The sequence below is a fragment of the Halomonas sp. LBP4 genome (genome assembly GCF_003202205.1).
Classification (GTDB): Bacteria; Pseudomonadota; Gammaproteobacteria; order Pseudomonadales; family Halomonadaceae; genus Halomonas; species Halomonas flagellata.
On record NZ_PDOG01000005.1, the window covers coordinates 150178 to 207848 of the forward strand.

Genomic DNA, 57671 nt, shown 5'->3' on the forward strand with positions numbered 1-57671 from the left:
ATTGATAGTATCCTGATGTATTAACGTCCGGCTTTGCGGCGTGCTAAAGCGAAGTGTAGGCACGTCGGTCTCGAAGCGATTGTTAGGCATTGCTAGACAATTCATTTGCTACCTTATCAAGAAAAATCCGAGCAGCCCTGAAACACTCGTGGAGTGCGACTGAGTCCACTGCCTCGTACAAACCTCGATGCATTATGCCATTTCGAGTGTCTACGATATATTTGATCCACTTCTTGTCAAAGCTCTTAACCCAAGAAGCGGAGTTGAATCCCAGCTGTTTCCATCGGTCCAAGATCTGAGAAAGGTTAATGCGGTTAACCATCTTTTCAAATTCATCATTCGGCGGCTCGCGAACATGCCTTTCCATAAGGCATCTAACGGAGGATTCTATCGCCACCGCCAAACTAATGACTGCTCCGTGATAGTCGTGCACTCCGCGGCGGTGGTGTGCCTCAATGTAGAATTTCTCCCATATTGGAGGAAGAGCTTGGCTGGTCAAAGCGGCTCCAACAGCGTTCCATTGGCGTTTAGTAATTGGGGTCTCGCTCAAGACAACCATGACATGGGGGGCCGCATAGAACCTTTGTTCAGTTTTCAAGTCGATCAGATAGGAGGACCAACCATGATGCAGGTTGGATTCGAAAGGTGGAGAAATTCCGCTGTTTCCTGTTTTCCAACGGACTATTTGTTTCCAATACTCAAATGCCTCTAAAATTGACTCCTCACTCTTGGTGACTAATCTCTCCAACTGTTTTTGCTTTCGTTTTGGGAAGGTGCATGGATCAACCTTTCCAAGGCTCTTTCCTGGAACCGCTAACTCTTTTTCATGATCGAGGATTATATCTATCCGATGCACGGTGTATTTGAGCGGAACTGTTCTGCCTTGTTTCTTTCGCCAAGATGTCAGCTTTATGTCTTGCGAGGTGGACTTCCCGTTCTTAAGCTTTGGCTTTCGTGGAAGGCGAAGAACATACCTATGGTCCCGGAAATAGAAATCGTGACTTTCGCCGCACAGGCTAGGTACGATACTCAAGCCCTCGATATTGCACCGCTTCCAGGTGGCTAGTTGGATACGCGTCATACGTTCGACTGCCTAACAGTTATTAGATGTTGGGGCCCGGGTGATTAATTACGCGCCTGCCTGGGAATCGTTAACGTATTGCTTTTTATATGAGATAATTATACTTAGGCAGCATTTCCCGGAACGTCAGCTTTGGGTCGTCAGCTTCTGTAGCCACCCCATCAGCATAGGTTAACACTCCCCATTCGGCCAATAACAGACTTTGCTGATGCTTCTGAGTTATCGCTCCAAGCCAATCACGAAACGTCCCGACAGCGTTCGCTCTATGATTTACTCTGCTTCATTCATATGGGGGTCAGGGATCATGATCGGCCACGACTTTCCAGATACAAGATCGGGATGACGAGGCTCGGCTTCGGGCAATCCGTATTCATCCCTGATCAAGTCAATTTGATTCAGACAGCGAGCAGCGACTTCCGACCCGCTTCCATCTGTGGCAATCGCGAGTAGCTTCCGGCGAAGTTCGGCAACAGGGACCGGCACGACGTTGTACGCGCCTTCCCAACTTTCGGACGGTACGTGTTCGGTGATGACTCTTTCCATGGTTCGCCAGCCGATAAAGGAACGCTTGTGATCGTTCTCAAATCTGACCAGCAAGAGCAGTCCCTCTTCGTCGGGGGTTTCAGCGACGACGCGGGCAAGCGTCGCAATTCCGGGCGAGGTCGGCCCGTCCTTCAACAGGCCGTACACATGAGCCCGCAAATCGGGGTGAGCATCAAGCAGGCTCCCGAGCTCCCTTGCCAGGTGCCAATTATCCAATGACTTGTCTTCAAAGGCGCCCTGGGCGGTCAGATCGAGGATACGACGCGCTGAAGACCTTGTCCCAAGCCGGAAGGCGGTCGCTCGCCAGCGATGGCTCGCATAGAAGCGCGCATCTTCTTCGGCCAGCTTGAACAAGACATCTTCAGCTTGTTCCAAAGGTGAATCGGCGAAGGCCCCTACCATTTCCTCCAAGAAGCGAGGTTCACGTTGCGCAGGGGGCATGCCGTGAACGACGGCCAAAGCCTCTGCGGGGCGGTTCACGAACGGCAAGAGGCGCAACCACGCTTTGAGCTCATAGCCCTCACTTTGCGTCATTATCCAAGTCTCAGTCTTGGCCGCCTCGAAGGTCTCGGCAATGCCATCGGTCACAGCCTTCGTGTCGATTTCCTCGCCAGAAAGTACAAGGCTGAGGAGTAGATCGGCGCGTGCTCGCCTCGACGCGATGGTGATGAGCTTACGGATGGTGCTATCGCGCCTTCCGTGCGGCAGCTGCGAGGCGACGATGCCAAGTTCGACGGCGAGTTTCTTCTGCTCGTCCGTGACGCCTTCCACGATCAGCGGCTCGATCGCGGAGAATATCACTTCCGCTTCCGCCGAAGTCTCGTCAGGATTGATAGCGCGAGCCGTGCGTTTCTCCTTCACACCCGAGAAGTCAATGCCACCGAGAATGTGCTTTTCTGTCGGTGGTTCGTTCACGGTTCTCCATTGATCGGTAAGCACCCGCGCGGCGAGCGCACCAAAATGCTCGTCCGTTAGATACTCTTGCATTATTGCGGCTGTTTCCGACGTTTTGATCGCCAGGAAGGCGCGCTGATATTCATGAGTCAATGGCCAACGAGCCTCGTTCACGGCCTCGCACGGCCGCCATCTGGCGGCCTCGGCCTCTTTCCGGAAAGCTCTGTAGCGCTCAAGATTGTCGTCAAGCAGCCGCTTCAAAAGGGGTAACAGCTTCACCGACGGGACGCGGCTCGCAAGCGTCGCGATATGGGCCTTCTGCCAGCGCTTCGCGTCGCCCGAAGCGAGCAGGCGGTTGCCCCAGTCTTCGACTAGGCTCTGAATAGCCCGAACCGAATCCGCGTCGAAGGACCTGCCGCGATCGGTCTCGCCGTCGGGATGGCGTGAGAGCAGATCCGCCAAGCGCACTATCCCTCCGTTGTCCGCCTGCGTCGAGCGCGCAAGGACCGCGGCAACGAGGCTTGGACCCGGCACATGTGCGATGCGGGTTTCCATCCCTCTGTAAGTTTCACCTGCTGCGCGGTCGTATTTGTCGCCTACTCGCAGACGCGATCCAACGTCGAGCAACGCGTCAACCAAGCGGCCGACGGCCTCCGGCCCAAGCACTGAGGCGGCAGCTTCCGCGCGATCGTCATGGCAGGTGGGATTAGCCAGCGCCAGTTGAAGCAGCGCTTCATCTTCCAGAGTGAACCCGGCGGACGCCAGAATATCGTCCGCGCCATAGAACAGTGAGCGGCCCGCGCGTACGCGCGCCAGGAGGCCGTCCACGACCGCACACGGATAACGGCTGCGCGCTTCATAGATGAGTTGTACCCTGGCGTCTTGCCTCTGTTCGATTTCCATCGTGCTGATGATGTTGGACAGCTCGGCGCTGTGGTCCTCAGTGCTCCGCGAGTACACAATCACACGCAACCGATCAGCGGCCGACGTTTTTTCCACCTCCTGCCGCTCTTGCGCCGCCACGAGTCCTTTTCTGACCAATTCGTCCGTCACCTCATCGACGAGGCCCTTGCTCGCGATCAGGTCGAAAGTTTTGTCGCCCGCCTCTCGCAACACATCGGCAACATGGCGGTCCGCGCGCCGGAATGCTAGCGCATCGACAACTGAGGCCTGCACCTCAGGGTCAGGGTCGTTCATAGCAATCGCAGTCGCAAGATCGAGGCCATCCATGCCGCTGTGCGAGGCTATCTCGCTCAGTACGATAATTCGCGCCTTCGGAGACAAGGACCTGATCTTCTTCTTGGCGTCTTTTCCAAGGATCGACGGTCTGAACCGTCGGCAATTGCGCAGTGCGTTGAGGCTGATCTGCTTGTTTTCGTCGGTAATGAGCGGCCAGACCGCATCGAGGAATTCGGGTCGGCCCGACGTCAGCATGAAGCGGAAAGCGCGATCCACTTTTCCGGGCGCGTGCCAGCGCGCCACGAGTCCTTGAATGGTCGCAGCAATCTGCGTCCACACTTCTTCAGTGGAACGGAAGATCATCTCGGCGGCGAGGATGGGATCCACCTCGAACGCGGCGATGATCGCCTTGCCACACGCGGTACGCTGGTGCATGTCGCCGCGTGTCAGACGCTCGACAGCAAAGAGGATGGCTTCCTCCCATGCGGGGAGGTTGAACACCTCCGCCTTCAGTGTCTCACGCGCTTTAGGATCGTCGATCTCGGTGATGATCCGGCGCTCGGCCGAATGAGAGGAGTACCATTCCTGAAACTGCTGGTGCTGGAACGAGTAGCCGGGCGTGTCGCCCATACGCGTCAGCACGTGGTTGCTGACGAGCACATCGAGCACCGCGTCGGGCTGTGGCTTGATCGTGATCTGCCCGTTATCGGCCAGAAGGGTTTCCGTCATGAAGATCGATCGCCGCGCATTACTCTCGGCGATGGCCGTGTTTGCCGTCTGCGTGGCGAAGACGGCGAGACCGTCGAGATAGTCCTGCTGTAAGCCTTGCACAGTGGCGCACAGCGCTTCCGCGCGGCTCGCGTCCTTCTCGTGCGCAGACACGAAGTGCCCCAACACCTCCTCCTTGGTCGTCGGGAACGGGGCGTTTTCAGGGAGCAATAGTAGCGATGTCAGATAGAGGGGAGTCGTCACAAGCTCGCGCACGCCCGCCGTGCGCCAAGCCTGATCCAAAACCTTCGCACCTGCGTCGCTGCGCATCGCGACAGCGATCTGCATTTGCTGCTCTTCGTTGAGCGGCAGGAGATCGACGCGTGTTCCTCCGAAAGGAATGTCGAGGACTTGCCTGCGCGTCGACACGACGAGGCCGAGTTCCGGTAACTCCGCCTTGAGCCTGGAGACCTGCACGCGCGCACGGGCCCGCGATTGCGTGTCCAGCTCGTTCCAGCCGTCGAGTAGCAGCACGATTCCGTGCTGGACGGCAGTCTTGCGAAAGTCATCTTCCGAGATTCCACGGAACGCCTGACGCTTGAGGACCGACTCCAGAACCGTCGCACCTTCCGTCGCCCAATCGCCGAGTGGCACGACGATGGGCATGTCCTTGCTGCTGGCCAGCATGCCTTCGGCGATCTGGAAGAGTGTCGTGGTCTTGCCCATGCCGGGCCCGGCAACGAGGATCAGATCATCCAGCGACGTGACCGCCCTCGCGAGCGCGCTTGTCGTCACTGGGTCATCAAACCCATCTACTTCCAACGTGAGAGCAACTGACGTGGATGGCCATTTCACGGTCTGTTGGAAGACCTTGAGATCTGCTTCTGCGGCGGTCCGAATACGTGCCGCCAACTGGGTGTCTCCGGCAACCGCAGGCCCACGCGGCACTTCGTTACGCAGCACGCGGCGCCATGACTCGATTTCCGCCTGTCTCTTCCATTCGCGGAGCCGCCCGATAGTGAATTCCGGATCGGTGGAGTCGATCGCCTTGCCGTGATCGCGGCACATCCAGATGCCGTTCCTCGCGGAAGAGCGCTCCTCTGGTGACATAGTCTCATCGTAGCGTGGGCCGCCGGGCGCAGCCGCACAGATGTGGGCCGCCGTGCCGATGTTGATTTCGCCTTCGCCGTCCGACGTTGCACCGACCGTCGGCGTGCGACACGTTGGAAACGAGCACAGCCAGCCAGCCCGCTTCGCGATCTGTAGCCTGGTCCTCTCAGTGAAATCGTCTCTATTCCTGCGTTTCGCCATTATGTATGTACGGTTACACGGATTCGCTGTAACTAACCGGAATTTAACAAGCTAACGGATCGTGCTGTATAGGATCAAGTTGCCGGTGCGGACTCAATATCGAAACCTAACTTTTCAACAAGTCGAGTGCCCAGTTTGGGTCATCAACTGCCCCAGCACCCCCATCAGCATAGACTAAAGTTCCTCACTCGGCCATAAGCGGACATATGGAACAGCCACACACCATAAAATTTATATACATCCTATTTAGCAGATGCGTTATTCAGTGTTTCCATCAGAACATTTGAAATAAAGCTACAAGCTTCTGTTAGACTCATTGGGTCATTGGGCGAATTGAACTTACCTGCAGCATGTCGCGCATCTTTCCCAGCCATCTCTGCACAATTTGCAGAACGGGTAAAACGTTCGCGCTGTTTGGCAGAGCATAGTCCGCTTTTATTAACATGCTGTCCAAGATGTCTCTCAATATCCTCAAGTATCCGATACAGACGAGGCCATGTTTTAAGAGGGTCACCCCATAAAGCCAGCGCTGTCCGCAAATGATAGTTATTAATAGCGCCAGAAAGTAGCTCTTGCCCCTGTATTATAGCAAGCTCCTCTAAACTCTGGCCGCCGACAACAGGGACAGCCTTTACTTTCGAGCGAATCGTAATAACAGTGGATGCAGGATTATACCTTGCACGCTTACCATCATCTGTCTCTTTAATCACTTCTAAATCAGTTGGCCTACGATGGCCCGGGCATAAAAGTGATATTACAGCCGAGAACTCATCGATGACTTGAAGCGCCATATCTTGGATTTTTGAAAACTCTTCATGCGATTTGAATGCAGGCCCAGTAAGATATACGGACCCATCCTCTTCAAACGAGAAAACATCACCATCAGGAAACCAACGAGGGAACTCTTCAAGATCAAAATGATCCCCACACAACCTAATCAACCATCGAGCCATTTCCCCCTCCCTCAGAGGCTGAAAAACTATATTCTACATAAAACGTCAGATTGAATTATCGCTTCCGGCCAGGAGCTGACCTTCAGAAAATGCTAAAGCATTCCTAAGAAAGAAAAGTGATTGCCCTCTCTCTGCCCTGAATGGAGTGTTGCTTTACTCGGTTGCGAAACAGTGATAAGAGCGGGATAGCGTTCCGCGCGGTATGTAGGCATAGAGATCCATCTCGCCGTATTCAGCCAGTTTGGCATAAGCCGAGGTTTCGTTCGATTCCATTATTTCTTGCTCTTCTTTTTGCTTATTTTTGATGCTGGATATCTCTTCTTCTAGCTTGGCTATATTACTCATCAAATTTTCACGACTTTGTAAAACAAAGTTATTGCGTGACAAGTCATCCTGCAGAGTAGCAAGCTCTGTTTCTTTGCTAATTAGTTCGAAGGAATATCTGAAATCATTACCCATGGTGTGAGTACCAACAGCAAGCTGCCAAGTGTTAAGTTCCAGTCCAGACATTCTTTGGCTGCGTACGTAATAGTCTTCATTCATATGGATGGGGACTTGGAGCTCGTCAGTATTTGTGTAACGATATCTTTCCTCAAGAAAGTCAATTTCTATTCGCATGTTTCCTGTGACATAACTGTATTGGGGATGAAATAGGGATGGCGTGTTGCTGATATCTTGTCCACCTATTCCTTGAATCTCATGAGACTTTCTGAGACGTGATATATCAGGTGGAGCAATTCTCATCAGCTCTTCAAAGGAAATTCCGCCATCGCGAATCTCAATATCGTTAATCCTAACCCAGTCAAGGCCTTCTTTCACATAAAGCTCTCCGGGGGTCAGTATATTGCTTCGAAACTTGTAGTCTTCACTTTGGCACCGAAAGGTTATCTCAGATGTAAAGAATGAGCTCTTCACATCTTGGTATTGGCTGTAAAGCGACTCGCCTTGCTGTCCATAAACATCAATGGAGAGCATCAGCAGTATGTAGGGTAGAAATTTTATCATTATGGCGACCTATTTATGAGCGAGGACTAAAGTTCACTATCGGCCAATAGCGGACTATCAGCGACACCTGATATAACGCTGCCGTTCAGGTACGGTGCGCCGCAGGCGCAGCGTCGCCTGCAACGGTTGGTTATATCTTGGTTAGGTCGAAAGGTAGATCAAACTTTGCGTACTCTGCGATGTCCGCTACAAAGGATTCCCAGTCATGCCTCACGACTCGCTTCGCGACATAGTGGGCGGCCATTAGCGAGAACGTACCACTTACCGCACCGAGATCGGTAACGAGTTGAGTCAATCGGCCTGTGTTATCACCACCGTAAGATAGATAGATTGCGTCTCGATAGTTGGCCTTTCCTCGGTACCGAAAAGCCTGAACCAGGAAGTTCAGATACGCCGGTCCGAGCTTAGCGTCTCTCAACGCCTTCGCAGCGTTCGACCGAAAGCTGTTGAATCCACCCTGCTTGTAGGCAGAACTATCCTTGACTTGCTCCTCGAGGCGCCATTGTTCGTATTCCGCTGTACCCTTCAGGTAAGAATAAGCCGCACCAAAGGCCATTTTACGATTTTTTGGTTCCAAGTTCAGATCATGTGTATTGTCGCACCGGAGATCGCGCATCACTTCCTGCACATTCTTAGGGGTTATGTCAGAAATGTTCAGGTCGAACGGGGACTTTACCAAACGAGCAGTTACCAGTTCGGATTGCCAAACTTTTCCCGCTGCAGCGTGTGATTGCGGGTCTGCACCGGACGACGCAGCAAGCATTGCCTTGGCGGCATAATAGATTGCGTAGTACCAGGCGATGATAGCAGAACGCACAACTGGATACGGATTTTGAATCACTTTCATGCTGTCGAGTGCGCTTACGTTGTGCATAGACATCGTGAGGCATTCGTAGGCAAGCGAGTCAGCTTCCTCGTTTACACGCCTTCTCTTCACGTCTCGGTAGAATTGCCTGAGATCCTCATGGAAAAAACCACTCTCAGTGAGAATCGCCAAGCCACGCATCCAATTCACAGTTCCCTGGAATGCGAAACGAGGCTTTGGCTGGTCCCCGTGGTTAAATAGCTTGTTCAGTAGCCACATAGACTGCACCAAGAAATATCGTCCACGTTCAGGTGCGTTTGACCCGATGTGTGCCCAGCGGCAGCAAGGGCACGCATCGGGTCAAACGTCACTTGCAACGGTTTGATAGAACTCACCTTCGAGCACCGATGGGTATACGTTCTTGACCTGAGAATCAACTTGCTCAACGAATTTTGTGGCGGTTGCCAAAAGGTGTTCAACTAAACTAAGGTCCAGTTTGATCGCCTCGCCACATCGACGCCGGCCATTTCTGTGAACTATGTCGTGCCGGACGTCGATTGCCCGAAAGATTTCCGACATTTCTTTCGGGAATTCCACGCACAAGGTTCCGCGATATAGCTCCCGAACCTTTGCAAGGTTGTGGTACATCAATCCCTCAAGGTACTCGGTCACTTCACCCTTAATCCCATCGTGCCGGCGAAAGATGTCTTTCAATTCTAACTTTCGCTTCTGCAGTTCTGGGTCAGACTCAACAAGACGACGAATTAGCGGCGGAAAGCTCACTACCGTATACACAAATGTGTCTGATAGGTATGTCTCCAAGGCGGCTATTACATTTGCGAATAGGACTTTTGCCAGCAAGTCTGTGTTGCCCAAGGCCCGACCCTGACTGGAAAGCTCAGAAACTTCTGCTGCACTTTTCTGAAATACCTCGAAGAACCTAGTGTGCGGTTTGACGACGTCCTCTAAGTGCTCAAACCCTTCATACCATCCGCCATTCACTATATCCGTTGCGTCCAACTGAACCGGAGCCTGTTTGTCGCAGGATTCGAGAAAGGCACGCGCAAACAAATTGAAATTCTGAGATGGGTATTGGAACCCGCATGGATGCCAGTCTTCGCTCCACACAGGAGAGGGATTGAGCATATAGTTGACCAGGTCGTTCGCATGAACCCGCTCCGGTTCAGACATATAGAAGACGGCTTCTGGCCTATCCCGAACGATCACCGAAAACGCTTCTAGCCACTGCTCGAATTTTCCGTATTTCGCACATATGGCTCGGTGTGATCTGACAAAATCCGCATCATATTCTTCTAACTCCGGTAGCTTTTTTAGCTCTTCTTTGATGGACTCGATGAAATCGCGTTTACATGCCTCAAGCGTGTAGCCGAGAACCTCAAGTCGATTAATTATCGTCTCGACGGAGGCTTCAAAGACGTACGCTGTCTCGGTCTCCCCTTCGTCAGCTATTTCACCCCAAGTGAGGTCGTTTCTATCGGAAACCTTGCGTGTGAAGACAAGCTTATCGCTCTCTTTGAAGATCCATTGATCCAAGCGATTTTTCGTATCTTCGACAGGGTACCTTTGGAAGTAGAGCGTCGCGATGCTACCCATAGTTTCAACCGAGTTCTATCAGTGACTAGACTGCTCATCCCATGATTAGATGAACCCGCCGGAACGTTCATACGTGTTATACCGCACGTCATTCACAGCCCAACCTACTGAAATCACGAGAAATTAAGTATAGATCGGCAGTATAACACCGATAATTTTTCAAGCTGCATAACACGGATAAACATGCCGACTGCATTTCCCGAAATGTCTGCTTTGGTTCGTCAACTGCCTTGGACACCCCATCAGCCTAGTCTAAAGTTCCACATCCGGCCAGAAGCGGATGTTCAGTGATGTCTGATGTAACGCTAAGCATCAGCGGCGGCGCACAGTGCCGTCCGCTGCATGCTGTTGTTGGGCAACAGCTACCACATCCGCTCCTCAAACAGCGCAAAGTGGCGCTCCAACTCTCCCATGAAGTGTGGCCGGTTCGCCATCAGCCAAGCCCTTCCGTCTTCCGTCAAATCCCACTTACCATCATCGGTATGTACGACGAAAGGGCCAAGATCTACGAGCGTAGGGCTTAGCAACTCTTGAGTTGGATTAGACAAAGAAACGGAGAACACAGACCCAACGGTGGTGCGAATTCCGGAAGACGCCGCCCGAACGAGAACGCCAGCGTTCAACAAAGACGCGACTGCCGGCTGCTCAAGCGGAAGCCGCAGGCTCTTCGCCCCCGCGATGAAGAATTCACGTAGAACCGCCTTTTCGGCACCATCTAGCTGCAGCATGAAGTCCTGCACAGCCGTTTCAGCAGCTTTCCTTCGGTGGTGGCTCCGGGCTTTTCCATAGGACCAAATCCCAACCTCAACCGCCAGCAGAGAAATGGATACAACGAAGATAATGCCCGCATAAGGAGCAAAATCTTCCCGGAGCTGAGCCAGAGCAAGCCTCTCCAACCAAGGCAACGGCAGGAAAAGCAGCAGCCCGGACGCAAAGACCAACACGGCCACAAGCCGCGTCGGCACCTTGGCCAAATCTGCTATCCGGGAAATCCACTCCATTCGTTCTCCTATCGCACCCAAAGCTCAGCATCAGCGGCGGCGCCCAGCGCCGTCCGCTGCATGCTGTTGTTGGGAGTGCGGCCCCAGGCTGGATCACACTCCATCATCGGGATCACTGCTTTCTAGCAAGTCCTCACGGGCATTCTCCAACACTAGGCGCCCCATCACTGGCAACCATCGCTCCTGATCATTGAGGAGGCGTCGTGCCGTGGGAAACACGGAAGCTCGACCGTCCTCGCCAATCGCAGCAAGTTCGGGGCTCCGACCAAGGGCGACAGCAGCTCGCCGGTGCCGGACACCGCCGGCCGCAAGAACCCTAGCTGCTGGCGTGGGGACACCGAAACGCAGATGCTCAGGAAAATCGACCACGGCCTGCGATAGCTCACGCTCGTTCTCCTCGAGTAGCTTCTTGAGCAAGCCAACAGCCTGTTCGACCACTACCTGAAGGACGTGGCTGATCACCCTAGCGTGAACACCCAGCATCGTGTCGATATCGATCCCCGCCCTTCGAGCTAGCTCGACCAGGGGCTGACCGTCGATCCATGCATCGAGGATCCGAGCAAAATCCGAACGTGACGGGGATGCATCCCGGTACGCCTCCTTGACTGCCTCAGCCACTTCGGGGAGGTCCCATGCCCACGTTAGCAGCGTCTCTGTCAGCTCCGGGTCGGTTGCAGCTGCGATGTCATCCCAACTCTCCCGCATGGGCAGCAGCTTCACTTCCACCGACTCCAGCATCCGGGCGCGCGTACCCGTTTCTCGAATCCAGCTGAGTCGTCCAGCCCCCTTGATTGCTGACACCCGTCGAGCACGCAGCTCGAATACATGCTTCATGAGAGCCGTTGTCGCGGGCTGAGCCTGGCTGGCCGCAAAGGTCTGACTCGACAGTTCACCGGCGATCCATATCAGCTCGTCCTCCCCCAGCTCTTCTGCCGCAAGGTCGATGAGTGTTGCATCGATGCCGTCGATCAGGGTGTGGAGCGCGGTCGCGCCTTCAAGGATGTCATTCGTAAGCGTGATGCTCCGCTGGCTGAGTGCAGCCTGAAGGCGTCCCATCAGCTCGATCAGTGCACCAGAAACGCGCTCACCCGGCTGCTGCTGAGCCACGGGGGCCACCAACGGCCATTGCGCAGGGTTGGCGCAGATGACAAGGCCCTTGGTTGTTGCCCCAGCTCGCCCCGCACGTCCGACCAGATTCTTGATGTCGCGTGCGAGCAGGTTCTCTGCGGCCCCGTCTGGACCGCGGCGTTGTACCGAATACAAGACCAGCGTTCTGATTGGCAGATTGACCCCCTCCGCCAACGTGTTCGTGCAGATCGCCAGTCGAACATCCTCCTTACGAACCAGAGCTTCCAAGATTTCTCGGCTTTCCTGCGGAATGTCCCCGTGATGCAGAACGGCTCCCGCCGCGAGTGTTCGTGTCCCGACCCATGACGCGCCGTACTCAAGGGTGAAATACTCGACGGCGGTCTGAAGCTTTGCGGCGTCATCGACAAACTGAATAGGAGCGGGCATGGGCAGTGGGTTCGCCAGTTGCGACAGCAACTCATTGGCGAGACCTACAGCACCTTGGTTTCCCCGCTTGTTGGCAGCGAACACAGCAACCGCTCCCATCGATAGTGCCTTCCTTGCTGTGGCGACGGCCTGAGCCTTCACGGACTTAAAGGAGTATGTATTCAGCCGACCTGTTGAGGCATTGCGATAGCGAAAGTCATCACGGCTTAGAAAACGCTCGATCAAGAATGTAGATTCATGATGGTGCGGGTGTAGCTGTAGCGCGACAGTCGCATCGGTGTTCTTGCCGGCAACACGAAGCGCTGCGAACTCAGCGTGAGCTGGGCGGTAGTCGCTGCGGACGACCGTTGCATCCGTGCCGCCCAGCCACGCATTGATCTCTTCGATATTCGGTACGATAGCGGACACGAAGACGAACTTTGGCGGGCCGCTCTCGCGGGCTCTCATTCGAGCGAGCAGCAATTCCAGCCCTACCCCACGGGCCTTACCATCGAGGAGGTGCCCCTCATCGCATATCACGAGGGAGATTCGGGAGAAAAAGCCCGGTTCTGCGCTAAGCAGACCCGAAAGCGCTTCCGGTGTCGCAACGAGCGCCCGCGTATCATCTAGGTCTCTTACTTCATCGCCTGTGGGCACAGTCCCCCCATATGCGCATCGAGCAGGGAGACCCATGCGGCCAAGGCGCTTGACGAGACTGCCGCGCAGTTCCGCTGCGAGTGAGCGAAAGGGAACGAGTAGGATTGCCACATCCTGCGGATGCCGGTTCAGATGATAGAAGAGCAGCGTCTCCGAGAGTGCTGTCTTACCAGCGCCCGTCGGCATCTGGATGGAGAAGGAGGCCACTCCTCCCAGTAGCCCGCTCCTAATGGCATCTATCTGGGAAGGGAAGAAGTCCCATGTCGGTGGGTCCCGGTTGAGGAGCGACCGAACGAGGGGGTCCCAGAATTCCGCCTCGCCATCTGGGAGGACAGCACGGATGTTGGTTTGCACGAACCTAGAGAGCATCCGTTGGAACAGGCGCCATCCGACCCATTCATCGGGATGGGTTTGCAGCGCCGATACCTCCATCTCAGCAGCATGCTCAATCTGCGAACGGATTGCCTCTAGGTCACCGCCGCGCAAGGCGCCGACAAGAGCACGTACGCGTGCCGACTGGATCGTCGATGGCCTCGAAAGTAGCTCATAGCACGCTCGCTGGACCTCTCCGAGGGCATTCGGATCCGTGGCCTTGAGCGTCAGGTATGCCGACGCCGAATAGCCCCCGAAGTAGAACGCCGCCGCCGCGAAGACAGCGGCTTCTGGTGACAAGATCCCGCGATAGGCCGGTGCCTGATCGACTCCGACGCCGCCTGCCTGAGTGATCGCGTTGCCCAAGCGCGACCAGTCGACAGAATCCCTGTACGGCTCATGAAGCCGGTCAAAGAGCTCGCCGACGAGCGAAATGTAGTAGTCGTCGCCCCGCGAACGCAGATAGTCCAACTGGAGCGGTAGCTGCGAGAATCCGAATCGCTCCACATGGTGGAGGGCGTCCGCGTCACTAACCCACTTGGCAAGAGTCTCCCTCATGTCCCTTCCCCAGGCTCTAGGACGGTCGTATGTACAGCATCAAAGACCTCTTCGTAGCGCTGCTTCAAACTTGGAACGGCGATCACGACCACCGTGTGGTCTGCCGGTTGTTCATCAGGGGTGTCCTCGAGTTCCTCGTCTACCAGGCTTGCGCATACAACGGCCACCGCCCGAAACTGCTTCAGGGCAGGCGGATGGTCGGTAGCCTTGATGAAACGCTCCAATTGATCGACGGTGGTGGTGTCGAAGGCGTCGATGAGTGCGCGCTCCTTCAGCCAGACGAGGGTCTTCGCCAATCGACTCGTCCGGTCTTTCTCGCAGTCCGTTATCGCCGCCTTGACCGGTGAGGAGTCGCCGGCCGTTGACTTCGTTTTAACCTCAGAGCACAGGACCCGGTCTTGCTCGGAGGGTTGGGGCCAGTTCGGAAGTACGAAGTGAACAACATCAGAGTATGGCGCCGGCTTCGTCCGGTCCTGCTTCAAGCGCCACTTCTTCGGGCCAATTAGTTCTGTTCCTGGCTCGACGGCTGCATGGTATAGAAAGACCAGGATTTCCCCGAAGTCGCCTGCCATGGTAGAGCCGCGATCCGGCAGCTTGGCGGCGACGATCTCTGATTTCGGGCGCCCCGTCGCCTGCGCCCGCGCCTCGAGTAGAGCATCGTCGATGTAGCACCGACGAACTGGCACACCGAGTACATCCGCCCAGGCAGCCGCGTGCTCGTCGGACACGCAGACCAGCACGTAGGGAGACTGATGCTCGTCAGCAAACCATGGTGCGATGGCGCTGATATCGACGCCCAAGTCTCTCATCGTGAGCCCATTCCTCTTCCCCTAACAGTGATTAAACAGCCCATCCTATGATTGGATGAAAGTGCTTGCGCGTTCATTCGTGTTATACCGCACGTCATCCACAACCCAACCGCCTGAAATCTATAGGAATTAAGTATAGATCGGCAGTATAACCCCGATCATCGTGCCAGCTGCATAACACGGATCAGCATGCCGTCTGCATTTGCCGGACTGTCCGCTTGGGGTCGAAAGCCGCCTGTCGCGATATACAGCTCTTTCCTACAACTCGATACAATCAATGGTGGCAGCTATGGATCAAATGCTGCCCTTTAAACGCGCAGTTAATCTGCGCTCCTACGAAAACCGTTACCCTGGCAAGCGCGGGTCGAGATTTTCGATCTGGCACGCTACCGCCGAGAGTGACCGATCACCGGCCCTCCTTCCTGGCGGTCGCAGGCCGCCAGCGTGACTCCATCGGGATATCATTAGAATCCGATCTGACACATTCATTTACATTCAGCTTACTAAATGATGCGTAGGCTTGCGTAGTCAAACCTGAGAAAAAAGTCGTAGGGGGCTGGCACCATTGGCTAACCTCGTCACTCAGGGCTGGAAGTGCTGCTCGTCGTTGATGCACTGCCGTACCATCAAGGTCTCGTGGTTGATCTGCTTGCGGGCGCGGTACTGGTCGCCGAGGGAGCGGTGTTGAGGTAGGACATGCCAGGGGTTGCTGGTGCGTTCCCGAGCCAGGCGGTCGCGGGCATCGGTGCCGATGTCGACATCGATGCCTGGTGCCGGCCGACGCGAAGGGTGGTCGATTTCCTACAGAGGGGCTCCGAGATGTCGCATATCAGGTGGGGAGAGCAGCAGTTAGGGTATTGGTGTGACGTGCTGCATGACCCAACCCCTTCGGGTGTGTAATCAGCGTCCAGGGCAGGGAGAGCGCCTGCGGCTATGGACAGCCAACAGTTCTCATCGGGTCTGTAGATAAAGTAGTACCTTGCGTTTCCCCGGCTACGAGCCGGGGCTTTCCGTGTTCGTCACACGTCGACGTGAGCACCTGTGATGGGCAACCAAGCGTCGTCGATCTTCTGGCTCGCCCAGTCCAGGGCGCAGCCCCAAGCCACGTGCTCGTCGAGCGTGGTGGCATCGGGTGAGTCTTCGGATCTGGCGACTCGTCCAGATGCCAATTCAGGATTGCGAGCCACTCCCTCGTGACTGGGTCTTGCGTGAGTAACAGCTCAACCTCAGTTGAGCGAAATGAAAACACGCAGCGCTTCTCGCTCATGGCACACCCTCCAAGGTTGACCTCAGCAGAGTAGCGGCATCGGTGGGAGGCTGGGGATGCGCCATCACGTCGTTCAGTGTCAGCCATTGCCGACAACATCCCGTCGTCATAATCTGACGACGGGCATCGAGACCGCGAACCGCGGCGCGGGTGATGTCGCGGGTGTCGGCGGTGGGGCGCTCCAGGGGAACCACGGCACTGTTGTGGCACTGGCCAGGAAAGGCTGATTCGTACGAACACCAGCACCGCACGAGATACACTGCCTGGCGGCGCAGCTTCTCCACTGCCTCCGCACAGCTGGGCTTACCCTCCACCTGCAATGCTTCACTGCTTATCTGCACTACTTCCCGTGGCTGCCTTTTCTCGCTTCGACTTCTCTCGCGCACGTTCTGTCAGCTCGTTGTCGACGGCCATCTTCCGAAGAGCTATCCCCTCCGGAAGCCCGCGGCACATCCAGCGGAGGACCTTGCGGACGTCGCCATCCTCGAAGCCTTCCACTGTGCCAGGCACCGACCGCATCCCTAGGCTTTGTCCGAAAACTCGAATTTGCTAATGTCACCTATGCCTCAGCAGCATAGGTGACCCATGGCAGGACGCTACGAGATCTCTGACAAGGGCTGGGCCCTCATTGAAGATATCGTGTCACCGCCGCAGACCACGGGGCGGCCGCGCCGCGATGACCGTCAGGTGTTGAACGGCATCTTCTGGATCCTTTGCTCAGGCGCCAAATGGCGCGATCTGCCGGAGCGCTACGGCCCCTGGAAGACGGTCTATGACCGCTTCCGCCAGTGGCGCGATGATGGCACCTTCGAGGCTATCCTGGCTCGCCTCCAGCTGCGGCTGCGTGAAGATGGATTAATGGATCTGGACACATGGATGATTGATTCGACGTCGATCCGTGCCACCCGAGCCGCCTCTGGAGGCGGCAAAAAGGGGGGCAGCAAGAACCCGTAGACCATGCCCTGGGGCGGAGTCGAGGCGGGCTGACGACCAAGATACACATGGTGTCTGATCGAAATGGGTGGCCGCTGACCTTCACCTTGTCGCCGGGACAGGACTCGGATACCCGGCTCTTCATCCCGACCATGGAGCACGTCCACTTACCTGGTCCCGTAGGCAGACCGCTCAAGCGGTGCCGTTTCATCGTCGCGGATAAGGGCTATGACAGCGATCCGCTTCGCCGCTACTGCGACCGACACCGGATGAAGCCCATCATTGCCAGGCGCAAAATGAAGCGCAAGGCACGCCCTGGTGCACCGAGGGGCTTTGACAAACCCCGGTATCGCGACAGGAATATCATCGAGCGCTGTTTCGGGTGGGTCAAAGAGCTACGCCGGGTCTGCACGCGGTACGACAAGTTGGCCAGCAGCTTCAGAGCCATGGTATGCCTGGCGTGCATAGACCGCTGCTTGCGAGCAGACTTTTCGGACAAAGCCTAGCTCCTCGATGAGCGCGTCCGTGGTAGCCCGAGAGAACCCGTCACGCCCAGACCTCAACTTGGCATAATCCTGGAAGGACGCCTGGCCCTTGAGGCTCTTCTTGATCAGTTGGGTGACAGCCTCTGATCGCTCCCGATGCTGGGGTACCTGGGGCAACGGGATCAGATTGCAGACACGGATCGCCTGCTGCCACCCGGCATACTCCCTGCCGGCTGCGAGGTTGCCGGCTGCCCAGTCATTCAGCATCCGACAGAACGCATCCGCTCCCGCTTCGGCAGCGACCGGCTGGGACATGGGCACCACCACACGGATCACGCCATTCGCCACGCGGAAGCCAGCGGCCTCTGCCACCTGTTCCAGTTCAGGCGGAAGATGTTCCGACGAAACATAGGCACGTGACAAGGCACCCCCGGCAGAGGCACCTAGCGTGTGAAACCCCTGGGCATTCAGCGCCCAGACGGCCTCTGCAATAGCAGCGTCGACACTGGTTTCCTCACCCGCACCCGGTAGCGGGATTCGCACACGCTTCTGGTGTCGCTGGTAGTTACCGATCCGGTAGAAGGAAATGGCCCCCTCCCGAAACTCTCTGTTCCGCTGATACAGAGACCAGAAGCGAGCCAACCAGCTCGAGTCGAAGTCACGAAGGGGAATCACGAAGGTGCCGATCGGGTCCGTCGGCGCCCCCTCACTGTCGCAGTAGTACAGATGGATATCGACGTCGCCAGTATCCTCGTGGAGCGTCTCGAAGTAAGCCGCGTACTCAAGGCACGCTGCCCGCCCCTCGATATCACCTTGAAATAACTTGGTGGCCAAGAGCTCCATGACAGCTCTCCTCTGAATACATTACCCTCGCGTCATGCAACTTAATAGGCAGCGTTGAATGGTAACGGTATAAGATGGATGCAAGTCGGCCAAGCGTCGGGGCTCCCAGCGGTCTGGCCCCGCGACAGGAGGAATTGGGCGTAGCCGCGGTTGTTCCGCATGCGGAACACCTCAGCGGGCGGCGATTGCGGGCACCATCAACCATTGAAGGCGAGGACCTTGGTACTGCTGATGGCGAAGCCATTGACCTTCGCCAGCTTGCGAATGGCGGCCGTGACTGTTTTGCCAGGCGTCACCACTTCCTCCAGGGCGCGGTGAAAATTATCGGACAGCCTGCACGGATGGGCCTCGATAACCCTTCGCAGACGCGTGCCCTTCACGGGATAGGTGAGACCCTGTTCTCGAATAAAGCGGTCGAGCTCGTGGCCAAGGGCGGTCGGTGCGTATCCCGACCGGGACCTGTGCTCCGTTCTGAGAAGCTCAGTTTCCGATGAAGGACCAGTATCGCTGGAATCACCCGTTCGATAGGCAGTAACGCCCTCAGGCGCCCCTTCATACAACGGGAGAAATCCCAAGCTCCTGACACGGCGGTGCTGAAGGCAAGCAAGCAAGGACTGCAGGGTCTCGTCCTGTGTGACGATCAACCAGGGGACATGTCTCAGGCGCGGGTTCTGAGCCAGCAAAGCGCCAGCATGGAAGACCAGCGCGGTGTCGGTTGTGGACTCCCCTTCAGGCGCTACCAGGCACTGGAATGATGCTTCCGGGTGCTGAAAGTGGCCCCAGCGATGCATGGAGCCAAGCTGGCCGCACACGATCACGTGGTCATCGCGCAGCCCCAGCAGGTTGAGAACTCTCGGGTTTCGGTAGCAATCGGCATTCACGATCAGCACGCGGGCGGGAAGCCCTTCCGTGGTGCGTTGCTGTGCCATCCCGCGGGCTACGTGCGCATTGCCGGGGGAGCTGATGGAACGGGATTGAAGTTCGGTCATGGTGACTCCTCCTGAGATGGAGCCAGATTAAGGCTACTGCTCTCCTCTTCCCCAGTCCCCAAGTGCCCTTGGAGGCCTGATTGGGACGGATCAGCGAAGCGCCCTCCAAGGCCACCTGCCAGGGCTTCGCAATTTGACGGATTGTCACAACGACGCCTATTCTTGGTCGTAGTGACTGCCAACCAGGGTGATGGCCCCGAAACGGCAACTGCTGCACGTCGACATACCTCCTTTCCTGCTGCCGGCAATGCTCCGGGCACTGCTAACCATCCATGCGCCATGGAGCGAAAATGCCGCTCGCAGAGGAGGAAAACTCATGTCAATAGACTTCAGGAAGTCCGCCGCTAAGGCGCTCCGCAAGCAACTGGGCGCCAGAAGGCCCTTGCCACTCCCACTGTCGTGAGCTGATTGCGGCCGCTTGGGGCCGCATGTCAGATGGGGCCTCATACCCAACCCGCACCCCCCTTCGGCCTTTCCAAAGTTCCGACTGGCGCGATGACGACAACTCGATGCTTCATGCCGAGGCCATCATCCTGGACCGGGAGAGGCTGTTCGATCGCTGCATCCACCTTGGGTACCCGAACTTGCTGGGCGTGATCCTCCAGCATGTTGGGAAGGCCGTGAGTCTGGCGGCCCAAGAGCTGAACCCCACCTCCCCACCCCGGGTGTTCTTCCGGCTTCAGGATTACCTCGCGGCCCGGACACAAGGCGAACACTGGCATGTGCCCGCATCCATGCTGGTCGGCACGCACCATGTCGCGGGGTTCTTCCAGCACTACCCTCACGCCAACCTGGTGGCCGAATCCGCTCCAGATATGCCGACCGGATACGCCCCTGGGAATGATGATGCGTTCCATGACTGGCACTTCCCCGCCCTGCTCCGGATCGGTGATCAGTATTGGCCACATCTGCCCCCTGAAGCCCAGCTACGCTTCCCCGATTAGCGTTACCCCACTGAGGTGGTCGTCAGCGTGGTGGGGGCTCGGGGCGTGAGCTTCGGTGACTGTATCGACCCCCAGACGTTTCCCTCCCCCTGGGCACGGGGAGAAGACGAAGACGAGATGGATGATGAGGAAGGGCCGGATGACATGACGCCGGCGCCAGGGGCAACCTGCGAGAATCATCCTGACCAGCCCGCGGTGATCGACGTCGAGTATGGACCCCTCTGTGAGGACTGTGCCGAACACTACCTCTCAGGGTTTATTCGCGAGTGACCTACCGGACCTGATTGCCGGGGTCATGGTGACCCCGGCCTTGAGAGCCTATCAGTGATGCTCAAGGGGAAGCTCGCACTGAGCCTGCCCCCGCCAAAGCCCCTCCACCTGAACGGCGCGGGACAATCCACTGCGGTATGCCTGTGGCGTCCCAGTCACCTCGGCGCAGGCATCCGCTCGCCACTCGAAGTCGAGTTCCGTTGGACACACTTGCATCGTCACGCCGTCGAAACCGGCGTAGGCGAGCTGAGTAAGCCGGCCATCCCTTGATGTCATGGCCACCTCCTCTGGCCATCCCACCACCACGTCCATCCATACAGGGCTGGCCTGGCGCCATTGCCCCCCTGCCCTCACCTCGCCGGTCAGCAAACACTGGATGCGACTACCTGGCACCGCCTGAGCCTGGGCTAACACCCTGGATGCTGCCTGCCGTCGCTTTTCATCGGCTCGAGTTCGTGCTTCTTCAGTTCGCTGCAGAGCCCGTGCCTGATCTAAGGCTGCCTGCTGCTTACGAGCCTCTAGCTGCTCTTCAGCCGGCAGCGCCAGCCACTCGGCTTCATCCATACCGAGTGGGTACTTCCCTGCACATCCTGCCATCGCTAGGGCTAGGGTGGTTGTGGCCACCATCTTGGCGATTCGCATTACCCCTCCCGTCCGTCGGCCCCGAGGCTGCCGATCATCTTGATAGCCTGAATATACTGTACTACGATATACCTAACTACGGTACACCGAGGATACTCACAGCATGGCCCGCAAACTGGTCAACCGCGAGGACGTCCACGCGATCGCAGATGCTCTTCTGGCTGAAGGGGTAACACCCAGCTCGACGCGCATCTATCAGCGCCTTGGGCATGGCTCCCTTTCCACCATCACTCGGTACCTCCGCACCTGGGAGTTCCAGCGGTCGTCAGATGAGCGACTAGACGCCGCATCCAATAGCGTGCCCTCGAGCATCTACAGCGCCTCATCTCGCCTTGCGACCAAGCTCTGGGAGACCGCAAAGGAGGAAGCCGATAACGCTCTAGCCGAGCAGCGACGCGTACTCGACGAACGGGAGGCGAGCTGGCGCCAGGAAGTAGAGTCGGCACAAGCTATCGCTGACCAGGCCAATGAAGCTCGGGCCACGGCAGAGCAAGAGGCTCTGGAAGCCCGGCGGGAGCTGGAGAAGATTCGGCAGGATTTCGGAGAGCTCATGGAAGGCTACGATAGCCTTGCCGCGGAGAGAGGCCGGTTGAGGGACAAGACTGAAGCTCAGGGTGAGAAGATCGCCAAGCTTCGGAACACCCTCACCGAAAGCGAAAAACAGAGCCAGGAACGCCTTTGGCAGAATAATCAGCAGGCCAAAGAGCTCAAAGCATTGACCGCCCGATCAGAGCAGCTCGATCGCCAGCTGCGTGACGCCCTGAGTAATCTGGCGAAAGTGAGCCAGCACCGCGATGATCTGCAACAACATGCGGACGATCTCAGTCATCGTCTGATGGTGAGCCAGGACCGCTGCGACCAACTGGAGAAAGATGTCCGGGAGACCAAACTGAGCCTTGCGGAAGCCCGGCAATCCGCTCGTACCGCGGAAGAGTCCGCATCGTCAAACGCAGTGGCCCTTCAGGACGCTCAGCGGGCCGTGTCTCGCTTGGAAGCCACACTTGCGCTCCGTGACGAAGCTTTGCAGGAGTGTAGAGCAGAGAAGGAAGAACAGGCTGTTCGTCTCCGGGACACTGAACATTCCGCGTCGGAGCTCAACGGCCGCTTGCTGGCGCAACAGGACCAGGTGCGTCAGCTCTATCGCGAACTCGGCAATTGCCAGCGCCAGCTGGGCCTTCAGGATGGGGGCGAGGGAATCGACTAACTCCTCGCTTCCCTCCGGGTCTCCCATGGAAGGCGTCGTCCTGCTCCCTTCAGGTGGAAGGATGGCTGCAAACGAAAACGCACTGCCCAGGGAGCCCCGCATGGATGCCATTGCCACGCCCATTGCCGATTCCGCTGCTGTCACTGACTTCATTGCCAGGTGGAAGGGCGTCCCGGCTTCTGGCGTGCCTGGGCCGCGACGACAACATCGATATCCTGCATGAGGGCCTGCTCCGACTGGCGATTTGGCGACTGACCTCGCTGAATGGCGGCGAACGTCCCAAGCACCTGACCCTGGATATCGACGGCCTGCCGATCCAGGTACACGGCCACCAGGGCGGCTCGGCCTACCTCGGCCATGTCGGCGCGCGGAGCTACTCGCCGCTGATCGCGTCGCTGGCTGAGACCGGCGATATGCTGGGCGGCCTGCTGCGCGAGGGTAACGCCGGTCCGGCCGAGAACGCCAATACCTGGATTCCGCACCTGGTGCGGCGGGTCAACGAGGCCCTTGGGGCCAAGGTTCGGGTCCGTATCGATGCCGGTTAGTACGTCAGCCAGCAGCAGTCGATCCTCGTCGCTCGCTTCGTCGCAGAGCACCTGGGCGCGCTGTACCAGCAGCGCCAATCGGTCTCCCTGAATGAACTCTTGCACCTGGCGCGCCGCCCTCACGCTGGTCAACTTGTCATCAAGTTCACGCAGGCTAGCGGCTTCCTCCAGAACCCTCTGGTGAATACTTGCCGTCTGATTCAAGAATCACCCTCGCTCTCAGGTTGCTCTTTGGCAGGCCGGTTGATGACCAGAAGCTGCTGCCTGGCACGAGTTGCTGCCACATAGTTTTCAAGGCGGTCCAAAAGGCTATCGCGACTGCCGGCATCGAGAATCGCCACGGCCTTGAACTCCAGGCCCTTGATGCGCTTCTTGGTTCCGAAGCGAACCCCACTCTCCTCCTGGCCAGGGTCGGCCTGGCGCGCCTTCAGCTCCACCGTAGCAAAGCCGTTCGACTGAAGGGCACTGATCACACGAGAGTTGATCGGGGTCAGGCAGATCTCGTGGGTCTTGAGCTGACCACTTTCGGTAAGCCCCATCACCCACGACACCACGGCGCTAGCCACCTCATCGTCATCGCTGCAGGTCACAAGCTGCGGCTCGGGGCCATGGAAGATGGAGCGATCCCCCTGGGTGATGGCCTGTTCGCCGTCCAGGTCGTCGACCTCCACACCCTCCAGGGCAGCGTGGGCCCAGTCACGGATCTCCTCGCTGGTGCGATAGTTGATCTTCAGACGACGCGAGCGACCACGCACCTCGATGCCGGCACGGCCAAGCGGCACGGCCACCGGGTTGTAGATGCGCTGGTGGCCATCGCCCACCACGCAAAGCGGGTTATCCAACTCCTGAGCGATGGGGCTGATGCTGGCGACCAGGCGAAGGGCCTCCAGGCTGAAGTCCTGGATCTCGTCGACTAGCACGTGGCGGTAGCTTGGAAATTCACCGCACTCCACCACCTCTCGGGCCTTGTGAATCAGGCCGTCGAAGGTCAGCAGATTGCGGCCGGAGAACTGACGGCGCACCTCGATGAAAACCTTCCAGAGCGCCTTGCGCTGCTTGCGCCGAAGCGGCTTGCGGCCAGAGCGCACCACGGTGAGGTACTCCTCCTCGGTGGTAATGCCCATGGGGTCGATGATCTGCTCGAACTCGTCGCGGACAAACTCTGGCGTGAATTCCAGCTCGGACGCGGCCGGCATTGCCATGACCTTCTGCCAGACGGCTTGCAGGTCTTCCTTTTCGGCGATCTTCCCCTGCCACTGGGCGCGCGCACAGATCGTCCTGGCAAGCTGATGCAGGTTGGTCACCTCGATGCGATCGATGACGCTCGGCGCCAGCTTCTCCATCAACCCCTTGATGGTGACCGAGAGGTTGGTGGTGAAGGTGGTGAGCAGCACCTTCTCGTCACCGCTGCAACGTTGCGCCAGCCAGGCTGCGCGATGCATCAGGGCCACGGTCTTGCCGGTACCGGCTGCCCCGAAGACCTTCATTGGCCCGCGGGTGTGCCACTCCACCAGCTTGCGCTGGTAGGGGTGCAGAAATACCCGCCACTCCTCGATATCCTCGCTGAGAATCTCGCGCAGGTGCTCTTCGCCCTGTACCAGCACCAGATCCATGTTGGTGATCTCGGCCAGGTGGCTGAAGTCACCGGGTCCAGTCGGCTTCTCTATCTCGTCGAGCGCTCCCAGCATCTCGTTGATGGCCTCATCCAGGGGCATGCCCGAGGCCACCCCGAAAAGTACCTGGGCCGCCTCAGGGGGCAGGTAGTCGGCCAGGCGCTCGAAATCATCGTCACTGCGCACTGCCCGAACCGCCGGGATCAGCGCCTCAGGCACACCGGCCTGGAAAAGCTCGTCGTCGGTCAGCTCCTGCAGGACATAATCCGGAAGTGCCGTAGAGGGTTCGGCAGTGGCGGCCTCAGCCCCTTCCGGCTCCGCCGCCTGGAGGGAGCGCTGAGCCTCCTCCACATCGAACACCTGCAAGGTGCCCAGCGCCAGGTGGGCCTCGAAGCGCTTGTTCAAGCACCACTGGTAGGCCTCGTCATGGTGATCGATATGCATCAGCAGGAAGGTATCGCCCTTCTCGGGGGCAATCACGATGGCGCGATACTCCAGACCCACACGGGCGCTGCGCACCTTGCTGTCCTTGGCCGCATTGATCGGCTCCAGGTGGATGCTGGCCTGGGTGCTGTCCTCCTCGAATTTCTGGGTCAGCTCCACCACTTTCTTCTGTACCTTGGCCGGCAACTTGCCGAAGTTCTTCAGCACGTCCCGGTGCAGCATCATCTTCGCCATGGTCACTCTCCTGAATTGCGTTTCGGCAGCTGCTCGATGCACCACTCCTCACCGCGAGCCTGCATATCGCCATCGGTGATCACTCGCCAGCCGGCCTGCCGCCACTTGGCGGCGAAGCTGGCCTGGTCACCCACCAGCAGGGCCACGGGAGGCGTCGCCTCCGGCCAGGCAAGCTCGGCAAAGGGCTCATCTCCCAGGTCATCGCTGTAGTGCTCCACCTCGGGGAATTCACAGCCTCGGGCCGCCATCTGTCTCACCAGCTTCTCGAGGGAAGAGAGCGTCTCCTCGACGACCTCCTGCCACTGGTCGTCCAGGCTCACCTCCGGCATCAGCGTAGGCTCGGCGATCACACCGCTCTCGACCTCGGAGGTGGTGAAGACGAGCATCCGCTCCAGGAACTGGAAGAAGTTGGCCAGGGCGTGGAAACGGCGCCAGCGCAGGCGATAGGTCTCCTCCGCGCTGCGCTCCTGCTCGCTGTCGCCCAGGCGCAGCTCGACCGTCAGGTTGGTGTAATCGTTGAGCAGCAGCTCCTGGCCGAGGCCATACACCATCAGGTCGTCGCTCAAGGCCAGCCTCTGGGCGATCCAGGCCCAGTCACCGCGATCCTCTCTGCCCAGAGGCGGTGCCGAATAGCCCGCGCGCCACATCCCGAGGGCGGAGTTGAACAGGCTGGCGTCCTGCCCGATGCCGCTGCTGGCCAGGCGCATCAACGCGAAGCCTCCTACCACCTGGCCGAAGCGCTGCCACCCGTCAGCCCTGGGCGACATCAGGAACCCCTTGAGCTGGGTGAAGGCATCACCGGTAGCAGCGCTCACCTGAGGCAAGGACGATTCCATCTTGCTGCGCCACTTGAGCAGCACATCGTCGGTCATCCAGGCGGACAGGAACCGGAAGCGATCACCCTCCGGCTGATCAAGATCGTCCCAGCTCAGCGACCAGACCCAGTACCGCTGGCTCTCCAGGATGGCTCGGCGCTTGAGGAAGTCGTCGGCCAGGCGTGACTCGGCTTCATGGGGCTTCACATGGAACTCGAAGCCATCCAGGAAGAGGGCGATCGGCCGGCAGATATCATCGTCAGGACGCAGCAGGAAGTCGGGCTGGCAGCCCACCGACACCCCCTGGGCACTGCCCAGCAGGGGCTGAAGCTGCAGCGACCAGACGCGGCCGTCACCCAGGGTGAACTCGAACCCGCGGGTGCCGCCGATCAAGACCTCGCGCCAGTCATCCTCCCTGCCACGCTCCACTACCCAGTCGCGCAGACGATTGACGAAGCGCTTCTCCAGCACGCTGCCGAACATGGCCCGGGGCTTGATCTCGTCCAACTCCCGCTTGGACTCGCGACTCTCGCCAGCCGCGATCAGCCGACGCAATAGCCGGATGCCCTGCTCGCGGCTGATCTGGTCGGCGCGGTACTGCAGGTGGTAGGTGCGCAGGCAGCGATAGCAGCCATCGGTGTCGTCTTCCGTCTGGTGCAGCTCACGGCAGGGGCAGTGCTCCAGCGCGGCAAGAGAACGCCGAAGCACATCCATCACGCCCTCGCCCGCACGGCCCTGGTCGTCCACCTCCTGGAACAGCGCCTTGAGGAAGCCTGTGCCCCCCGGTACTGCATCCATCAGCACCAGGTAATGCTGGGTCACTCCCAGCTGCAGGTTGGGGATGACCTGCTGCTGGACCAGCAGGTGGCCGGGATCGCCCTGGAAGCGCAGCCGCATGCCCAGATAGATGGCGGCCTCCAGCGTGGCCACGTCTTCCGGCTCCACGTCGGGCAGCAGCAGGCGAACCGCCTCGGAGCGCAGTTCACGATAGAGAAAGACATGCTTCCAATCGTAGGCATCATCCCTGCGCCCCTCGCGGTGGCGACGCTGGCTCTCGCGATGCCCGGAACAGCTGCGACGATGGCGTACCTGCGCGGGGCCCTGCCCGGGCTCGGCGGCCATGCCGCAATCCCCACAGATAAGAAATCCTTCGGAGGAGACCTTCTCCTGGCCAAAGGCGAGGTCACGGTGCTGATCCTGATAGCCGGCGTTGACCTGCCTGAGCACCATGGCCGAGCGGTATTCGATGCCGAACGGCTCAGCATCGTTGCCCACCGCTCCACTGGCCTGCTCCACCGTCTGGTCGAAGGAGGTCACCAGCTGATAGCGCTCGTTCTCGCGTTCCTCACCCTTGTCGGCGGAGAGGCTGTCGTAGTACTCCATGTAGGAGACGGCCTGGGAGCGGGCGAACTGCAGGAAGTTACGCTTCTGACCGAGGTCAGTCTGGCTCTCCGGCCCATCGTGGCCACACTGCGGGCAGGCCGGCACCGCCTCGGGACGCTGGACCTCGGCGGCGTGGCGCATATGGCCACAGCGGCCACAGATGGCCCACTCGCCCATCAGCGGCTGGTTGCGCGAACCCAGCTCGATCTGCTGGACGGCGAAGCGGTGGCTGTGGGTGTAGAAGTGGTTACCGGGCGCCAACTCCCGGATGGCTTGTGATCCCGAACGCACCAGTTCGATAGGTGGTCGGGTCTCGATCACTTCGCCATCTTCGCCCTTGGGGCGGCGACGGTAGATGGAACCGGAGAAGCGCACCCCACGCTCCGGAAAGGCGTAGTTGGGCAGCAGGCCATGCTCGGTCAGCACCTCCAGCGCACCGATCTCGTTCAGCTTGCGCTGGCGGGCGCGCAGGATGCGCTCTTCGTGCTCGATCTCGGCCCTGTCGATCTCTTCCGTCGCAGGCTCCAGCTTGTTCTTCTGGTCACGCAGGCGCTTGCGGGCGTTATCCAGCAGCTGACGTTGCAGCTGGAACTCGCTGGCGGCTCGCTCGATGGCCTCTCGCAGCCGCTCTGTGCGCGACTCCCCCAGGAAACGCTCGCGGGTGTCGTCCCTGGCATCCTGGGCGAAACGTGCCATGAAGCGCTGCTGAAGTGCCGCCTCATGCTCCAGCATCCACGCCAGTAGCCGCGGGATATGCCCGGCGCGATTCTGGATGACTTCATCGACCAGCTGCTTGCCGGTGCCGGGCAGGTCAGTCAGCACGCCTTCGCGCACCGCCTGATCGAAGCAGAACGCCAGATACTGACGTACCAGCACCGCACTGGCATCCAGCCAGCAGCCCGGCGGCTCGATCTCACCCGCCAGCAGCGCTTCCGGTCGGGCGTAGAAGAACAGGTCGTGGGGACGCTGATTGATCACGCTGAGGATCAGGGCCGTGCCCGTCTTGCGCCCTGCCCGCCCGATACGCTGCAGGTAGCTCGCGGCGCTGGGCGGAATGGAACAGAGCATGGTGGTCGAGAGATCCCCGATGTCGATGCCCATCTCCAGGGTGGAGGTGGCGGTCAGCACGTTGGGGTCATCGGCATGACTGCCATCGTTGAAGCTGGACTCCAGCCCCTCCCGCTCCGGCGTATCCAGCAGCCCTGTGTGCTCATGGGCAAACACACGGCGCAGGGCGCCCTTGCGATAACGCGTCCGGTAGTAGTTCTCGCGCTCACTCAGTTCCGCGGGGCGGTATCTTCCAGTGGCATCCTGGTAGGAGAGGCTCGGGGCCTCTCGCCACAGCGAAGCCTCTTCAGGGGGACGATAGAGGTAGTAACCGCTGCTGTCGCAGCGCAGCTTCTCTCCGCTCGGCAGCAGCCGGGCTGCCGCATCGCTGATTGCATACCACGCCTTGTCGCCGTCCTGATGCAGCCTACGCAGCAGGCCGGCGCTCTCTCCGGCCTCCAGGAAGGCGGCCAGCAGGTCGACCAGGGTGGCGTCGTCCACCCCTGGCAGTTGCAGCACACGCCTCGCCCATACCAGCTGCCAGGGCTGCATCTGGCCATCGCGCGGCGGCACCAGCATATGGTCGTGGTGCTTGTCGGGGTGGGTCGTCCATAGCCGGGGTTGATAGCGCCCATGCGGCGGGTAGGTCTCACGCCCCTTGACCACCTTGCCGAAGGGGTACTTGCTCCAGTAGTTCTGGCGGGCATAGCTGCTCAGGTAGGGGTGATGCAGACCACCCCGTTCGCGCTGCCGGTGCAGCATGCCCAGCACCCAGAGCCGCAGCGCCTCGTCGCTCAGCTCTTCAAGGCGTGGGCTGATGCGGGGGAAACGCTGCCGCAGCGCCACCAGGGTGTCATCGATGCGGCCCGGCTCCCAGCCGAGGGTCGCACTGGCATGGCTCTCCATGGTGCGGCCATGGGTCAGCATCAGGCTGAACTCGCTGGTCGCTTCCCAGGTGAGGCGCTGGGCCACCTCATCGAACAGCTCCCTCGGCGGCAAGGCATCTGGATCGAGCGCGTCCCGATAGTTCAGATAGGGCTCGTACTCCCGCAGATCCGGCGGGATCAGCGTCGCCATCGACTCCTTCATCTTGCCAGGCCGCCCGGGCTCCGGCTCGGCCCAGTACGCCAGCAGCCGCTCCCCCACCTCCTGCAGGGGCACACCCGTCTCTCCGGCGTCATCGATCAGGTGCTGCAGGGCCGTGCGCAGAGTGAAGTGATAGGTACGCGCCGAGAAGAAGCCCGCCCGGTGGCTGGCATCCTGCACGCTGTCGGTGAAGGCCAGCAGCTTGGGATCGCTGTTGAGTACCGAGCCGAACACCTCGTCGATGGCCACGCTGGCGATGGTGGCCGCCCGGCTACCGATGAACATCAGGCTATCCAGGGTGCGGCAGTGCGGGCAGCGGCGCACCCCGATCCGCTGGCCGTTGTTGCGGTGGTCGTGCTCGTGGACGACCTTCACCGGGAAGGTACGCTCCTCGGTCAGCGGACAAGGCCCCGGCCCCTCGCGCAGCACCAGCGAGCCGGGTGCGAGGTGCCAACGCAGCCCCTCCAGCTCCTGTTGCCCACTGGCGCTGACCGGATCATCGCCCTCGCGCCAGGGGCTCAGCATCACCAGCGTCGGCTTGGGCTGCCCCTCGAAGCCCCAGGCCTCGTAGATGGGCGGCACCTCATCGGCCAGCTGCATGCCGCGCACGCCGTGCTGCTCGATGGCGGCATCGGCATCCAGGTCACGCAGTCCGACCCAGGCCAGATCGCCGCACTCGGTGCAGTGCACCACCGGCAGCTGGTGGCGCCCCTCGGGGGGCGGGTTATCCAGCCAGGCAAAGGCCGGATCCTCGTGGACCAGGGCACCGATACGCCGCAGCTCGCGCAGCCACAGCTGCACCTGGGTGGGTACCAGCGGGAAGGCCTTGCCGCTGCGCAGCTCGCGCGCCTGGGCCACCAGCGCCAGGAACGCCATCAGCACCTCGCCCCGCTGGGTCAGGTCGCCAACCGAACGGAAGGAGAAGTCCTCTCGCGCCAGCTCGCGCAGCAGTTCCAGCCAGTGGGCCGGCGCCTCCTGGGTGGCCACCAGCAGCTTCTGGAACAGCGGGTGCCGACGGATCCACTCGCCCAGCGCCACGCCCCAGCGGGTAGGGTCATCCAGCTGGGCGAGAGAGGCCTTCAGCTTGGAATAGTGCGGTGTCCACTCTGCCCAGCGCGGATCATCGGCTTCGACCGGGTGAGTCGGCCCGCCGAACAGCGAGGCCATGCGATAGGCGTAGTGAACGGCATCTTCCCGATGCTGCGGCTCGCACTCCTCCGCCGGTGGCAGCGCCTCGACCTCCAACTCCGGTACGCGCACCACCTCGTCGACTCGGTAGCGGTCCTCCTGGATCACCGCATCGTCGCTGATGGTCTCCTCGAACAGGGTGCTGGCGAAGTGACACAGCTTGTGCAGCGGCCCCAGCGTGCTCTCGTCATCGCCCCCGGCCACGGTGGCGCTGGTCCCCACCATGCAGAGCTGGCCACGCCGAATCGAGAAGCGCTCCTTCAGGCGCCGAATCAGGCAGGCCACGTCGGCCCCCTGGGCACCGTCGTAGGTGTGCAGCTCGTCGAGCACCAGATAGCGCAGCAGGCTCGGGTCGGCCTGGTTGTGCCGCCAGATGCTGACGTCCTTGGGCCGCAGCAGCAGGTAGTCGAGCATCTTGTAGTTGGTGAGCAGGATATCTGGCGGATCCTTCTGCATCGCCTCGCGGTTGGTGATCGCCTTGTAGGTCCACTCACCGCTGCCATCCTGGGCGGGCTCTCTTATCAGCTCGGCATAGGTGCCCGGCTCGGCGCCCTCCTCCTTGCTGGATGATGACGCCATGCGCCCGGTATAGAGCCCCACACGCAGCCGTGCCCTGGGCTCACCGCCCACCATGTCGCTGAGCAGCGGTGACTTAAGGATCTCCTCGGCGAAGCGACCCGCCTGGTCCGCGGCCAGGGCATTCATCGGATAGAGAATGATCGCCTTGATGCCATCGCGCTTGCCCGCCTCGTGCATCCGCAGGCAGTGATCCAGCACCGGGTAGAGGAAACATTCCGTCTTGCCCGAGCCGGTGCCGGTGGTGACCAGCGTATGCAGCGGCTGGTTGCCTCCACGGGTGGTCAGGCGGCGCCAGCTGGTCGCCTGATGGCGGAACGGCACATAGGGAATCTCGATATCGAACAGGCCGGAGATATCCCCCGAATCCAGCCGGAATGGCCGGCGTACCTGCACCCAGGGGCCCTTGAAGAGGCCGTTTTCCGGGTCGTTGAAGAAGGCCTCCAGGGCCTTCTCGGTGGCATTGTTGCGCAGGCGGAAGGTGGCCTGCAGGTAGTGCAGCACCTGCTTGCGGACTTCCTGGGCCAATGTAGCGGGCAGCATGCCGTCTCCTCACTTGTCCGTGTTACGGGAAGGCGCTCAGCTTCCGCCAATCTGGTAAGGCCAGATCGACCTCGCCGTCTGGTAGAGGGCCTGTCCTCTGTGCTCGATGGTTGCCTCATTCCATTCCCGCAGAGCATCCGACTCGCCTTCCTTGGGCGGATGGAAGTAGCGATTGAGGTTCAGCTTGCTGTACTTGCACAGTTCCGGGCGCTTCTGGTCCCAGGAGGCGTTCGAAAGCGAAGGGTTGAGACTGCCGGTGATCAACGTCAGGTTGCCGAGCGTATGCAGCTGGCGATTTCTCTCCTGGTTGAAGGCCAGGCGCTTCTCCGGGTCGGCCGCCACGTCCTCGGGCATCGGCCAGCTTGCCTGCCACTTGACCGGCATGATGTGCTCGATGGTGAGGTTGTCTGGCAGCGGTAGCGCCTCGCTCTTGCGGTCCTCCTGGGCGAGATCGATCGCTCCCAGTACGGCGCGGATCTTGTACTGCGCCAGGTGCTTGTAGATCGGCGTGTTCAGGATGCTCTGGCGCAGCTCGTCATCGGTCGGGAAGCGCACGCTGTCACCCTCGTTGGCCTGGAGCACCTCCTGCAGGATCTGGGCCGTGATCTTGCCCCGCCTGTCCAGCGCCTTGATGACATCGATAAACAGCCGGTTATAGTTCTTGGTCGTCATGCAGCAGATCATGCGCCGCACCAGGAACGACTCCAGCACCACCAGCACCCGGTCGAACTCTCCCTGATCGGCAGGCAGCAGCTGGTCACTGGCCAGCAGCAACAGCGGGTAGACGGTGGCCGTATCCACCGCTTGCAGACGATCCAGGAAGGTGGCCAGGCGTAAGCCGGCCTCTGGCTCCGCGAATTTGCGAAAGGCGCGGGCGTAGCGAGACAGCGACTGCAGGTGGGATTCGATGCTGTTGGGCTGGGCCGTCAGCTCAGAGCCTTTTTCTCCCTCCTCCAGGGCGACGACATACTCCTTGAAGGCCTCGAAGAGGTGGGCGCTGCGCACGTCCTCCCTGAGCATCAATGCCAGGTAGTGCTGGAGGAACAGGTCGATGCGCGGGCGCTTGGTACGCCCCTGCTTGACCTCCTTGCGCCAGAACTTGGCATCGAAGGCCTTCCAGTGCTGCTCGTAGAGCGACTCGATATCCTGCCCTTCGGACTGCGCCCGGCGAAACAGGTAGTTCTTGATCAGGTCCGCAGGCAGCAGCTGGGTGCCCCGGGCGTTCAAGGTCTCGAAGATCACCTGTGACTCATCGTCATCGCTCAGGTTGATCACCACCACCTGCAGCGCGTTGCTCACCACCTGCCACAGGGCATCGAGCCGCTCATCCAGGTCCGGCGCCTCTTCACCAGGCTTCTCATCCAGCTCACCGTGGAGCCAAAGGGCCAGCTGCCGGTAGAAGTAGCGGTAACCATCGATGACCTGCTGATTCTGCTCATGAAGCTTGGGCTGCTCCTGGAGACGCTGCTCCAGGGGCTCCAGCCCCCCCACCCCATGCACCAGCTTGAAGGCCTCACGGTCACTGTTGGTCGGCCACACCTTGTAGCGCTCGTGCTCGAAATCGACCTTGCTGGCCTTGTTGCCTACCAGGTCGGCGAAGCGTTCGTAGTACTTGCCGCTATCGAGCTGGTGACAGATATCACGGGCGGCGATCATGAAGATCTGCAGGGTAGTGAAACGCTGCTGGCCATCGATCACCTGGTGAGTCTCGATGGAACCGGCCACATTGCGCATCTGCTCCAGCACCACCGCGCCCAGGAAATGGGTACGCGACTTCTGGGTACGCAGCCGGTGATCCATCAGGCCCTGGATATCCTCCCACAGCGGCGCCCAGTTCTGCTCCTCTCGCCAGACGTAGGGACGCTGAAACAGCGGAATCTGGAACGATATGGTCGAGTCGAATATCTGGTTCAGGTCTCGTGCCTTGGCATCCATGTTGAGCAGTACCTCAATTCCCGTCGTGTTCTCGAAATATTCGCGGCCCGACAGTGCAGGCTGCCAATGGCTACAACGTCAGCCGCTTCTCCGGCTTGAGCCCCAGCTGTGCCAGGGCGCGTGACTGCTTGCTGCCGGGTGTAATGGCGTACTTGCCGGAGGCGATCCAGTGGAACCGGTGTGGCTTCAACTCACGGAGGGCGGCGGTTCGCAGCCACTGCTGCAGCCAAGTCTTCTTGTTGCGCATCTCGGAAACCGCCGAGGTGTGGGCCGGGTGCACCTCGATGAAGTGCAGGGTGGCGTCATGGGCCACCACATAGTCCCAGCGGGCGGCGTTGGGCTGGGTGCGGGCCATGGCTTTGTCGATATCGGCGCTGCCGTGGCACTGACGTGAGTCACGCAGCGACACCCGTTTACGGTCTTCTGCCTTCAGCGCCTGGAGGCCCGGGCGATGGGCGCCATTTCCCAGGTCAGTCTCTACCGCCTCGGGAAAGGTATCCTGCAGGCTCATTCATCGCCCCCCTGCATCACCCGGCTGATCACCTCGGAGGCGCGGCTGCTGAACAGGGTGAGGCCGCCCCAGTCGGCGACCAGGTCGTCGTCATCCAGGGGGTCGAGGGAGGAGATATCCCGCGTGTTGACGCCACCGGTGGCCTCCGAGTGGAAGTAGAAGCTGCGCAGCGTCTTGTCATTGAGCACCGAGCCGAAGACCTCGCGCATGCCCGGCGAGTTGGGCAGGTCGAAGAGTTCCAGCAGGTCATCCACGCCGCCGTGCTGCTGCAGGGTACGGATCGCCCAGGCGGCCTCCAGCAGCAGCGGCGAGTGAGTGGAGATCACCACCTTGTAGCCGCGGTGCATCAGCTCCAGGCAGATCAACAGCACCGACTGAATGGCCTGGGGGTGCAGGCCCATCTCCGGCTCCTCGATGATCACCCAGTCCACGCCCTTGCGGCGTGCCGCCCCCGCGGAGGGCATCAACCAGTAGAGGCTGAACAGCAGCGGCATGAACTCGCGCTGCCCGGCCGACCAGGCCATATAGGGCAGCGTAGCCTCGCCGACGTTGATGACGATGCGTTTCTTGAGGTCATGGACCTGCTGGGAGACGCGAGCGCCGTGGAAGATGCTGGCGTCGATACGCTCACGCAGCACCTCCTTGAGGCGGCTCTTGATCGGGAACAGCTGGTTGTCCTTGCCGCCCAGGCCCTGCTCCATCAGGCGGCGCAGCTTCTCGCTGAAGCTCTTGACCACGAAGGGGTCCAGCGCCTCGAAGCTCTCGTAGCTGCGGGGTCGGCCCTGATCCAGTGTCAGCACCCGCTGGGCCGGCACGAAGAATACCGACTCCTCCTCGCGGGCATTGCCGCCGCGCAGGGCGTTGAGCTCGACTGCCTCACCGTCCAGCGCCACCCGGGTCTGGTCGCCCCAGATGCCGCCCATGCCCTCGCCGAACATCAGGGTCAGCAGCGGGTCGCCGTTCTCACCGTGAGCATCGGCTTCGTAGCTGTAGCCGTAGCGCTTGAGCGTCTTCACGATGGGGCCGTGATCCTGCAGCAGCTTGAAGAGCTGCAGGAAGACGCTCTTGCCGCTGGCCTGGGGCCCCACCAGCAGGGTTAGGTCGCCAAACTCGACCTTGGCACGGTCGATCTGGGCCAGGTGTTCGACGCTTAGCTGTGTCATGTCGGCTGCGCTCTTCGTTCGATGATCACTTCAGCTTACTCCGCCATGGCCGAGGCCTCAGCCTCGGGCACACCGATACCCAACCGCTCGGCGAACACGCGGTAGGCGGTGCGGTAGTCTTCGATGCGGTCAACGTGGCGGAACGGCGGATAGAAGGTGCGAGTGACGGTCTGGTAGCCGTTGTCGATATCCCAGCTGACGGTCAGTGGAGAGGTGCCATCATGGTCGGTGCGGGCTTCGCGTACTTCCTTACCACCGGCGTCCTTGCGTTTGGTGTTCGGGAGACGTTGCCCGAGGCTATCGTACTCATCCGCTTCCTCATAAGCTTTCATTACCGGAAACTGCACTGAGTATGCATTGATAAGCGCTTCAATACTTACTCCCAAAGAAAGAGCCACCAATACATCTATTTCAATTAATGCTTGCCTTCTTGAAAAACACAGTCTCAAGGGAGAGTACATATCCCACCCTCCCAAATCACCCCAGCTCTTTTCATGAGCATTGTTCAAGCAAGGATCTTCTACCGTCCAGCCTTCCGGTATCGAGGAATCATAAACACTATTCCAAAGAGGGGCATAATCCTCTGATAAGCAAATTAACCGGAGGCAGCGAGATATCAAGCTATTGGCGGCTTCACCTTCATACACAGGCATCCTCTCAAGAAAAATTCCATAGCAATGCCCTGTGCCTGAAACTTTAATGAAAAAGTCATGCACAATCGAAATATTTCCCGCCGTATAAAGAGCAAGTTTTCTTAAATCAGAAAAGGAAATCCCAAAACTCGTGATCAAGTGAATAACACCAGGAGGAATAATAACAGGCATCAAGGTTCTTTCATTTCCCGATTTCGCCATCTCCCGATTGAGATATCGGTACCTTCCGATATAATCTTCCCCCAACCCCCTAGCCAGCACTTCTTTTTGGAAATTACTCATCCCGCCAACTTTATCCCCCAACCTAAAAAGCGATCTCCTTTTTGGAGACTTAGGGAGGTTAATTAGATCTAAAGAGTGATAACTCCTATTGCTCTCATAAATAGTATTGGCATTTTGATGGTAAGGGTTTGCAACATAATAATGCGGCCCAGAGACCACAAACTCTGAAGCAACCTTACTTTCATAAGTCGGCTTTCTATCTTTACTTAAAACCCCCTTTTTTTGCATCGCAGTCTCATCAAACATTACAGAGGATTTCAAGTAACCGTCTGCAAGCTTTAGCTTAAACTTAGAAAATTTCTCAAGGACAGGGACAAAATCTTCACTGTGTAACTTAGGAAGCTTACACCCTCCCCCGCCTTCTTCTTCAAATAGTCTTGAAAACAATCCAAGCTCTTTTTTAGTTATTCTTACTACACGCCTAAGATGCCCTGATATCTCCCAATCCCCCTTAGCATCTTTTATTCCGGGAACCACACCTTTTCCATCATCATTATAGCACGCAGCTATAGTTTTTGGCTCAAACAAGTTGAATATAGCATCGAACTCCACCTCCCCACGAGAAGATCGCATTACATTAATTGAGAAAGTCATTTGATTATGCACATCAGCAAAGACACCAACTTCATTGTTGAATTGAAAATGCTTCACAACATGCGCATAGAACCTTTCTCTAAACCTCCCCCCTTTACTATCAGAAAGAAATTCATCTGGACATAAGATTCCGCTAACACCAGCTGCGGCGACTAGCCTCCATGCCTCCTCAATAAACTTCTTATACAGATTTGCCTTAACACCGCTTGAATCAGGATAGTACTTCCTTTCTCCCAGGAATTTTTGCCCCCCCAAGGACGAGGTAACCCCCTGAACATATTTTCTTGCACCAATTACATTATCGAAAACATATTCCAGCTGTTCATTGAGTTCATCCGCCCCAGCTGCTTGCACCCCCAGAAGTGGTTCAATCTCATATAAAACATATTCTTTATTCCAGGCAACTTTCAGCCACGGCGGGTTACCAAACATCAGATCGAAGCCCTTGGGCTCGGGCTTGTCCTCCACCCGCGGTCCCAGGATCTCGGTAAAGATCAGCTCCCAGTGGTGGTAGTGCTGCTCGTTGGCGGTGGCACGGCCGACGCCGAACCAGGGCACCAGCTCGCTGAGATGGGCGGCATCGGGCAGCTGGGCCTGGCTGGCCTGGAACAGCGCCTCCAGGTCGATATCCTCGCCCAGCTGGATATCCAGCATTGCACGGGTGGCCAGGTCATCGGTGCCGATCCCCAGCAGCACCTCGGCGGCGGCCAGCCAGGCCTCGCGGCTGGGCAGCGCCTCGGCCTGCTCCAGCGGCCAGAAGTAGAAGCTGCACCAGCTGTCCATCAGCAGGCGCAGGCGCTGGAAGGCGCCGGACTCGGCCTCCAGCCTGGCTTTCAAGCGCTCCTGATGGCGCAGGCTGGGGCCGGGGCGCAGGGCTTCGACGTCGTTCTGCGGGGTGGGCCAGACGCTGGCCGTACAGGCGGAGTGGGCCAGCGCCCGGTGGCGCTCGGCGGCATAGTCGGCCCATAGCACATCGATGCGTGCGCTCAGCGCCTCAAGGCGGGCCAGCTCCTCCGGGGAGATTGTCTGCTTCACCTGCTTGTTGCGCCACTGCTTGATCTGTTCGCACTCCTCCGGCCAGTGCTGCCTCATCAGCTTGTCGGTGGCGGCGGGGGCCATCTCCTCATCCCACACCAGGAAGTGGTAGATCTCACCGGGCTTTCGCGCTTCGCCGGGCTTGAGCTGGCGGGGCACGTGGGCGTTCTTGCCGTAGTGCTTGCCGGCCCCCAGCTGCACCTTGCTCCATACGCTGCGCCGCGCGCCTATCAGGCTGTTGCCGGCGCGCAGGCGCAGGCCAAACCAGGGCGTGGCGGCCGGCCGGTGGACGGGGGGAGTATCTTCACTGCCGGGGTGCTCCATCAGGCGGTGAATGGTGGCCAGCCATAGCGAGAGCGCTCCCAGCTCCACCGCCACCGGGTTGAGGTCGACCCCGTAGACGTTATGCACGGCGATGTAGTGGCGCACTCGGCGCAGCTCGTCCTCGTAGTCGCTGGGGTCGATACTCTGGCCGAGCTGCTGCTGCTTGAGCTCCAGGTAGCGGTGGGCCAGCTGGTCGATGGCCTCCACCAGGAAGGCCGCCGAGCCCATGGCTGGCTCGCAGACCTTGAGCGCGAGCACCTCGTCGGCCTGTTCGGGCGTGAAATCCTTGAGGCGCTCCTTGAGGGCCTCCTCCACCAGAGTGCGGGTAAGCACCTCCGGAGTGTAGTAGGAGGCGCTGTTGACCCGATCGACCCCGTTGAGGTGGAGGATAAACTCGCCGGTGCGGTAAATGCGCGGCTTCTGGGTACGGTGCTCCAGCACCACCTCGCCCTTCTTGAACTCATCCAGCCGCGTGGCGGGCACGAACCAGGTGGGCTGCTTGGGGTCCACGGCGTTATCCAGCATGGACTTGATAGTGCGCCCCTGCTTGATCTGCTGATGCACCTGGATCAGGTCTTCGGTGGCGAAGAAGCCCTTGTAGGAGAGCAGCCCCTCATAGACCGAGCCGAGCTGCACGATGCCAAGCTCTGCATAGTTGATACGACCGATCCGCCTGCTCTGCTGGGAGGTACCCAGGCTCAGGCTGCGGATCACGCCGTGCAGCACCCGGTTGGGCAGCTTGACGCGGCTGAGCAGCGGCGTGGCGGCGGGGTCGAACAGGGTGGCGGTCAGCGGCTCGATGGCAAACAGCTTGCCGGGGGTGTAGCCGTCGCGGCGGCTGTCGGCCTGGCGGGGCTGGGCATCCTCCAGCGCCAGCTGCTCGCCGCTGGGGCTGCCAAAGAGGCTCTCCTGGCTGGGCAGGCGGCCGAACTGCGGGCCATCGCTCTCCTCCTCCTGCGCCAGGCCCTCGCGGGCCGGGTCGAAGCCCTCGTAGATCAGTTGGAAGAGCCACTCCAGATGCTCGGCGATATAGGTGCCCTGCTCGGTGGTAGTGCCGGGCTCGTTGGCGTCCACCAGGTCGCGCAGGGCCTCCAGGCTGTAGCCCAGGCGGTAGACGTCGTCGTTGATGGGCAGGATGCCCAGCTCGCCACCGCGGGCCTCGGCGTAGAAGCAGAACAGCAGGCGGTAGACGTAGATCAGCGCATCATGGCGCAGCTGCTCGGCGGTGATCTCGCGGCTGCCGTCGGGCAGCGGCGCCTCGCGCTCGCTGAGCTGGCGATAGCCGAGGTTGGACTGGCGACGCGCCTCCACCCAGCCGTTGGCGATGGCCTGGATGGCATCGCGCACCGCGCCCTGCAGCTTCTCCGAGACGCCGTGGGTGCTCTTGAGGCTGCCCTCCCGCAGGCGCTCGTGGAGCACCTCGTCGCTCTCGCCCTGGGGCGAAAGCGCCTCCACGGAAAGCAGTGCACAGATAGCCTGGAAGGTCTCGGCCTGGCGGCGGCCATAGGCCTCTTCCAGGTCGATCCACAGGTAGCGGCCCTGGGCATAGGTCTGGGCGTCGAAGAGGTAGACCCGGGCACCGGCCAGCAGCATTACCCAGCGGGGGGCGTCCTCCTGCTTGAAGAGGTTGGCGATGGCCTTCTCCCAGCTTTCCTGCAGGGTAGGCAGCTCTTCTACCAGCCGGCCCGGGGCCTGCACCTCCTGCTCCAGCGGCTCCTCGTCGCTGTCGCCGCCGGACAGGCAGAACGGCGCCTGCAGGGTCACCAGCCAGGGGCGGTTATGGCGGTTGAGGCGCAGCAGGGCCGGCAGCTGCTTCTTCTCGGTGGCCAGCTCCAGGGCGAAGGGCTCGGGGCGATAGCCCAGGGCATCAAGCAGCGCCGGGTGCCAGGCATCCAGCTCCTTCACGCCGGCGCGGCTGCGCAGCTCGGGTTCCGGGAAATCAAGGGCCGCGGTCTTGGCCTTGAAGTAGCTGTCGCCGAGGGCCGCCAGGCGGCGCGGCGCGGACTGGCTGCCCTGCTCCTTCCAGGCCTTGGCCAGGTCGCGAATATCCTTGGCAAAGCCGTTCTTGTCGGCCAGGTAGTGGGCGGCGTAGTAGTCGCCGACGTTCTTGATTGCGGTATCCAGCGCCATTAATTCACTCCTTCCACGACCAGCACCAGCCGGGTGGTGGGCTCATCCGTCGCCCGGTAGTGGGCCCACATCCAGTGTTCCTTGCGGTCTTCCAGGTACTTCTCCATCTCCTCGCGCTTGTTGCGCAGCTGGGTGGCACGCTTGCCCTCCGGCGGCAGGCCGGCGAGCTGCGCGTCGATGCGTGCGGCCCAGCGGGCGAACCAGTCATCCAGGCGTCTGGTTTCCTCCTCCACCCGCGGCCAGATCTCGGCGCGGCGCCGGTCCTTGAGCTGCTTGAGGTGATGGAGGCTCTGGTCGACCGCCGAGCCCAGGAAGCTCTTCATCAGGTGCTCGGGCAGGCTGCCCTGCTTGCCGGTGTTGGTGAGCTGGTCGAACTTGACCTCGGCCAGCGCCTCCTTGAGAGGGCGAATGCGGAACTTGCCGCCCTTGCGGAAGGAGACCGCGTGGGGGTCGACGATCAGCGGCGTGCCGGCCCGGGAGCTGACCTGGCCGATGAAGCAGAAGAGCAGCTCGCCGGGCTCCAGCCAGGGAGAGCTGATCAAGGGGGCCTCGCCGCGCGCCTGAAGCATCATTAGCCGCTCGGAGAGCCACTTCATCACCGGGTGCTGCTCAGTCAGCAGCAGCTCGCGGGACCACTGGCCCCTCTGGGCCAGCGCGGCCTGGATGGCGGCATTGGCACGCCTGGGGCTCTCGGTGAAGAAGAGCTGCTTCTCCGCCGGCCAGGCCTCTTCCGGCATCGCCGAGGCGCCATAGACCATCTCACTGTCCACCCAGGGGGCCCCCAGGCGGCGGGCAACTTCGCGGGGCGGGGTGAAGATCAGCTGCTCGTCAGTGTTATCAATATCAGGCCAGTCGCGGTTTTCAGCCCGCAGAGTACGATAACCGTCTGCGAGGAACTTGGCGTTGCTCAGCAGGCGAATGCGCGAGTTGTCCTGCAGGCCGGCGGCGTCCTCGGTAGCGGCTTCCTCGCCGTCGTCATCCCCGAGCAGGAAGTCGAGGTCAAAATGGCTGGCATCGTGCAGGAGGGACTCCAGCTCACCGGATTCACCGTCGCCTTCCTCCTCCAGGCGCCGCTTCAGGCCCTCACGATTGGTCACCAGTCCCTCGCCGACGGCATCGGTTTCCTTGTCGGGGTCGTAGAGTTTGAGCACGCTCTCGCCGGTACGGGTGGAGCGGTTGATCTCCTCCACCTTGTCGACCAGGCGCTGGAAGATCTCGCTGTCGCCCTCCAGCAGCCCCTCGCGGGTCTCCACCATCAGGTAGCGGATGATGGGCGGGTGCTTCTGGCCGAAGCGGTCGATGCGGCCATTTCGCTGGATCAGGGTGATGATCGACCAGGGCAGGTCGTAGTGGATGATGTGATGGCACTGGTGGTGCAGGTTGACGCCTTCCGAGGCGACATCAGTGGCCAGCAGCAGGCGCACCTCGCTGGTACCGGTACCGAAGGACTCCACCGCGGCGGCCAGGGCGCTGTCGGACATGCCGCCATGGATGGCGGCGATGGTCTGCTCGGCCTGGTCCTGCTCCTTGTCGGAGAACTTGAGCTTGAAGTGGCGCGCCAGGGCGGGAGCCAGGGCCTGCTGGGTCACGCGGCTCTCGGTGAACATCAGCAGCCGTGGGCTGTTGGCCGTGCCATCCCAACCCATGGCCTCCAGCTCACGCACCAGCGCCTTGAAGCGGGCGCTCTCGGTGATGGTCAGCTGCTCCAGCTGGCGAGTGAGCAGGGCAAGCTCCTCGACTTCCGGGGAGCCGGGGTCCTGGCGCTTGATCTGCGCCAGGCGCTTGCTGGCGGTAGAGAGACACGCCTCGGGGCTTGAGAGGAACGCCTTGTACATGCCCCAGCTGACGATGGCCTGGCTCTCGATCTCCTTGTCGAGCACCCGCTGACGAATATGCGCCAGCTGGTGGTAGACGCCCTCCTCGGCTTCGCTGGCGTGGGCGGTGGTCTGCTCAAGTGGCACAACCTCGCGCTCGGAGAAGTTGCTGCCCGCCTCGGCCTTCACGTCCTCCTTGAAGCGCATCAGGAAGAAGGGGGCGATGTCCTTGGCCTCGTATTCCTGGAGATTGGGGTCTGGCACCGCGGAGGGGTCGAGCAGGCTAATCAGACGGCCGAAGGTCTCGCGCTTGCCGTTATGAGGGGTGGCGGTGGTCAGCAGCATGCTGTTGGTGCGCCGCGAGAGGCGACGCGCCAGGCGGTAGCTGAGGTGGCGCCCCGGGTTGATGCCGCCGGAGACGTTATGCGCTTCGTCGATTACCACCACGTCCCAGCGTGTGTTCTCCAGGAAATGGGCGTAGCGGCCGATATCCTTGAGGGTATCGATGGAGATGATGATGCGCTGGTAGACCTCGAAGGGGTTCTTGGAGGCCGGGATCTTGAGCTGCAGCCTGGAGAGCGCATCGGAGTCCATGCGCACCAGCGGCAGCGCGAAGCGGTTCCACAGCTCGGCCTGGAACTGGGAGAGCATCGACTTCTTGGCCAGCACCAGGATGCGGTTGCCCTGCCCCCGCCGGATCAGCTCGCTGAGGATCATGCCCACTTCGATGGTCTTGCCGAGGCCCACCTGGTCTGCCAGCAGCAGCCGCGGGCGGAGCTGGTGCAGGGCCCGATGCACCGCCTCCTTCTGGTACTCCATGGGCGTAAAGGCACCCATGTCCTCGAAGTTGGGCGCCGGGTCGGTCAGCGGCATCTGGCGCAGCTGGGCTTCCAAGAAGAGCCGGGAGCGCGAATAGCCGTTGGATTCATCGCGTACCAGGGCCGTCTCGCGAGGGTTGACCTCCTTGATACGGTCCAGCTGGGTGAGGAAAGCGGCCTCGTGGCCACGGTTGAGATCGTCCACCCCAGTACAGAAGACGATTTGGTGCTGGTAAGTCCCCGCGGCATCCACCCGCGAGACTAGCCATTCGGCATCACGACATACGACGCGCATGCCAGGCGTGAACACGGTTCCCATGCTGCCCTTCCCTTGTCTGCTGCGTAACGGCCCGCCAATCTCCGGCAGAGCTCCCGCCCCGAGCCTTTCAGGTCGTGACCGCTTTTCGTGTTATGGGCTGAGCCATACTCAGCCGATTTTGCTCTCATCCTAAAGGTTTGGCTCCAAGGCTGCAGCCCTATGACGCCAGTACATCGTGTGACTTACGGCCATGTTCCCACCGGACTGCAACAATTTCTGTCGCTAGCGCGCGAGAGGCTGCCACCAAAGCGGGCTTGAGGCAGGCCATGCCCCGCTGATACAACAGCTGCATACGCAGAAAATAACATTCATCGCATATCACGCAGGGCAACGGCATGGAAAAGCTGACGCAGATCCGAGAAGCCATCCGCATGGAGGAAGACGCCCAGCGCAGCACCTACATTTTCAAGGTGGCGCGGGCAAAACGCATCAGTGGCCGTATCGCCACTGTCAAGGTGGCCGCGGAGGATGACCACCGCAACAGCGACACCCTTAGCGAAAACCTGGAGGGTGCCCATGCCTGGTGGCCGCTGGAGGGCCCTCACAACGGTGAAACCAGGGTGCTCTCGGTGTTTCCCGAGGACAACGAGCTGCATCTGACGGCGGTAAAGGGAGATCTGCCCGACGAGGAGGCCCGCCTACGCCTCTACCCGCCCAACTTCATCGAGCCGGTGCGTCAGCTCTACCACGACCCGCTCTACCAGGAGCTTGGCCTCAAGATCCTGCGTGAGTGGAGCAGCCGGGACCCACAGGACCCTCGCCGCCTTCCAGCCGCGGAAGCGTTGACCCTTCGCGAACAGCAAGGTGAAGCCCTAAAACTGCCCTACCGCAGCCACTCCTTGCTGATCGGCCCGCCCGGTACCGGCAAGACCTACACCCCGGCCGCGATCATCGCCCAATTCCTGCTCCATGAGCCGGAACAGCGCGTCCTGTTGCTCTCCAACAGCAACGCCGCCGTGGACGATGCGCTGGTGAAGGTGGACCAGGCGCTGGAGACCCTGGGCGATCACCAGCGCAAGAAGCGCGCTATACGTATCGGCAAGAACTTCACGACGGCCTGCTATGAAGGGTGCGAGCATCTGCTGCCATCAAGCCAGCAGTTAACGGACAAATTGAAGACTCTGGAAAAGCGTAAACCCGACCAGCGGGAGGCCGGCTCGAGGATATGCAACCAGTGCTCTCCCGAGAAGTTGCAGAATGCCTGCAACTCGTCCCTATCCTTGGCCGAGCACTCCATCGCCTTGAGAGTAAGCGGTCATTCCAGAACGTCTGGACTTGCCCTTCGATGTCTGACCGGAGAGGACTGTCGGCAAACAGCGCCTTCCAGCAGCGCGGTGTCAAATCTTCGGCGCGAGAGGCTGGATGGAGGGCGATGCGCTGAAGCACGTCGACCAGGTAGGTGTAGGGATCGACCCCCTGCAGCCGGCAGGTGGTCAGCAGGCTCTGCAGGATTCCGACATGCTCGGCGCGACCTCGCTCCAGCAGAACAGCCAGTTTCTTCCCATGGGAATGCAGCGCAGCCCCCGCTCCAGGTGGTTGGTGTCGATCTGCACGTCGGGATCGGACAGGAACACCTCCCATGCTCCGTTGCCGCTTCAGCGCGTACTCGACGGCTTGGCGCAGCTGGTGGCGGGGCTCCAGATCGTCGCGGTGGTGTTGCTGGTCGCACCATTGCCAGAAGGCGCTGACCCGCGGTTCGCTGTACTCGGTGCGTGCCTTCAGCTTGTCGGGCCCTTCCCGTCCCTTTTCGCGGATCCAGGTTTCGATCTCGTAGATCCCGGCAATCCGCAGCAAGGCTTCCTCCACCGCCTCGTCACTGCCCAGCGTCTTCTCGAAGTGCCGACGCGCATGGGCCCAGCATTCCGCGTGGGTGACCCCCGGTCGCTTCTCGGCATAGCACGCATAGGAGGCGTTACCGTCGGTCAGCAGCACTCCCTCGAAGTGCTTCCCCAGCACCTGGTCGATATGTGCCTTGGCCCGCGACGGGGAGAAGGTGAAGCTGATCTCGTCGTGGTCGCCGTACAGTGGCCAGAACCACGCCTCCTTCATCTTGCCCTTGCCTTTGCGGCCGGCCTTGATCGGCGTCTCGTCCATGGCCAGCACCTGGCTTTGCAGCACGTGCTCGAGCTGGGCGAGATGGATCGGCGAGAGCAGCGCCGCCGCGCGGGCGACCTGCTGGGTCAGCGTGGTACGACTGAGCTGGATCCCGGCCTGCAGCAGGCGTTGATGCTGGCGGTAGAGTGGCAGGTGGTAGCAGAACTTGTCGACCAGCATCCCGGCGATGAAGCTAACATCAGCCAGCGAGCCATCAAACAGCGTGGCCGGGGCCGGCGTGGTCTGGGGAACGGCATCGGCACTGACCTTAATCACCGGGCAGCGGTACTCCAGGATCTGATAGCTGGCCCGGCGTTGGGCCAGGCGGAAGGTGCTGCGCGTGGTGATCACCTCGACGTCGTCCAGCGACACGCCGTCGGGCAGGTCCGGCGCCACCTCGATGACCTTGACCGGCACCGCTTCATCGAAGCGCAGCCCGGTGTCGTTGACAGTATTCTGGCGTGCCTTGCGTCGCGGCTTCTTGCCAGGTGGTGCCTCTTCGTCTGGTTCGGGAGGCGGGGCCGGCAGATCCTCCATGCTGCTGAGCAGGCTCTGCTGCACGGCCGGGTCGATCTCCAGCAGGCGCTCGGACTTGCGGCCGAACAGCTGCCGATTGAACCAGTCGAGCTGTCGCTGGAGTGACGCGTTCTCTGCCATGAGCGCCGCCATATCGGCCAGGGATTGCTGATATTTCTGTTCCAAAGACGGCGACGACACGAAGCGATATTTACTGATGAATCAGGTCGTTATTCTACCGCATCATCAGGCCGCTGACAGCTTGGGATGCCAGCGTTTGCGACGTTTCGTGACCACCAGGTCCAGCCCTTCGATCAAGGCCTCAAACTCGGCATGGCTGAGGGCGATGGCCTTGCCCGCGGACGGCGAGAGCGCGGAAAACCGGCCGCGTTCCAGGCGCTTGCTCCATATGCAGTAGCTACCCGCCTGGAAATACAGACACTTGAGCTGCGTCCGTCGTCGGTTGATGAAGAGGAAACCGCGGCCGCTCAGCGGATTCTGCCCCAGCTGACGCCGCACCATGGCCGCCAGGCCATCATAGGAGCGCCGCATATCGGTGGGCTGGGTGCACAGCCAGAGCTGGACGGACGGTCTCATCGACCACCTCGCCGGAAACGCAGGCAAACGCCATCGCCCAGATCGAGCTCGATCTCCCAGCCTCGAGCATCATGCTCTGGCGCTTCATCAGGATCGGGCGCTATCACCGGGGCGAAGACGCAAGCCTCGGCACCGATAGGCCGAGATGTAGTCGGTGCCGCCCGCTTCAGTCGGCGCTTCCAGAGCTGGAACGAGCTTTTGGACAGGCCCTTCTGTTCACATAACACCCGCTGCGACAGACCGCTGCCGGCCTGTTCCTCGATCCAGGCCTGCCACTGCTCGGCCGGGTAGCATGGATGGCGTCTCGTCGACATAGGAACTGACTCCCCGTCGTTGGATGACGGGAGCAGCGTAGGGGGTCAGGCCGCTTCGAGAAATGACGCGCCGGAATGGCCGGTTACGTCTGAAGTACGAAGGTGCCTCCAAGAGCACCTCCTCTCCGAGGAGCAGGGAGCCGTCAGTGGTAACGTGTTGCTGGCCACCCCCAGAGATATGGAGAGAAGATGACGGCACCGGCTGTTCCCAGGCCCGTGAAGTTGACCAGCGAGCAGTCCCAGATCGTCGGCTTCAAGGGGATGCAGCTGGTCGTGAAGGCTTACGCCGGTACCGGCAAGACCTTCACGCTGGTCCAATTCACCCTGGCCAATCGCGACAAGCGCTTCCTCTACCTGGCCTACAACCGGGCCATCCGTGATGAGGCCGTCGGGAAGTTCCCCAGTCACGTCGACTGCAAAACCTCTCATCAACTCGCTTACGCCGAGATAGGTCGCCACTACCAGCACAAGCTGGCGCCCAATCTGCGCATGAAGGAGGTAGCGGAAACTATTCAGGCTCCGAACTGGCGGGTGGCCGCTGATGTCATCGCCACCCTCAACAACTTCATGGTCAGTGCGGAGAAAGCTATCAGCCCGCGGCTCTTCTGTATCGCTGACAACAGCAAGACCGGGGAGAAGAGCAGGTCGCAATACGCCCGCATGGTGAGTCAGTTGGCAACATCGTTATGGGAGAAGATGATCGATAAGGATCATCCCTGCCCTGTTACCCATGACGCCTACTTCAAGCTCTACCAGCTTCAGCAGCCCGATCTGTCTCGTCGGTACGACATCATCCTCTATGACGAGGGCCAGGATGGCACCGCGGTCACAACCGCGCTTGTCACGAGTCAATCGTGTGGACTGGTGATCTGCGGTGATCGGCACCAGCAGATCTACGCGTTCCGTGGTGCCCGGGATGCCCTGGATGACCACGCCTTGGCTGGGGCTGAGAGGCGGTATCTCACGCAGAGCTTTCGCTTCGGCCCCCAGGTTGCCGCTGTTGCCAATGCGCTGCTGGCGCTGAAAGGTGAGACGCGGCCGGTTCCAGGGGCTCGGTAAGGCGGATCGTGTTTCATCCTCACGTGATTTCAGGCTCGGCTCATGCCCCGGGTCTATCACGTTCCTAGCGCGTACCGTCATGGGTGTGATCCAGATGGCCATGTACTTCAGCAGGAAGGGGCTTCCCCTGACACTCGTCGGTGGGGAGGAAGCGTATGCCCTGGCTCCCCTGGAGAACGCGTACTGGCTGTCACGTGGAGAGCGCGGCAGGATCACCGATAGGCGGCTTGCCCGAGAGTTTCCCTCGTTCCGGGACTATGTCGAGATGGCGGAGGAGACCAAGGACGCGGAGATGCTGCGCACCATCAAGATTCTCGACTCCACCCGTAACCTTCCCCAGGACCTTGCCCGCCTCCGTCAGAGCCTGACTTCTGCAGATGCCCCGATGGTGACACTCTGCACCGCTCACAGAGCCAAGGGCCTAGAGTGGCCGTGGGTCTACCTCATGGATGACTTTCCAGACGTGCTGAGCCCCGACCTCGATGCAGAGGCCCGCGACCAGGAGATCAATCTGCTCTATGTGGCGGCCACTCGCGCACAGGAGCACCTGGTGCTCAACGAACAGGCCGAGGCCGTCGTGCGCTACATGGCCCGGCAGCGCCGACGCCTCCCGGCCTAACGTAACCACCTCCATCACCAGATAGCTCACACACGGGTGTTCCGCATGCGGAACACCCATTGACTGGTTGTGCCCTTCATGGGCACGTCGGCGCAGGGGTGCTGGCGCCATACCGGCCTACCATGGTTCAAATCGGAAAATCCGTGCGAGTTGCCCATGAACACGACCCTTAAACCGATCGCTGTGGCCATCATTGCTGCCTCACTGACAGCGATGGGAACGCATGCGTTGGCAGAGCCCCAGGAACGCTTCATTGAGCGCAAGGCCGAGGGGTGGTTCTTCTACAACGAAGAGCTCGAGAAGGAACCTGAGGAGCAACCCGAGCCAGAGCCGGTCAAGTCGCCACAGAACGTCACCACCACGACGCCACCCCCACAATCCAGGTCACCAGCACCTGCGGAGTCTGCAGAGCCTCAACCGCCGGCGCCGCTTTCGGCCAAGTGGCTCAGGGAGAACATGCAGAAGTACATGGATGCGGCCTTCGACAACCCCACGGTCGAGAATGTCCAGGCCTTCCTGTACCTCCAGCGCTACGCCATGGATCAGAGCTCCGAGTTTGCCCAGGTGGCAGAACGGGCTCGCTTGGGCAATCCGATGCTAGACGAGACCACCCGCCGTCCTCTGGCGACGTTCGCCTCGCAGGACCTGGATAGGCAGGCCGGGCAGGCAAGATCAGAGATCCTCGCCAGCCTGGCAGAAAAAGTAGGTGTCTTCTTCTTCTATGAGAGCGATTGCGGGCTGTGTCGCACCATGTCCCCCATCCTGGCCCAGCTGAACCGGCAGTTCGTCACGACGCCCATCAGCATGGATGGGAAGGACTTGCCCGGGGACCCCTTCCCCAACATGCGCCCCGATGCAGGGCATGCGGAGCAGCTCGGTGTCCAGGTGCTGCCCGCCGTGTATCTCGCCTCCCCAGAGGGGGCGTTCGTGCCAGTCGCTCAGGGAGCCGTATCACTCACCGACCTCCAGGAGAGGATCGTACTGGGAGCCCTCCAGCAGGGCTGGATCTCTCCTGATGACTTCAACAGGACGCGCCCGATCACGAATGCAGACATGAGCCTGGCGAAGTCCGCCCCCCTCTCAGCACTCGAGGAGATGGGGATCACTGACGAAACCGGCTTCATACCGCCCGAGGTTCTACTCCAGCACATGGCCAACGCACAGCGAGGGATGCAGCAATGACCAGATCGATCACTCTTCGGAAGACCCTGCTGGCAACATGCATCAGCGCTGCTCTATTGGGTGCCACGCTGCCTGCGTCGGCCAGCGGTCTCCAGAACCAGCTGGATCGTGTCTTCGATGGCATGAGTAACGTCACCCCTCCCGGTGTTTGGGAATCCCAACGCCGAGGGGTGATTACCGGTGGCCGGATCACGACCAAGGCGCCCATCATGACCGAATCCCTGGTGCGCGTTACGCCTCCGTCCTGGAAAGGCGGCTGTGGAGGCGTGGACATGCATCTTGGGAGTTTCAGTTTCATCAACAGCGAGCAGATGGTTCAGTTGCTCCGGTCGGTGGCCGCGAACGCCCAGGGCTATGTCTTCCAGCTGGCGCTCGATAACGTGTTCCCGCAAGGGGCGAAATGGATCGAGAACTTCCAGAAGAAGATCCAGGCACTTAACCGCGCCATGCTCAACTCCTGCGAGGCCGCACAGGGCGTGGTGAACGACACGATCTCGGCGATGGGCTTTAGCTCCGAGGTCAAGGGAATGACCGAAGCCTCTGCCACCGGCATGGTGGATGACTTCTTCAGTGGCTTCTCGGAGTCCAGCGGCAAACCCACGGTTAATCTGCTTGAGGAAGTGGATGCGCCGCGCCGCAAGGAAATGCTCGGGAACGTGGTCTGGAAAGAGCTCCGCCGACATGGTGTTCAGAGCTGGTTCCACGGCGGTGACGTGCAGCTTCTGGAGGCCATCATGTCCATCAGCGGCACCATCATCGTGGGCGAGGCCACCGACGACGGTGAGACCCCGATCACCACGATTGCTGGCAACAGGTTGACACTGTCCGACCTGATCGACGGCGGCACGGTGGAGATGTACTCATGCGGTGGCGATACCACCGAGTGCAAGATGGACTCGGGTTCCACGACCAGTAGCGTCAACATCAAAGGGTTCGGACAACACATCCAGGACATGCTACTCGGGAACGCCTCGAGCCCGGGCATCATCGGCAAGATGAGCGTCAACACAGGTGCGCTCACTAACGAAGAAGAAGCCTTCATGGCCAACTTGCCCGGCAGCGCGGCAACCTTCCTCCGCAACCTGGTGATCGCCAACCCCAGCACTGCTCGGCTCTTCGCCGAAGAGAGCTCCAAGGCACTGGCACTCAACATCACCTACAGCATCGCTTCTGAGATGCTGAGGTCGGCAGAACAAGCCATCGGCTCCAGCAACAACGACTGGGCGGCCAAGGCCGTAACCTCGCTTCACCAGTCCTCAGCACGACTCAGCCAGGAATACACCATGCTGGCCAACGAGTACGGCACCATGAATGACCTGGTCAGAGACTACTCGGCCCTCATCGAGAACACCCGCGTTGCTCGATACACCCTTCGGGAAATGTCGAAGGGCGGAGGTCAGTGACATGTTCACGATCTATTCCATTGGTGACTCCGCCTTCCTTGAGCAGATTCTAATAGCCATCTCGATGATCACCGGGACGGGTGATTTCGAGCAGATGGTCGGAGTAGGGCTGCTCATCGGCGTGCTGATCATGGCCTTTCAGTCGCTTTTCCAGGGCGGCCAAAAGATCCCCTTCCAGCAGATCTTGGTCTGCTGGATCATATACGCCTGTGCCTTCGGGCCCTCCTCCACCGTGGTGATCGAGGACGCATATACAGGTGATGCTCGTGTTGTCGCCAACGTGCCCGTAGGCGTTGGCGCGGCCGGGGGGATCATCTCGAACGTAGGCTATTCCATTACCCGCATGTTTGAAACTGGCTATGGGCCAATTGCTCCTGGCATCACGAACTCCTACTTTGCTGATGCCTTGAAACTACTGAACGACGCTCGACGATCCCTAGCCGACCCGGAAGTTTTCCAGGCGCTCAATGAGGCAAATGGGGGTGGCTACGTCAACATTCGTCAGTCCATTATGAACTACATTCAGGAGTGCACCCTGCTCAAGATCGATCGTGGCGAGGTCACCATCGATGAGCTGATGCGCACCCACATTACTCCTGCCATGCGCTTCAACTCGGCAGTCTATGGAACACAGATCTACGATACCCCCGGCAACCAGAACGGCTCCTATTACAACTGCTCCGATGGTCACCTGGTACTCGAGGCCATGCTGGATAAAACCAACGACAGCCAGGTGCAGCAGGCGGTCTCGACTGTCCTGAGCCGCGACCCGACCTACATGTCTGCCAGCGGACAGATCAATGATGCCATGCAGGCACTAGGGATCGCGGCCAGTTCAGCACAGAATTACATGAAAACAGCGATCATTGAGCCCCTCTACTACGACGCTGCTTCTGGCAAGTACCAGGAGATGCGCGACTACACCTCGGCGATCATGGTCAATCAGGCCATACAGCAGCGGAATACCCAGTGGGCGGCCGAGCAATCGATGTTCATGAGCATCGTGCGCCCGATGCTGACCTTCATCGAGGGTTTCGTCTATGCCATTACACCTTTCATGGCGTTCCTGATTGTGCTCGGGGGGTTCGGCATCAAGCTCGTTTCGAAATACGGCCAGATGCTGCTCTGGACTCAGCTCTGGATGCCCGTTCTCTCCATCGTCAACCTCTTCCTCTACATGTCGGCCTCCAATGAGATGGCGTCCTACAGCATGGATACCATGGGGCTGTACTCCTTCTACGCCCTGGACCGGTCAAGCGATATTCTCGAGAACTGGATCGCCACTGGGGGCATGCTGGCCGCAGCGACGCCAATCCTTACTCTGGTACTTGTCACCGGCTCTTCCTATGCCATGACCAGCCTGGCGGGCAGGATGCAGGGCGCCGATCATGTGAACGAGAAGCAGTCGACGCCTGATGCGATGACCAACGGCGCAGTGATGGCCAATATGCCAAGCGCCACCCAGGACCCGACCAGCGGGCTTCGTGCGACGGGCGCCGATCAGGCGGTGGGGTCAATGAAAATTGGCTCTCAGCTGAGCTCCAGCCTGCAGTCCGCCGAACAGCACATGGAATCAGCGCAGCAGAAGTTCGGCGCTTCCCTCTCGAACGCCATCACTGCCGGCGGCAATCAGACCCAGTCCTATGAGCGAATGTCGTCTCTGGGCAGCACCGTGTCCAGCATGGGAGGGCAGTCATCCACTGCTATTAGCGAAGCAGCCGCCGACTTCCGCCAGCAATACGGTATCGATGCTAAGCACCAGAGCGCGATTGAAGGTGCGATGACCGTCAGTGCCTCTGGTGGTGGGGGGTTGTCGCTACCAGCCGGTCTGTTCAGTGCTGGCGGTCAAGTGGCCAACATGACGAAGGACTCCGACAGCAATACCTACAGCATGTCACAGGACCAGGTGGACGGATTCCTGAACAAGGCCGGCTTCACCGAGCAAAACCGAGCTGAATTGACCCAGGGCCTGACAGACAGCTTCGCCCAGGCGAACAAGGACCAGATGACGGCCACCTGGGGAGCCCAGAATGCCTCCCAGATCCAGTCCTCGGCAGAAGAGGCCTCCACCGCCACTCAGTCGTACTCCGAGATGCAGTCGCTGGGGATGCAATTCAACAGCGACGAGTCCCACGGGTACATGTACCTCTCCAACAATATCCTGGACGAGAACAACCCCGGTGGACGTGAGGCAATGAGCCAGCTGCAGACATCAATGATGCATGCGCCCCAGAGCGTCCGTGCGGAGGCCGCCGAGCGAGCGGATGTCCTCGAGGACGTGCATGGCATGCCCAGTGCCAACGCGCAGGTGGTGGCGCAGCTGGAGGCCCTGAGCAATCAGAGCAACTACGATACGCCTCAGGAATATATGGGTGCCTTCAATGACACCCTGAGAATCGTGGGCTCGGCGACGGGACGCGACTTCGGTGCCGCCGGTGACGCTACTGCCAACCAGAAGCTCGCCGACTCGACTCCGGCTATGGATGGCAGTGTCACCGATGACGTGGGCTCCCGCATCCAAGGCGTGGGAGCAAGCCCGTCAGGCCAGACCGGCGTCGCCGGCTTCCAGGGCCAGGCGGCGAGCGCCCGTCCTGATGCTGGGGCTGCCGTTGAGCACAACTCCAACGTGTCACCCGTGATCCAAAGCGATTACGACGCGAAAACTGGTCGCGTAGAGGGAGCAGCGCAAGGGTTCTACCAAGAACAGGTCGAACAGCGACTGCCCGACGCCGAGCATGTCCTGAACACGGATGCCGGCGATCCCGGGAAAGCCGTTGCTCGCCAGGATAGGCTCGGTGCCCTCCTCGACACAGCCGGCGAGGCCGGCGCCGACTTCATGATGAACCTTTCGGGCACGAACCCGATGGTCCTGGGCTCTATCCAGGAGAAACTCGAAAACGGCGAGGCACTGGAAAACATCCCGCAGATGAGTGACTACGCCGGGACTGTCAGCGAAGAAGTGGCACTCGCCGCAGTCGGTCGGGCGAACGGCGACAACTCGCATTACGAGTCCCTCTCCCCGGCCGACCAGGGCCGGGTGTTGCTGGCCGAGGCCGCCACCAACATCCAGGGAGCAGAGTACCGGGATGTCACCCAGGAACAACAGCAGCAGGCCTTCGAGGCCATGGTGACCCGGGCAGAACACGAGTTTGGCCTTAGCCAGGCTACGTCACAGTATTATGCCGCCCAGTTTGTCGATGGCGAAGGGTCCAATCGCTACCGTGAGCATGGTCAGGAAGCGCTTCGCGCCGAGTACATGCACAACACCGGCAAGACTCCGGAGCAGCTCACCGAGCAAGACGAGAAGAACATCGAGAGCATCGGAGCTCGAATCGAGAATGCCGCCTTGGCAGATGGACACGCCGATTCGGTCCTGGCACCGGTGGATCGTTTCTATGACCTCCACACGGGAGGGGCGGCCTTCGGACAGGGGCACAGTGACGTTCAAATTGAGCCACTGGAGCAAGCCCCGGCACCGGCGCAGCCTGCAGCGCCTGCTCCATCCAACCCGGCTCCCGCCGAGCCCCAGCCAGCTGGTCGGGAAGAACCCACCGAGTCGATGCAACCGAAGTACCTCGACCCGAATGCACCGTCCACCACTGGCGGAGAGAACGAGCTGGTGCTGCCGACCGCATCAGCATCGGACGGCAGTTCGGACAGTCGCTCGGGCTAGCCTGGGGCAACACCCGCAAGGTGTGAAATCAACTACAATCCAACGAAAAAGGGAGCCTCCGGGCTCCCTTCACACTTTCGATGGTTGCGGCTGTTCAACTTCCACCTATTGGCTCGTCGAGCCCGAGTCGCAAAGCCTTGTCGGTTGGGTATCCGGTATAGTTGATGCTGTCATCGACCCCGTTCTCCCCCAAGGGCTTGTACTCGCCAACCACCTTCCCACTCAATGCGCCTGACGGCTGGTAGGTGACGATGAACAGGGATGCCACGGCGAGGAAGGCTACGATACCCCAGCCCAACCACCCGATCTGGCTGAATCCGAACACCGGGAAGGTGTAGGCTAGGGTCGCAACCATCCCGAGCCAGAAGATGACGGCCCCCCACCGGCTGTAGTGGATGATCTTGGCGATCGCGAGGAAGGCGTGAACGAAGGCGACGAGGCCAAGAATCGCTGCCAACAGCATCAGACCGGCATCGTTGCTGGAGGCGAAATCCCACACAAACCAGCTCATACCTCCGAAACCAGCAGCGCCGAGCAGGAGCTTGATAGTGAGTTCCATGGTGCGCACCTCGTGCCGTTGTCCTTATCAGTTGGTTCCATTATACCCCCTCCAGCAAATACGCAAGCCCCCTCCCCCGCACCCACTGCGCTCACGCATACTTGCAAGGCCTCTGAAAATCGCATAGGGTTCCCAGCAGGTATGGTTTCAGAAGCACACGCGGTTCGTCCGTGGCCATGCTCCACCAGGTATCTGGTTCCCTCCTTGCACCACCTCCGTCTATGCCCCCTGTATAGGCCTGAGACTTCCTTCAGCCGCTCTCTGCGGCATGCCTGATCCAATAGCTTAACCAGAGATATACGCGGCACTCCTTCGCGTACATGCATACACGATGTTACAAAACCGGGGTTGTTGCAGCCCTTATAGATCCGATAATCCTCATTAGAACGAGAATTGGTGCATTCATTCCCACCGACTTCCCGTCCTTTATATCGTGCGTCCTCCGCACACTTAGCCAAAGGCTTAATAACTAAAAAATAACCCGCCGCTGTCGGGTTAGGCAGGTATTGCCTAGAAAACAGCATACGATCAAGCACTGAAGGGATAAACGACATGGCCTATTCCCAGATAGGCAGACAGGCACGCGCCTTTCTGCAAAACGCAGGCATGACCCCCAGTCGATTGGGAGAAGAAGGCAAGCACCAGGTGGTCCGCCCCCGCCTTGCGACGTCACTTGGTCTCGCGCTCTCGCTCATGATTCCACCGGGAGCTTTCAGTGATGCTGAGGCATCGCTTGCTGGCACCATGTACGAAGCACCGGCCCTTGAGCATAACCTCGATCCCGTGTTGCTCTACTCTGTCGCGCTAGCGGAATCTGCTCGAGGTGCCGACAGTCAGTTACAGCCCTGGCCCTACACTCTGCGGGTGCTCACCGAAGCTGGTTTCTATGGCCAGTCGCGGGAAGAAGCTACGCAGCAACTGCAGCGCTACCTCCAAAAACACGGTTCAGTGGATATCGGCATCATGCAGGTGAACACTCGTTGGCATGGCCATCGTGTCGATGACGTTACCCAGCTCTTGGACCCATCAGTTGGTCTGCGCGTGGGTGCGGAGATATTGCGCGAGTCGATCGACTCTGCGCCAGGCGATTTGGTGTTGGGTGTTGGTCGCTACCACAACTGGGCCGACGAGGAGCGGGCTCGCAACTACGGTCGACGCATTCTCGCGATTTATCGGAACATCCGTCGTGTCGTGAGGGTGGCAGAATGAGCGGGCTTTCAATGTTTGGATTCGACCAGGATCTCTGGGAGTGGGACCGCACCCTCTGGTATCTCGTCCAGCAGTGCGCCAACCGCTCACCTGAGGAAACCATCCAAACCTTTGGTATTCAGCCTGAATACGCACCATTGGTAGCAGCCCTCTCACCACGTCAGGTAGAGCGTCTGTCTTCTGGGGTCATCGCCTCGTTCCAGCCAATATTCGATGAAGCGAGCTTTTTCGATCTGCTGGCAGACCCTTATGACCCCCTATCACTCCTCTCGCACCCTACGCATGGTCAGCTGGAAGCCCACTTCTGGCTCTTGATCAGCAAGGGTGCCAGCACGAGTCTTGACACAGCCACTTTGCGATATGGTGTCAGCCGGCGGGTTGCCCAGGCAGCTGGGACGGCGTCTGCCAATCAGCTCCGCCAAATCTCATCGAGGCTGGGTACTGATTTCCGGCTCCGTTTCGCCTCTAGCATTATCGAAGAAGTCGCCAATGCCAGCCCCCGTCTGGCACTGACAAAGCGGATGGCATATGCCATGAGCAGGTCCGCAGCAATACCAGGATAACGAAGCAAAAAACTAAACGCAGATAACGGAAAGATGCCGCTCGAACGGCACGACTGAAGGGTAGAAATCATGCAACTAGGAACAGAGCAGTTCGACCAGGTGGCCATGGCGCGGGACATGATCATGCGCGGCTATATCAATAATGCTGTTAAACTCGAAACTCAGCTGTCCATGAAAACGATCCGCACGCTGCGATCCAAGCTGACGGCTGAGGGGCTGGCGAAGAACCCTAGAGGTCGGCAGATCCGTCAGGGGCAGAGCATCATCAAG

General features: G+C 60.0%; 34 protein-coding genes and 2 pseudogenes (1 of these 36 running past the window's edge). 13 read left to right on the top strand and 23 right to left on the bottom strand.

Going from position 1 to position 57671, the window contains the following annotated elements; genetic code table 11:
- Positions 1 to 82 precede the first annotated feature (82 nt).
- From CR157_RS22370 to CR157_RS17175, 9 genes are all read right to left on the bottom strand, one after another.
- Entirely contained in the window at positions 83 to 1081 is a 999-nt protein-coding gene (locus CR157_RS22370) for a hypothetical protein (protein WP_146218716.1), read from the bottom strand.
- 270 nt (positions 1082 to 1351) lie between these two features.
- A complete protein-coding gene (locus CR157_RS17150) occupies positions 1352 to 5473 on the bottom strand; it encodes an NACHT domain-containing protein (RefSeq protein ID WP_219999968.1) in 4122 nt (1373 codons plus the stop codon).
- 485 nt (positions 5474 to 5958) lie between these two features.
- Positions 5959 to 6669: a hypothetical protein gene (locus CR157_RS22375; RefSeq protein WP_146218717.1), complete on the bottom strand. Its 711-nt coding sequence runs from the start codon at positions 6667 to 6669 to the stop codon at positions 5959 to 5961.
- A 153-nt stretch (positions 6670 to 6822) separates the two neighbouring features.
- Positions 6823 to 7674, bottom strand: a complete 852-nt coding sequence (locus tag CR157_RS22380; RefSeq protein WP_146218718.1) for an OmpH family outer membrane protein — start codon at positions 7672 to 7674, stop codon at positions 6823 to 6825.
- Positions 7675 to 7804: 130 nt separating this feature from the next.
- Positions 7805 to 8680, bottom strand: coding sequence for a hypothetical protein (locus CR157_RS17155; protein ID WP_110284758.1), 876 nt, complete (start codon positions 8678 to 8680; stop codon positions 7805 to 7807).
- 159 nt (positions 8681 to 8839) lie between these two features.
- Complete coding sequence (locus tag CR157_RS17160; protein WP_110284759.1) at positions 8840 to 10093, bottom strand: HEPN/Toprim-associated domain-containing protein; 1254 nt, start codon at positions 10091 to 10093, stop codon at positions 8840 to 8842.
- A 362-nt stretch (positions 10094 to 10455) separates the two neighbouring features.
- Complete coding sequence (locus tag CR157_RS17165) at positions 10456 to 11094, bottom strand: super-infection exclusion protein B (protein WP_110284760.1); 639 nt, start codon at positions 11092 to 11094, stop codon at positions 10456 to 10458.
- Positions 11095 to 11187: 93 nt separating this feature from the next.
- Positions 11188 to 14175 carry a DEAD/DEAH box helicase gene (locus CR157_RS17170; protein WP_110284761.1) on the bottom strand — a complete coding sequence of 996 codons (2988 nt, stop codon included), beginning with the start codon at positions 14173 to 14175 and terminating at the stop codon, positions 11188 to 11190.
- On the bottom strand, positions 14172 to 14975 hold the full coding sequence (locus CR157_RS17175) for a Hachiman antiphage defense system protein HamA (protein ID WP_219999969.1): 804 nt from the start codon (positions 14973 to 14975) through the stop codon (positions 14172 to 14174). Before CR157_RS17175 ends, CR157_RS17170 begins: the two co-directional genes overlap by 4 nt.
- A 1861-nt stretch (positions 14976 to 16836) precedes the next feature.
- On the opposite strand from CR157_RS17175, the gene CR157_RS17185 reads away from it, so the two are divergent.
- Positions 16837 to 17690 (top strand): IS5 family transposase gene (locus CR157_RS17185; RefSeq protein ID WP_258364213.1). Its coding sequence is split into 2 segments (ribosomal slippage): positions 16837 to 17190 and positions 17193 to 17690, totalling 852 coding nucleotides; the frame shifts between segments, so codons are not numbered across the junction.
- Here CR157_RS17185 and CR157_RS22385 read toward each other — a convergent pair.
- Positions 17580 to 18512 carry a hypothetical protein gene (locus tag CR157_RS22385; protein ID WP_146218720.1) on the bottom strand — a complete coding sequence of 311 codons (933 nt, stop codon included), beginning with the start codon at positions 18510 to 18512 and terminating at the stop codon, positions 17580 to 17582. The two genes, CR157_RS17185 and CR157_RS22385, sit on opposite strands and share 111 nt — an antisense overlap.
- Positions 18513 to 18709: 197 nt before the next feature.
- Positions 18710 to 19501 (bottom strand): hypothetical protein, encoded by a 792-nt coding sequence (locus CR157_RS17195; protein WP_110284766.1) that lies wholly within the window; start codon positions 19499 to 19501, stop codon positions 18710 to 18712.
- 509 nt (positions 19502 to 20010) lie between these two features.
- Here CR157_RS17195 and CR157_RS17200 point away from each other — a divergent pair.
- Positions 20011 to 20445 carry a hypothetical protein gene (locus tag CR157_RS17200; protein WP_110284767.1) on the top strand — a complete coding sequence of 145 codons (435 nt, stop codon included), beginning with the start codon at positions 20011 to 20013 and terminating at the stop codon, positions 20443 to 20445.
- A 321-nt stretch (positions 20446 to 20766) separates the two neighbouring features.
- Here the strand turns inward: CR157_RS17200 and CR157_RS17205 are convergent, their stop codons facing one another.
- The gene (locus tag CR157_RS17205) at positions 20767 to 21357 is read right to left on the bottom strand and encodes a hypothetical protein (RefSeq protein WP_110284768.1); all 591 of its coding nucleotides are present in this window, start codon (positions 21355 to 21357) and stop codon (positions 20767 to 20769) included.
- Between the two features lie 103 nt (positions 21358 to 21460).
- Here CR157_RS17205 and CR157_RS17210 point away from each other — a divergent pair, with 103 nt between their 5' ends.
- Both CR157_RS17210 and CR157_RS17215 read left to right on the top strand, forming a co-directional pair.
- Entirely contained in the window at positions 21461 to 22561 is a 1101-nt protein-coding gene (locus CR157_RS17210) for a DNA-binding protein (RefSeq protein WP_110284769.1), read from the top strand.
- Between the two features lie 170 nt (positions 22562 to 22731).
- Positions 22732 to 23103 (top strand): annotated as a pseudogene (locus CR157_RS17215) (transposase); the annotation flags it as partial.
- A gap of 203 nt (positions 23104 to 23306) precedes the next feature.
- Here the strand turns inward: CR157_RS17215 and CR157_RS17220 are convergent.
- The 7 genes from CR157_RS17220 to CR157_RS17250 form a co-directional block, all read right to left on the bottom strand.
- On the bottom strand, positions 23307 to 25397 hold the full coding sequence (locus tag CR157_RS17220) for a UvrD-helicase domain-containing protein (protein WP_110284770.1): 2091 nt from the start codon (positions 25395 to 25397) through the stop codon (positions 23307 to 23309).
- Between the two features lie 2 nt (positions 25398 to 25399).
- Complete coding sequence (locus CR157_RS17225) at positions 25400 to 32035, bottom strand: DEAD/DEAH box helicase (RefSeq protein WP_110284771.1); 6636 nt, start codon at positions 32033 to 32035, stop codon at positions 25400 to 25402.
- 36 nt (positions 32036 to 32071) lie between these two features.
- Entirely contained in the window at positions 32072 to 33970 is a 1899-nt protein-coding gene (locus CR157_RS17230; RefSeq protein ID WP_110284772.1) for a DUF262 domain-containing protein, read from the bottom strand.
- 70 nt (positions 33971 to 34040) lie between these two features.
- Positions 34041 to 34481 carry a hypothetical protein gene (locus tag CR157_RS17235; protein ID WP_110284773.1) on the bottom strand — a complete coding sequence of 147 codons (441 nt, stop codon included), beginning with the start codon at positions 34479 to 34481 and terminating at the stop codon, positions 34041 to 34043.
- Complete coding sequence (locus CR157_RS17240; protein ID WP_110284774.1) at positions 34478 to 35644, bottom strand: AAA family ATPase; 1167 nt, start codon at positions 35642 to 35644, stop codon at positions 34478 to 34480. Before CR157_RS17240 ends, CR157_RS17235 begins: the two co-directional genes overlap by 4 nt.
- Before the next feature lie 35 nt (positions 35645 to 35679).
- A complete protein-coding gene (locus CR157_RS17245) occupies positions 35680 to 40662 on the bottom strand; it encodes a hypothetical protein (RefSeq protein ID WP_110284775.1) in 4983 nt (1660 codons plus the stop codon).
- The gene (locus tag CR157_RS17250) at positions 40662 to 43613 is read right to left on the bottom strand and encodes a DEAD/DEAH box helicase (RefSeq protein ID WP_258364214.1); all 2952 of its coding nucleotides are present in this window, start codon (positions 43611 to 43613) and stop codon (positions 40662 to 40664) included. Before CR157_RS17250 ends, CR157_RS17245 begins: the two co-directional genes overlap by 1 nt.
- A 371-nt stretch (positions 43614 to 43984) precedes the next feature.
- Between CR157_RS17250 and CR157_RS23365 the strand changes: the two are divergent.
- Positions 43985 to 44671, top strand: a pseudogene (locus CR157_RS23365) (AAA domain-containing protein); the annotation flags it as partial.
- Here CR157_RS23365 and tnpC read toward each other — a convergent pair.
- From tnpC to tnpA, 3 genes are all read right to left on the bottom strand, one after another.
- Positions 44661 to 46376, bottom strand: coding sequence for an IS66 family transposase (gene tnpC / locus CR157_RS17260; RefSeq protein ID WP_441319106.1), 1716 nt, complete (start codon positions 46374 to 46376; stop codon positions 44661 to 44663). The pseudogene CR157_RS23365 and the gene tnpC overlap by 11 nt on opposite strands.
- Before the next feature lie 93 nt (positions 46377 to 46469).
- A complete protein-coding gene (gene tnpB, locus CR157_RS17265) occupies positions 46470 to 46820 on the bottom strand; it encodes an IS66 family insertion sequence element accessory protein TnpB (protein WP_110284776.1) in 351 nt (116 codons plus the stop codon).
- Positions 46817 to 47134, bottom strand: a complete 318-nt coding sequence (gene tnpA, locus CR157_RS22390) for an IS66 family insertion sequence element accessory protein TnpA (RefSeq protein ID WP_146218721.1) — start codon at positions 47132 to 47134, stop codon at positions 46817 to 46819. Before tnpA ends, tnpB begins: the two co-directional genes overlap by 4 nt.
- A 189-nt stretch (positions 47135 to 47323) precedes the next feature.
- Between tnpA and CR157_RS17270 the strand changes: the two genes are divergently transcribed.
- The 5 genes from CR157_RS17270 to CR157_RS17290 all read left to right on the top strand — a co-directional run bounded on the left by CR157_RS17270 (position 47324) and on the right by CR157_RS17290 (position 55070).
- Positions 47324 to 48193 (top strand): UvrD-helicase domain-containing protein, encoded by an 870-nt coding sequence (locus CR157_RS17270; protein WP_110284777.1) that lies wholly within the window; start codon positions 47324 to 47326, stop codon positions 48191 to 48193.
- Between the two features lie 94 nt (positions 48194 to 48287).
- A complete protein-coding gene (locus CR157_RS17275; protein ID WP_181422098.1) occupies positions 48288 to 48812 on the top strand; it encodes a 3'-5' exonuclease in 525 nt (174 codons plus the stop codon).
- A gap of 156 nt (positions 48813 to 48968) precedes the next feature.
- A complete protein-coding gene (traF, locus tag CR157_RS17280) occupies positions 48969 to 49994 on the top strand; it encodes a conjugal transfer protein TraF (RefSeq protein ID WP_181422099.1) in 1026 nt (341 codons plus the stop codon).
- Positions 49991 to 51397, top strand: coding sequence for a conjugal transfer protein TraH (locus CR157_RS17285; protein WP_110284780.1), 1407 nt, complete (start codon positions 49991 to 49993; stop codon positions 51395 to 51397). Before traF ends, CR157_RS17285 begins: the two co-directional genes overlap by 4 nt.
- A gap of 1 nt (position 51398) precedes the next feature.
- The gene (locus CR157_RS17290; protein WP_181422100.1) at positions 51399 to 55070 is read left to right on the top strand and encodes a conjugal transfer protein TraG N-terminal domain-containing protein; all 3672 of its coding nucleotides are present in this window, start codon (positions 51399 to 51401) and stop codon (positions 55068 to 55070) included.
- A 94-nt stretch (positions 55071 to 55164) separates the two neighbouring features.
- Here CR157_RS17290 and CR157_RS17295 read toward each other — a convergent pair whose 3' ends face one another.
- Positions 55165 to 55629 carry a hypothetical protein gene (locus CR157_RS17295; RefSeq protein WP_110284782.1) on the bottom strand — a complete coding sequence of 155 codons (465 nt, stop codon included), beginning with the start codon at positions 55627 to 55629 and terminating at the stop codon, positions 55165 to 55167.
- A 552-nt stretch (positions 55630 to 56181) separates the two neighbouring features.
- On the opposite strand from CR157_RS17295, the gene CR157_RS17300 reads away from it, so the two are divergent.
- The 3 genes from CR157_RS17300 to CR157_RS17310 form a co-directional block, all read left to right on the top strand.
- Positions 56182 to 56838, top strand: coding sequence for a lytic transglycosylase domain-containing protein (locus tag CR157_RS17300; protein ID WP_219999971.1), 657 nt, complete (start codon positions 56182 to 56184; stop codon positions 56836 to 56838).
- Entirely contained in the window at positions 56835 to 57401 is a 567-nt protein-coding gene (locus CR157_RS17305; RefSeq protein ID WP_146218723.1) for a hypothetical protein, read from the top strand. The genes CR157_RS17300 and CR157_RS17305 overlap by 4 nt, the downstream gene beginning before the upstream one ends.
- 69 nt (positions 57402 to 57470) lie before the next feature.
- A protein-coding gene (locus CR157_RS17310; RefSeq protein ID WP_110284784.1) for a FlhC family transcriptional regulator crosses the window boundary here: on the top strand, positions 57471 to 57671 show its beginning. The gene runs 342 nt beyond the window's last position; the window shows 201 of its 543 coding nt (coding positions 1–201); the start codon lies at positions 57471 to 57473; the stop codon falls past the right edge of the window.

Coding starts and splice junctions, on each gene's coding strand:
- CR157_RS22370 (WP_146218716.1), bottom strand. CDS start 1,081: ATGACGCGTATCCAACTAGCCACCTGGAAGCGGTGCAATATCGAGGGC.
- CR157_RS17150 (WP_219999968.1), bottom strand. CDS start 5,473: ATGTGCCGCGATCACGGCAAGGCGATCGACTCCACCGATCCGGAATTC.
- CR157_RS22375 (WP_146218717.1), bottom strand. CDS start 6,669: ATGGCTCGATGGTTGATTAGGTTGTGTGGGGATCATTTTGATCTTGAA.
- CR157_RS22380 (WP_146218718.1), bottom strand. CDS start 7,674: ATGATAAAATTTCTACCCTACATACTGCTGATGCTCTCCATTGATGTT.
- CR157_RS17155 (WP_110284758.1), bottom strand. CDS start 8,680: ATGCGTGGCTTGGCGATTCTCACTGAGAGTGGTTTTTTCCATGAGGAT.
- CR157_RS17160 (WP_110284759.1), bottom strand. CDS start 10,093: ATGGGTAGCATCGCGACGCTCTACTTCCAAAGGTACCCTGTCGAAGAT.
- CR157_RS17165 (WP_110284760.1), bottom strand. CDS start 11,094: ATGGAGTGGATTTCCCGGATAGCAGATTTGGCCAAGGTGCCGACGCGG.
- CR157_RS17170 (WP_110284761.1), bottom strand. CDS start 14,175: ATGAGGGAGACTCTTGCCAAGTGGGTTAGTGACGCGGACGCCCTCCAC.
- CR157_RS22385 (WP_146218720.1), bottom strand. CDS start 18,512: ATGGAGCTCTTGGCCACCAAGTTATTTCAAGGTGATATCGAGGGGCGG.
- CR157_RS17195 (WP_110284766.1), bottom strand. CDS start 19,501: ATGACCGAACTTCAATCCCGTTCCATCAGCTCCCCCGGCAATGCGCAC.
- CR157_RS17200 (WP_110284767.1), top strand. CDS start 20,011: ATGCTTCATGCCGAGGCCATCATCCTGGACCGGGAGAGGCTGTTCGAT.
- CR157_RS17205 (WP_110284768.1), bottom strand. CDS start 21,357: ATGCGAATCGCCAAGATGGTGGCCACAACCACCCTAGCCCTAGCGATG.
- CR157_RS17210 (WP_110284769.1), top strand. CDS start 21,461: ATGGCCCGCAAACTGGTCAACCGCGAGGACGTCCACGCGATCGCAGAT.
- CR157_RS17220 (WP_110284770.1), bottom strand. CDS start 25,397: ATGGCGAAGATGATGCTGCACCGGGACGTGCTGAAGAACTTCGGCAAG.
- CR157_RS17225 (WP_110284771.1), bottom strand. CDS start 32,035: ATGCTGCCCGCTACATTGGCCCAGGAAGTCCGCAAGCAGGTGCTGCAC.
- CR157_RS17230 (WP_110284772.1), bottom strand. CDS start 33,970: ATGGATGCCAAGGCACGAGACCTGAACCAGATATTCGACTCGACCATA.
- CR157_RS17235 (WP_110284773.1), bottom strand. CDS start 34,481: ATGAGCCTGCAGGATACCTTTCCCGAGGCGGTAGAGACTGACCTGGGA.
- CR157_RS17240 (WP_110284774.1), bottom strand. CDS start 35,644: ATGACACAGCTAAGCGTCGAACACCTGGCCCAGATCGACCGTGCCAAG.
- CR157_RS17245 (WP_110284775.1), bottom strand. CDS start 40,662: ATGGCGCTGGATACCGCAATCAAGAACGTCGGCGACTACTACGCCGCC.
- CR157_RS17250 (WP_258364214.1), bottom strand. CDS start 43,613: ATGGGAACCGTGTTCACGCCTGGCATGCGCGTCGTATGTCGTGATGCC.
- tnpC (WP_441319106.1), bottom strand. CDS start 46,376: ATGGCGGCGCTCATGGCAGAGAACGCGTCACTCCAGCGACAGCTCGAC.
- tnpB (WP_110284776.1), bottom strand. CDS start 46,820: ATGAGACCGTCCGTCCAGCTCTGGCTGTGCACCCAGCCCACCGATATG.
- tnpA (WP_146218721.1), bottom strand. CDS start 47,134: ATGTCGACGAGACGCCATCCATGCTACCCGGCCGAGCAGTGGCAGGCC.
- CR157_RS17270 (WP_110284777.1), top strand. CDS start 47,324: ATGACGGCACCGGCTGTTCCCAGGCCCGTGAAGTTGACCAGCGAGCAG.
- CR157_RS17275 (WP_181422098.1), top strand. CDS start 48,288: ATGGCCATGTACTTCAGCAGGAAGGGGCTTCCCCTGACACTCGTCGGT.
- traF (WP_181422099.1), top strand. CDS start 48,969: ATGAACACGACCCTTAAACCGATCGCTGTGGCCATCATTGCTGCCTCA.
- CR157_RS17285 (WP_110284780.1), top strand. CDS start 49,991: ATGACCAGATCGATCACTCTTCGGAAGACCCTGCTGGCAACATGCATC.
- CR157_RS17290 (WP_181422100.1), top strand. CDS start 51,399: ATGTTCACGATCTATTCCATTGGTGACTCCGCCTTCCTTGAGCAGATT.
- CR157_RS17295 (WP_110284782.1), bottom strand. CDS start 55,629: ATGGAACTCACTATCAAGCTCCTGCTCGGCGCTGCTGGTTTCGGAGGT.
- CR157_RS17300 (WP_219999971.1), top strand. CDS start 56,182: ATGGCCTATTCCCAGATAGGCAGACAGGCACGCGCCTTTCTGCAAAAC.
- CR157_RS17305 (WP_146218723.1), top strand. CDS start 56,835: ATGAGCGGGCTTTCAATGTTTGGATTCGACCAGGATCTCTGGGAGTGG.